Origin of the sequence: Fusibacillus kribbianus (assembly GCF_030053595.1) — a bacterium.
Taxonomy (GTDB): domain Bacteria; phylum Bacillota; class Clostridia; order Lachnospirales; family Lachnospiraceae; genus Lientehia; species Lientehia kribbiana.
The window spans coordinates 230,687-274,430 of sequence record NZ_JASGBQ010000002.1 but is presented as its reverse complement, the minus strand read 5'-3'; the positions used below and the strand labels follow the sequence as shown (position 1 = coordinate 274,430).

The window sequence follows — 43,744 nt, the reverse complement described above, 5'->3', positions numbered from 1 at the left end:
CAGTATTTTTTTGAGCACCTGCGGGAAGAATGAGGAGGAAACGCCGGAATCTCTGGTACAGTTCTTAAAGTATGCAGGAGCGGATCTGCCGGCAAGTACAGAGGAATACGGAGATGCATTTGTGAGGCAGCTCCAGGAATCTGTGCGTCGAATCAAAGGAAGCCGGAGAATGGAGGAGAAGTTTATGCGGCTGGAAGAGCTTTTGCGGGAAGAGCGCGCAGAAGGGAAGGCAGAAGGAAGAGAAGCGGGGAGAGAAGAAGGACATGCCCTCGGAAAGGAAGAAGGACGTGTCCTGGGAAAGGCGGAAAGTGTACTGGAGCTTTTGGAAGACTGCGGGACAGTTCCGGAGGAACTGAAGGAGCGGATCCTAACGGAGCGGGATCTGGACTGCCTGCGAAGGTGGCATAAGCTGGCTGCCCGGGCAGCTTCGGTCGAGCAGTTTACAAAAGAAATGGAACCGGAAACAAAATAAAACAACGAATCACATCTGACGGCGAAGGCGCAGGCCGAAAGAATTCAGCCTGCCTTTTGCCGGATCTTTAGAAATCATTCATTGCCTGTTCAGGCAGAGATTACCTGTTAGTTGAAAAAGCAGAGGAATTCCATGTATTCAGTTAAATACTCTTTGTTCTGTAAAATACCGTTGCACTTGCAAATATAAGGCGGTCTGTTATAATCAATATAGAAAGAAAACTACGAAGAGCCATAAGGAGGCAATTATGTTAAATTTCGCCGTAGGTCCGGTGCAGTCCAGCGATGCCGTGAGAGAGATCGGACAGGAGCAGGTTCCCTATTTCCGGACACCGGAATTTTCGGAGCTGATGTTTGAAAATGAGCGACTGGTAAAAGACTTTGCCGGTGCGGAAGAGAATGCCAGAGTTGTATTTCTGACCGGTTCCGGGACAGCAGCCATGGAAGCGGCAGTTATGAATGTGTTTACAGAAAAGGATAAGGTGCTTGTGGTCAATGGCGGAAGCTTCGGTCACCGCTTCGCAGAGCTCTGTGCACTCCATGAGGTGCCTTATACAGAGATCAGGTTGAATTACGGTGAACCCCTGACGGAAGAAAAGCTGTGGTCTTACGGAGAAGGCGGTTATACAGGCTTTCTGGTGAATGTCCATGAGACCTCGACAGGGGTACATTATGATATGGAGATGATCAGTCGTTTCTGCCGGGAAAAGGGACTCTTTCTTGTGGTGGATGCAGTCAGCTCCTTTCTGGCAGATCCCTTTGAAATGAAGAAGCTGGGAGTTCATGTGATGCTGACCGGTTCTCAGAAGGCTCTGGCCTGCCCGCCCGGTATTTCCCTGGTTGTCCTTTCTGCGGAGGCTGTGAAGCGGGTAAACGAGAATAAAACAAAATGTATGTATCTGGATCTGAAAAGTGCCCTCAAAAACGGAGAGCGGGGGCAGACCCCTTTTACACCTGCGGTCGGGATTTTACGGCAGATCCATACAAGACTTCTGGAGATTGAAAAGGCAGGAGGAGTGGAAAGTGAAATTGCACGGATCCGCAGTTTGGCTGAGGATTTCCGGAAAAAAATCCAGGGGCTTCCCTTCGAGATTTTTTCTCCGTCCATGTCCAATGCACTGACCCCCCTTCATCCTCTGAATTCTTCGGCTCATGAGATCTTTGTGACCCTGAAGGATGAATACGGGATCTGGATCTGTCCCAACGGCGGAGAACTGGCTGACCGGGTGTTCCGTGTGGGGCATCTTGGTGCACTGACGCCGGAGGATAATACACGCCTGGTGGAAGCCATGAAGGATATGCAGAGGCGGGGCCTTCTGTAAAAAGGAGGGGAGTTTGGTATGATAAAGGTCATTACATACGGTACCTATGATCTCCTTCATTACGGGCATATCCGCCTTTTGGAGCGGGCCAGGGCTCTGGGGGATTATCTTATCGTTGGTGTGACGGCGGATGATTATGACAAGACACGGGGCAAGATCAATGTTCAGCAGTCCCTCATGGAGAGGATCGAGGCGGTGAAGGCTACCGGTCTGGCGGATGAAATCATCGTTGAGGAATATGAGGGACAGAAGATCGATGATATCCGGCGCTATGATGTGGATATTTTTACGGTCGGCTCTGACTGGATCGGGAAATTTGATTATCTCAAGGAATACTGTCAGGTGGTTTATCTGGACAGGACAGAAGGGATTTCAAGCTCGGAGCTTCGGGGAAAGAAACGGGCAGTTTCCCTTGGGCTTGTTGGAGATTCTGTGTTTCTCAACAAGGTGGAGGCAGAGTGCGGATTTGTAAACGGCCTTGAGATTGCCGGCATTTGTACGGGAAAGATAGAAAACATGTCAGAGAATCTGAAAAAGCTGCCTCTCATCACCGATGATTACGGAGAGCTTCTGGATCATGTGGATGCGGTCTATATCCATTCTCATCCTGTCAGACATTACGCTCAGATCAAGGAGGCACTTGGCCGGGGCAGGCATGTACTCTGTGAGTCCCCCATGACTCTTTCCAGGGCAGAATACAGAGAGGTGCGGGCTCTCGCCGAAGAAAAGGGCTGTATCCTTATGGAAGCTTTGAAAACAGCCTATGCGACGGCGTATCTCAGACTTCTGCTACTGGTGAAGGCCGGAAAGATCGGCGAGGTGGCTTCTGTGGATGCGGTTTGTACCAGTTTGGCAGATCTTTCACCGGATAGCCTGAAGGAACGATGGAACAGTATCTGCGACTGGGGCCCTACGGCTCTTTTGCCCATTTTTCAGCTTCTTGGAACAGATTACAGGGAAAAGAAGATCGTTTCCAGACTGATCGATGAGAAAGAAAGCTATGACGCATTTACAAAAATTGACTTCCTCTACAGCCATGGGACGGCTTCCCTTAAGGTGGGTAAGGGCGTCAAATCTGAAGGAGAGCTGGTGATTTCCGGTACAAAAGGCTATGTGTACGTTCCGGCTCCCTGGTGGAAAACAGATTATTTTGAGATCCGTTATGAGAATCCTGCGGAAAACAGACGATACTTTTATCAGCTGGATGGTGAGGGAATCCGCTATGAGCTGGTGGCATTTGTCCGCTCACTGGAGAACGGCCGGGTGAATTCCTGTATGGAACCACAGGTGTCCGAGGCCATTGCAGGAGTAATGGAAGATTTCTATAATCGGAAGGATATGAAGCTTATTTAATACCGAAAAAAGAGCTGCAGATGTTGATTCCTCTGAAGCTCCTGTTATTGTACGGAAACGGATTTATAACGGCAGAAATTCCGGCTTTCGGTCTTTAAATACCGTGTAATAGCGGAAGCCGCAGCTTTTCAGAAGGTCGCCGATGGCAGAAAAATGATAGGCCAGATGAACCGTCTGATGAGCGTCAGAGCCCAGAGTCAGGATTTCTCCGCCCAGCTCCCGATAACGTTTTAAAATCTCCTCCGTGGGATGGGGATGGTTGAGGCCTGCCTTGAAGCCGGCTGTGTTGCATTCGATCCCTTTGCCCTTCGCAATGAGAGTCTTTAAGATCTCATCAAATAGTTCTTTGTATTTTTCATAGCTGTAAAAGGTATTTTTATTGGGACCGTAACGGACCACGTAATCCAGGTGTCCGGCCACGTCGAAGCAGTCATAGGCTTTGATGTTTTCAAGCTCATATTCAAAATAGGAGCGGTATGCCTCCTCTTCGGGGCGATTTTCATAAAACTCGGGATAGTAAGGATCCATGCCGCAGCAGACGTGGGTGGAACCGATGATGAAATCAAAAGGATGGCCGGAGGCATAGGCTGTAAGGTCTGTAGGGATGTTCGTCTGAAGTCCCAGCTCCACGCCAATGCGAAGCTCGATCCGGTCCCGAAACTGCTCTTTAAGCTCCCGGAGCTTTCGAAAATAGGGCTCCGTCTCAAAGGTAAATTCCGGTACACCCGGCGGACAGTCAAAATCCTGATGATCGGTGATATAGAGAACGGGCATCCCCAGGGAAATTGCCTGTTCGATCTGTTTTTCCGGCGGAGTGTCCGAATCGCCGGAAAAGCTTGTATGCACATGGGAGTCAATATAAATATCCATGAAAGTTCCTTTCTCTGTAAGACAGTACTCTTTGGCTGCGGAAAAGTTCTTTAAAAAGAATAGAACAAAAGCCGGGGGATGTCAATGCTCCATGAAATAACAGCTATCCCTTATGGAAAAATAGTGGTATAATTCTCAGAAGAAAGGACAGGGAGGCGGAGAGATATGAAAGACAAACAGAGAACGCCGAAGGAAAACAAACCGTCCAGGCGCAGGTGTGAAGCGTGGAAAAAGGCGATCCATATGGAACTTCGGGAGCACAAAAGCTCCTTTCTTGTATTCACGGTGCTCCGTATGCTTGTGGTGGTCACCATGGTGCTTCAGTTCTTTAATAAGAACTATGAGAATGTATATCTTTGCGTGCTGACGCTTTTACTTCTGATCGTGCCGAGCTTCCTGCAGGTGTCCATCAAGGTGGAGCTTCCGACAGGGCTGGAGATCATTATACTGTTGTTTATTTTCTCGGCTGAGATTCTGGGAGAGATAAGAGCGTTTTATTTGCGGATTCCCATCTGGGATACGATTTTACATACTCTCAATGGATTTTTGATGGCTGCGATCGGTTTTTCTCTGGTAGATATTTTAAATCGGGGAGAACGGTTTTCCTTCAAGCTGTCACCGGCTTATATGGCCATAGTGGCCTTCTGCTTTTCCATGACTATCGGTGTTCTGTGGGAGTTTTTTGAATGGGGTATGGATGTTTTCTTTCACCTGGATATGCAGAAGGATACCGTTCTTACATCCATTACGTCGGTGATGCTGAATACGGAAGGACTCAATGTGCCGGTCACCATAGGCGGAATAACGGATGTGGCGGTCAACGGAGAGAGCCTGGGGCTCGGTGGTTATCTGGATATTGGCCTTTATGACACCATGAAGGATCTTTTTGTGAATTTCATCGGAGCAGTGGTCTTTTCCACAGTTGGCTTTTTCTATGTGAAGAACCGGGGAAAGGGGCGTTTTGCGAAACGCTTTATTCCCAGGCTGAAAAGCAAAGACAGAGATTTTCTGGCCATTGCGGAGGAAGAGGAAGAAATGGAGCAGGCGAAGGAGGATAAACAGTGACAAGAGAAGAATTTAAACAACTGGTAAATAGAGGAACGGTACTGGTAGACGGAGCAACCGGCTCCAATCTGCTGAAAGCAGGGATGCCGAGAGGCGTGTGCGCAGAGCAGTGGATCTGCGAAAACCGACAGGTGATGATTGATCTGCAGAGGGCTTATAAGGAGGCAGGCTCCCAGATCGTCTATGCGCCCACCTTTACGGCCAACCGGGTGAATCTGACAGACCGGGGCCTTTATGGACAGATTCGGGAGCTTAACCGGGAACTGGTTGGAATCTCCAGGGAAGCGGTGGGAACGGACTGCCTTGTGGCGGGTGATCTGACAACTACCAGCAAGATGGATGAAGATTACGGCGTGCTTCTGGATATCTACAGAGAGCAGATCGGGATCCTTGCGGAAGCAGGAGTGGATCTTCTGGTGGCGGAAACCATGCTGGGACTGGATGAGACCATGGCGGCTCTGGAGGCCTGCAGGGAAGTCTGCAGTCTTCCCATCATGTGCTCCATGACCATTGAATCGGACGGAAGTCTGTTTTTCGGCGGTAATGTGTTTGACACCGTTCAGGCACTGGCGGAAATGGGGGCCGATGCGGTTGGCATCAACTGCTCCGTCGGTCCGGACCGCCTGGAATCGGTAGTGCAGAACATGAAAAAGCAGGTGACAGTCCCTCTTCTTGTGAAGCCCAATGCCGGGATGCCCACCATTACAGAGACAGGTGAGGCAGTTTATTCCATGGAGGCAGAAGAATTTGCGCAGCATATGAAGCGCCTGGTGGAGCTTGGGGCTGATGTGATCGGCGGCTGCTGCGGAACCACACCGGAGTTTATCAAACGGCTGGCAGAGGTCTGCCGACGTTGTGACGGAGGGAAATAGATGAGCGATTCAGAGAGGGCTGCAGAGCTTTTTGGACAGGGCTACAACTGCTGTCAGTCGGTGTTTCTGGCGTTTGCGGATCATTACGGAATAGACCGGGAGACAGCACTTAAGCTGTCCTGCTCCTTCGGCGGAGGGATGGGCCGGATGCGGCAGGTGTGCGGAGCCGTATCGGGGATGGCTCTCGTATGTGGGTTGGAGACGGGAAATACAGATCCGAAAAATCAACAGGTAAAAACAGAAAACTATGAGACCATGAGACGTCTTGCGGAGGCCTTTCGGGAGGCCAATGGAAGCATTGTCTGCGGGGAGCTTCTGGGGCTTACGGAGAAGGACAAAAAGGAAGAGGGGGCAGCACCGTCTCTCAGGACAGCCGAATATTATAAAAAAAGGCCCTGTAAGGAGCTGGTGCGGTGTGCGGCGGCCCTTCTGGAACAGGAATTTTTTAAAAACAAGTGAGAAATTGAAAAACTGACCGGTTGACAAAACCAAAAACCGTGTATATACTTAATTAAGCATAAAGATAATGCGTTGATGAGACCAGTAGGATGCAGGAAGTGGACAGAGAGAAGGGGAAAGGTGGAAGCCCTTTGCATGAAATGCATACCGAATACCAGCTCGGAGCGGCTTTTATACAGCCCGGCAGGCACCGTTACCGCCAGTTGAGTGGATTCCCGGAATCAAGCAGGGTGGAACCGCGGATTATTTGTTAATTCGTCCCTTATCATACAGGAAAAATGTATGATAGGGGATTTTGTTATTTCAAGAAAAGGAGAAAAGATATGAAAATCACATTGAAGGATGGCTCTGTAAAGGAGTACAGCGAGGCAAAAAGTGTATATGATATCGCACTTGATATCAGCGAAGGGCTTGCGCGTGTTGCCTGTGCAGGCGAAGTGGACGGCGAAGTGGTGGACCTTCGTACCGTCATTGATAAAGATGTGACTTTAAACATTGTAACTGCAAATGACAAGGCTGGTCTTCAGGTGATTCGTCATACAGCAAGCCATGTAATGGCAGAAGCAGTGAAGAAATTATTCCCAAATGCAAAGCTTGCAATCGGACCTGCTATTGAAGATGGTTTCTACTATGATTTCCTCGTGGATGCGCCTTTCTCCCGTGAGGATCTGGATGCAATCGAGAAGGAGATGAAGGCGATCATTAAGAAGGGCAATCGTTTGGAGAAGTTCCTGCTTCCGAGAGAAGAGGCGATTGCTCTTATGAAGGAGAAGGAGGAACCTTTCAAGGTGGAATTGATTGAAGATCTTCCGGAGGGAAGTGAAATCTCATTCTACGATCAGGGTGGATTTGTGGATCTTTGCGCAGGTCCCCATCTGATGAATACAAAGGGAATCAAGGCATTTAAGCTCATTTCCTCTTCCATGGCTTACTGGAGAGGCGATGAAAAGCGCGACAGATTGCAGAGAATCTATGCAACTGCGTTCAACAAGAAAGAAGATTTACAGGCTCATCTCCAGAAACTGGAGGATGCAAAGCAGCGGGATCATAACAAGCTTGGCCGTGAGATGAAGCTCTTTACAACGGTTGATGTGGTTGGACAGGGCCTTCCTCTGATTCTTCCCAAGGGACAGAAGATCATCCAGAAGCTTCAGCGTTGGGTAGAAGATACAGAAGATCGTGAGTGGGGTTATGTTCGTACAAGAACTCCGTTTATGGCAAAATCTGATCTGTACAAGATTTCCGGACACTGGGATCACTATCTTGATGGAATGTTTGTACTTGGCGATCCGGAGAAGGATGGCGAGGAGGAAGTACTTGCACTGCGTCCCATGACCTGTCCGTTCCAGTATTACTGCTACAAGAACGAGCATCATTCTTACCGTGATCTTCCGTACCGTATGGGTGAGACATCCACCCTGTTCCGTAAGGAGGATTCCGGAGAAATGCATGGCCTTACAAGAGTTCGTCAGTTCACGATCTCCGAAGGACACAATGTCATTCGTCCGGATCAGGTTGAGGAAGAACTTCAGAACTGTCTGAATCTTGCAATCTACATTATGGATACCCTGGGCTTGCTTGGCGACGTGACATTCCGTCTTTCCAAATGGGATCCCAGCAATAAAGAGAAGTACCTCGGTGATGAGGAGTACTGGGAGACTTCACAGGAAGCGCTTCGCCAGGCCCTGCGCGAGAAGAACATTGACTTCTATGAGGCAGAGGGAGAAGCAGCATTCTACGGACCGAAGATCGATATCCAGGCTAAGAATGTGTATGGTAAGGAAGACACCATGGTTACCATTCAGCTTGACTGTGCAATCGCAGAAAACTTCGATATGTACTATGTAGATCAGAATGGCGAGAAGGTTCGTCCTTACATTATTCACAGAACCTCTCTTGGCTGCTACGAGCGTACACTTGCCTGGTTGATTGAACATTATGCAGGCAAGTTCCCTACCTGGCTTTGCCCGGAGCAGGTACGTATTCTTCCGCTTTCTGACAAGTATCTTGAGTACGCCCACAAGGTTGAGAAGGTACTCAAGGACAATGGTGTGGATGTTACAGTTGATGAGCGTTCTGAGAAGCTTGGTTACAAGATCCGTGAAGCTCGTATGGACCGCCTTCCCTACTGGCTGATCGTTGGTGAGCAGGAGCAGGCAGATGGTATGGTTTCTGTATCAAGCCGTTTTGCAGGTGATGAGGGAAAGAAGACGATCGAAGAGTTTACTGACTTCATCTGCCGGGAAATCCGCACCAAGGAAATCCGTGAAATTGTTGCAGATAACAAATAAAGGCGTTCAATTGAGAGAAGAGGTTTATGAAAAAATGCGGCAGGAAAAATCCTGCCGCATTTTTTGCTGAATAAAAAACAAGATTCTGCACATACTTTCTTCGACTACGAAAAAGGAGGAATGTGTCATGACCGATCTGGTATGCAGTGCAGAAACTTGTGTGCACAACAATGACCGCTTTTGCTGTAAGGGAACGATTCTTGTAGACGGGGCTCAGGCGAAAAAGCCCAGTGAGACAAGCTGTGCCAGCTTTGACGAGCGGGTACAGTGCGGCTGCAAAAATCAGTATGAGACGCCCAGCCGTGCGCTCAATGTGGAGTGCGAGGCGGTATCCTGCGTTTACAATGAGGGCAGGAAGTGTACGGCAGATGAGATTTCCATTGCCGGCCACAATGCAAAGGTTGCGGATCAGACAGAGTGTGCGACGTATCAGAGCCGTTAGAGCAGCAAAAGGAGCATAAGGATGAAAAAGGTGCAGTCCCGGTTTGGGGACTGCACCTTTTATATGGGGGTGCCTCACGGCATAAGACTCATTATCCGATGGGCTCAAAGTCAGCAACTCCGTGTTTGCACAGCGGGCAGATAAAATCATCGGGAAGCTCGTCACCCTCGTAGATATAGCCGCAGACCTTGCATACAAAGCCTTTCTTGCCTTCCGTCTGGGGCTTGGGTTTTACGTTCTTCTGATAGTAGGTGTAGGTCATGGTCTCCACGTTGGTGATAACTCTGGCTTCAGTTACGCTGCAGATGAACATTCCGTGGGTATCCAGATCGATGTACTGCTCCACCTTTAAGGACATGAAGGAATTGATATATTTGGGAAGGAACACCAGTCCGTTGTCAGAGCGAAGCGGTGTGGTTCCGGCAAATTTGTCCACGTTTCTTCCGCTCTGGAACCCGTAGGTCTCAAATACGGAGAAAGGAGCATCGGTAGACAGGCAGTTTAAGTTCATGATACCGGTCTGCTTGATGACATGGTGGGAATAGTTGGCCTTATTGATGGTGACAGCGATCCGGTTGGGTGTATTCGTTACCTGAGAAACGGTGTTTACGATGAGTCCGTTGTCCTTCCTGCCGTCGTTGGAGGTAACCACATACAGACCGTAGCCGATGTTGAACAGGGCGTTCAGGTCGTTCTTGTTGGCGGTATCGTCATGCTGTGCCAGATAATCCTTGCACAGCTCTTCAGCCAGTGCTTCCAGCTGAGCGCTGCTCTCATCGTTCAGAGCAGATTTGATATGGACCGTATTGTCGGCAAAGGTGAGCTTCATGCAGTCGGACAGCATGTTTTTCATGGTCTTGGCTGCCATGGGAGCCCAGCTTCCGTTCTCAACCAGAGCGACAGTGCGGTTCTGATAATTGCGCTCGGTCAGATGCTCGATGAAATCACGCATCTGAGGGAAGATGCCGGCATTGTAGGTAGTAGTAGCCAGTACCAGCTTGCCGTAGCGGAAAGCGTCCTCGACAGCCTCCGCCATATCGGTGCGGGCCAGATCATGGACAACTACTTCCGGGCAGCCCTTGGCGCGAAGCTTGTCCACCAGAACCTCAACAGCCTTCTTGGTATGGCCGTAAACGGAGGTGTAGGCAACCACGATACCCTCGGACTCCACTTCGTAGGAGGACCAGATATTGTAAAGGTTCAGATAGTAGCCAAGATTTTCCTTGAGAACAGGACCATGGGTCGGGCAGATGATCTGGATATCCAGGCCTGCAGCCTTCTTAAGAAGGTTCTGAACCTGAGCGCCGTATTTGCCGACGATGCCGATGTAGTAGCGGCGTGCCTCACATGCCCAGTCCTCCTCCACATCGAGAGCTCCGAATTTGCCGAAACCGTCTGCGGAAAAGAGAACCTTATCGCAGGTATCATAGGTCACGATAACCTCAGGCCAGTGCACCATGGGTGCTTCTACAAAGGCCAGCGTATGCTTGCCGAGGCAGAGAGTGTCCCCTTCTTTTACGATAATCTGTCTGTCCGCATAATCCGTGCCGAAGAACTGCTTCATCATAACGAAAGCCTTTGCAGAGGAAACAATGGTCGTATCCTTGTACACCTGCATAAAGTTTGCAATGTTGGCAGCATGATCCGGCTCCATATGCTGGATGATCAGGTAATCCGGCTTGCGGGATCCCAGTACGCCTTCAATGTTGTCCAGCCATTCGTGGGTAAAACGGGCATCCACTGTATCGAATATGGCTGTCTTTTCATCGAGAACTACATAAGAGTTGTAAGCCATACCATTTTCCACAACGTACTGACCCTCAAACAGGTCCACGTCATGGTCATTTACGCCTACATATTTAATGTCCTTCGTAATTTCCATGATAAATTCGCTCCTCTTATTATAATATTTGTTACTGATTGTATCAGGACATATTATAGCATAGAGGTGCAGGGAATGGGAAGCAGGATTTCACATTATTTAAAGAAAAAACAAAAAAGACTTGCACTTTACTTTGATAATGTGTTACTATTACATAGCTGATAATAACGAGGAGGATTTTTGTTATGAAGAAACTGATTGCATTACTGATGAGTGTTATGATCGTTCTCGGCTCTCTTGCAGGCTGCGGCAGCAAGAAGGAGGAGACTACCAAGGCACAGGAAACTACGAAGGCGCAGGAAACCACCAAAGCGCAGGAAACCACCGCTGCAAAGGAGGAGACTACTGCAGCAGAGGCAAGTGATCTTGCCTATGTGAAGGAAAGAGGTAAGCTGGTTGTTGGCATTACCGATTTCGAACCCATGGATTATAAGGATGAGAGCGGTGAGTGGATCGGCTTTGACGCTGACATGGCAAGGGGCTTTGCCGAGAGCCTTGGCGTGGAAGTGGAATTCATTGAGATCACCTGGGACAACAAGGCACTGGAGCTGTCCGGACGGATCATCGACTGTGTATGGAACGGCATGACCCTTACCGATGAGGTGAAGAGTGCCATGGAGTGCTCCAACGCATACTGTAATAACGCACAGGTGGTGATCGTCAAGGCAGATGTGGCTGATCAGTATCAGGATGTGGAGAGCCTTTCCGATCTGGCCTTTGCAGTGGAAGCCGGAAGCGCCGGCGAGGAAGAGGTGAAGGCACTGGGACTGAATTATACCCCCGTTTCCACCCAGGCAGACGCCCTGATGGAAGTAGCAGCCGGAAGCTCTGATGCTGCAGTGATCGATTCCCTGATGGCAGCTGCCATGGTAGGAGAGGGAACCGGCTATGATGAGCTTACTTATACCGTAGGCCTCAACAGCGAGCTGTACGGTGTCGGATTCCGCAAGGGTTCTGATCTGGCAGCAGCGCTGAACGATTACTTCAAAGAGGCCTATGGCGATGGAACCATGGAAAAATGTGCGGAGACTTACGGCATTCAGGCGGCACTGATCGAACAGTAGAATATTTGACAGAATTACAGAAATGACATAAGATAGAGAGCGGAGCATTCCGCTCTCTATTGTGTGGTTATCAGGAAGAAAACAGGAGAAGCAAATGGATAAGATAATGGAACAGATGCCGATCGTCATCAATGCGCTGAATGTGGGATTTATCCAGACACTGAAGCTCTTTTTCGTCACATTGATCGGCGCACTGCCGCTGGGACTGATCATTGCCTTCGGGTCCATGTCACGGTTCAGGCCTTTAAGCTGGCTGACGAAGATCGTTGTCTGGATCGTCCGGGGAACACCGCTTATGATCCAGCTTCTGATCATTTATTATTTTCCGGGCCTTGTGTTCGGAAAGACGATCTGGGGAAGCGGCGAGGCTGGCAGATTTACCGCTGCTGCCATCGGGTTTATTTTCAATTATGCCTGCTACTTCTCGGAAATTTACCGGGGAGGCATTCGGGGTGTTCCAATCGGGCAGGAGGAAGCCGGTCTGGTGCTCGGTATGACAAAGAGCCAGATCTTTTTCCGGGTCAAGCTGCTCCAGATGATCAAACGGATCGTTCCTCCTGTATGCAACGAGGTCATCACTCTGGTTAAGGATACGTCTCTGGCGCGGATCATTGCCCTGCAGGAGATCATCTGGGCCGGCCAGTCGTTCATGAAGGGCTCCCAGGGAATTTCCGGTGAGATCTGGCCGTTATTCTTTACGGCTTTTTATTATCTCATCTGGAACGGCGTGGTGACGATCGTGCTTGGAAAGCTGGAGAAGAAGCTGGAATATTTCAGATAGGAGGGAGAGACGATGGCGATCTTAGAGGTAGAACATATTTGCAAATCCTTTGGCGATACCGAAGTGCTGAAGGATCTCAGCTTTTCTCTGGAAAAAGGCCAGGCGCTGTCCATCATCGGCTCATCCGGAAGCGGAAAAACGACGCTTTTACGCTGTCTGAATTTTCTGGAGAGACCGGATAAGGGGATCATCCGTGTAAACGGAGAGACTCTTTTTGATGCGGAAAGTACTGTTTCCGGGCAGGAGGCGGAGATCCGAAAGAAAAGACTTCATTTCGGACTGGTATTTCAGTCCTTCAATCTGTTTCCCCAGTATACGGCTCTGAAGAATGTCATGCTTGCCAAGGAGCTTCTTGCGAAGGAAAAAAAGGATTATAAGGCGAATAAAAAAGCGATCCATGAGGAGATCGAGGCCGAAGCGGCCGAGCTTCTCAGGCAGATGGGGCTCTCTGACCGGATGAAGAATTATCCCCACCAGCTTTCCGGCGGGCAGTGTCAGCGGGTGGCTATCGCCAGGGCACTGGCTCTTTCTCCGGATATTCTGTGTTTTGACGAGCCTACCTCGGCTCTGGATCCGGAACTCACCGGAGAAGTATTGAAAGTTCTTAAGGATCTGGCCCAGAAGCGTATGACCATGGTCATTGTGACTCATGAGATGGAGTTTGCGAAGGATGTGTCTGACCACGTAATCTTTATGGACGAAGGACTGATTCTGGAACAGGGCTCGCCGGAGCAGGTTTTTGAGCATCCGAAGGAGGAGCGGACCCGTCAGTTCCTTTCTCGGTATACGGGACAAAAAAATGTTGACATTTAAAACAATACATGGTAATATATAAAAGCTGTGTTAATCAAAGAAGAGTATCCGCTCTCACCTTAGCACCACCGAGTGACTTGGGTTCCTATAATTTCGGCGTTCCGTGTAGATTTTGTGCGGAGGTTGTCATGGGATTTTAAGTGGATAGTTCTTCTATCCACTTTTTTCATATAATGGGGGTGTCGAGTTATTAGCGAGTTAATGGTGAATGAACAGATCAGGGATAAGGAAGTTCGTCTGATCGGCGTACATGGAGAGCAGCTTGGGATCGTATCTGCAAAGGAAGCTCAGAGACTTGCCCGTGAGGCAGAGCTGGATCTGGTGAAGGTTGCTCCGCTGGCGAAGCCGCCGGTATGCAAGATTATCGATTACGGAAAATATCGTTATGAGCAGGCCAGAAAGGAAAAAGAGGCCAGAAAGAAACAGAAGGTCATTGAGATCAAGGAAGTGAGACTGTCTCCCAATATTGAGGAAAATGACCTGAATACCAAGGTTTCTGCCGCCAGGAAGTTCATTCAGAAGGGCAATAAGGTCAAAGTTACCCTGCGGTTCCGCGGCAGGGAAATGAGCCATATGAATAACTCCAGACACATCCTGGAAGATTTTGCAGAGCAGCTTTCTGATATTGCAGTGGTTGACAAGCCGTCCAAGGTGGAAGGCAGAAGCCTTGTGATGTTCTTATCGGAAAAGCGTTAAAAAACAGGGTCATACCTGAGACAAAGTTTAAGGAGGAAGAATCATGCCTAAAGTAAAAACCAGCAGAGCAGCAGCAAAGCGTTTTAAAAAGACCGGTACCGGGAAATTAAAGAGAATGAAGGCCTATAAGAGCCATATCTTGACCAAGAAGTCTCAGAAGAGAAAGAGAAACCTTAGAAAAGCAACTGTAGCAGTTCCTTCAAACGCTAAGGTTATGAAGAAGATTTTACCGTACTGATTGTAGTGAAGAAAAGAAGGAGGAAGACTTAAAATGGCAAGAATTAAAGGCGGTTTAGGCGCTAAGAAAAAGCACAACAGAGTTCTGAAGCTGGCAAAGGGCTACAGAGGAGCTCGTTCCAAACAGTATAGAGTAGCAAAGCAGTCCGTGATGAGAGCTCTTACCAGCTCTTACGCAGGAAGAAAGCAGAGAAAGAGACAGTTCAGACAGCTCTGGATTGCCCGTATCAATGCTGCAGCCAGAATGAACGGTCTGTCCTACAGCCGTTTCATGTACGGCCTGAAGGAAGCCGGCGTTGAGATGAACAGAAAGATCCTGGCTGACATGGCTGTCAATGACGCAGCAGGCTTCGCAAAGCTGGCTGAGCTTGCCAAGGAGAAACTGGCTTAAATTATGAATTTGAAGAAAATTCAAAAAAAATTAAAAAAACACTTGCCAACATGAGAAATGTGTGGTAAAGTATATGAGGATTTGGTTCTGAGAGAAAATCAGAGCCACCTCACATCGGAATGTGGCTCAGCTTGGTAGAGCGTTCGGTTAGGGACCGAGAGGTCGCAGGTTCGAATCCTGTCATTCCGACTAAGCAGATAGGCAAAAGCTTATCTGCTTTTTCTGTTGCAAAATGAAGAGAGTGCTGCTCCTGCACCTAAAGCATTCTGAGTTAAAGGCAGGAGCAGCACTCTCTTCTTTTAGAAAATGATTTATTTATGCTTTTCCTCGCAGTAAGCACAACGGTATACTCGTTTTTCCTCATCGGCCAGGAAGAAGATATGGGGCAGCTCCTGTTCGATGGAGGTGATGCATCTGGGGTTTTTGCATTTGATCACATTGGTCAGCTTCTGGGGAAGCTCCAGGGTTTTCTTTTCTACGATTTTTTCGTCCTTTATGATGTTGACCGTGATGTTGCAGTCGATATAGCCCAGTACATCCAGATCCACCACGTCGAGATCGCCTTCGATCTTCAAAATATCCTTGCGTCCCATCTTGTTGCTTCTGGCATTTTTGATGATGGCCACCTGACAGTCCAGCTTGTCCAGCTTCAGGTATTTGTAAATATCCATGCTCTTTCCTGCCTTAATATGGTCAAGGACGATTCCGTTTTTCAGTCCGCCGATATTTAACATCGCATTCTATCCTTTCTGTAAAAGACATATAATGAGGGTGAGTTATTCCACTGTGATTCCCAGCAGGGTGAGAATCAGAGCCATGCGGATGTAGACGCCGTATTGGGCCTGCTTAAAGTAGGCAGCCCTGGGGTCGTCGTCCACCTCTACAGAAATTTCATTGACACGGGGCAGAGGATGGAGGATGCTCATATCAGGCTTGGCATTTTCCAGCTTTGCCTTGTCCAGGATGTAGCAGTCCTTCATACGGATATATTCTTCTTCATTAAAGAAGCGTTCCTTCTGGACACGGGTCATGTAGAGGATATCCAGAGAAGGCATGGCCGTCTCCAGATCCCGGACTTCTTCGTAGGGGATCTTCTGGGCATCCAGTACATTTTCACGGATATAGCTGGGAACCCGAAGCTCTTCCGGAGAGATCAGAACGAACCGGATGCCGGGATAACGGACCAGAGCGTTGATCAGAGAGTGGACGGTACGGCCGAATTTTAAATCACCGCAGAGGCCTACGGTCATATTTCCCAGATGTCCCTTCAGGGAACGGATGGTAAGCAGGTCTGTCAGTGTCTGGGTGGGGTGCTGATGGCCGCCGTCACCTGCATTGATGACCGGAATGCCGGATTTCGCAGCGGCAACCATGGGTGCTCCTTCCTTGGGATGACGCATGGCGCAGATATCCGCGTAACAGGAGATGACGCGGATTGTATCGGAAACACTTTCTCCTTTGGCAGCAGAGCTGGAATCGGCAGAAGAAAAACCAAGAACACTGCCCCCTAAATTGAGCATCGCTGCTTCAAAACTTAAACGGGTGCGGGTACTTGGTTCATAGAATAAAGTGGCAAGTTTTTTACCCTTGCAGGCTTCGGAATATTTTGCCGGATGGGCTTCAATATCGTTGGCTATATCCATCAAATGCTCCAGCTCATCTACCGAGAAGTCCAGAGGACTTAAGAGATGTCTCATATGTGTATATCCTCCTTTTTTTCTTTTGTATCAGTATATACGAAAATATAAAAATACGCAACAGATTCCGTAGACAAATTCCGCGATTTTTTGTAAAGTATAGGTAGGCAGTTGGTTTTGTTTTTGAGGAGCAGGACATGAATAAAACGCAGACAGAGTATACGAAAAAACAAACAGAATATAAAAAGAAACCGGTGGGCAGACCAGGGAGCAGGCGGAGAAAAAGTCTGTGGGAGCGGGCACCGATCCTGTGTATGGCACTGGTGGCGCTGGTGGCTGTGGCCCTCGTTGTGGGGATTTTTGCTGTAAAAAAAACCATGGAGCATAAGCAGATCCTGGCTCATGCGGATACTTTTTATGAGGGAGTCTATGTGGAAAACATTTCCCTGGGCGGTCTTTCCATGGAGCAGGCAAAGGAGCAGGTGACGGCGGCCGTGTCGGAAAAGGGCGGCTGGGCTATGAAGGTCTCCTGCGGAGATGAGACCTATGAGCTCGACAATATTCTTCTCAACAATATGGATGAGGTTCTCTCTGAGGCGTTTAAGCTGGGCCATGTGGGAAGCGATGAGGAAAGGCTTTCCACGATTTCTCTTCTTGAGAGAAAGGAGCGGTATTTTACGGTAGCCGATTATTACGATGAGGAGGCTGCAAAGGCGGCGATTGATAAGGTTTCCGATCTCTATGACGTGGAGGCACAGGATGCGGCCATGACCGGTTACGATGAGGAGAACGGGTTTCAGTATTCAGAGGAGAAGCCGGGACGGAAGGTGGACCGGGACGATCTTCTGCTCCAGCTTAAGGAGGCGTTTGCGGCAGGAAAATACGATGCGGTCCTGACCGGAAAGATCTCCGAGGTCGCACCGGCGATGGATCTTGCCAAGGCGAAGGAGGCTTATGTCTGCCTGGCCAAATTCCGCACGGAGGCCAATGTGGATAATGATGACAGAGATCATAACGTGAAACTGGCTTCGGATACCGTGAATAACACCCTTCTGGCACCCGATGAGGAGTTTTCCATGAATGCCCTGATCGGTGAAACGACGGAGGCTCAGGGGTACCGGGAGGCGGCCACCTATTCCAAGGGAGAGGTGGTTCCCGAGTTCGGTGGTGGTGTCTGTCAGGTATCCTCCACCATTTACAATGCTGTGGTGAAGGCGGGGCTGGAGACTACCGAGAGGAATGGGCACAGCATGACCGTGTCCTATGTCCCTCTGGGAGAGGATGCCATGATCGCCTATTCCTATTCGGATTTAAAATTCCGGAACAATTCTTCAGGGAATATTCTGGTGCTTCTGGATGCATACGGGCCGGAGGTGATCTGTTATATTTACGGCATTCCGATCCTGGAGGAGGGCGTCACAGTGGCTATGGATTCCCGCGTCGAAGAGACGATTCCCGTTCCGGAGCCGGAGTATGTGGAGGATGATTCTCTTTCCCCCGGCGAGGAAAAATATAAGTCTTATGGAAAAGAGGGATATCGGGTAGTGACGGATCTGGTGACCTACAAGGATGGAGAGGAGATCAGCCGCGAGTTCCTTCACAACAGCACCTACAATCCGCAGACACCGGTGATCCGCCGAAACAGCGGAAGCTGAGAGAGAAATTGAGAAGGCAGCAGGGAAAGGAGACCGACGGTGTCGTCTTTGACAAAAAAAGCAATTGCAAATTCATTTCTCGGACTGCTTCAGGAGAAGCCCCTTGAGAAGATTACCGTAAAAGAGATCGTGGAGGACTGCGGCATCAATCGCAATACCTTTTATTATCATTTTGATGACATACCGTCTCTTTTGGAGCTGATCCTTCGGGAGGAGACAGAGCGGGTACTGGGGGAACATCTGGGAGAGGAATCCTGGGAGGAGGGCTTCATTGCCGCTGCCAGGTTTGCATTGGAAAATAAAAAAATCATTTATCACATATACAATTCTGTGAATCGTGAAATTTTTGAACGGTATTTAAACAGGATCGCCCAGGATGTGATGGACCGGTTTGTGGGAAAAGTATCAGAGAGAATCAACGTCTCTGCGGAGGATAAAAAGCTCATCGCCGCATTTTATAAATCGGCTCTCACAGGCATGATTATGGACTGGCTGGCCAGCGGAATGCAGTATGAGCCGGAACCACTCATCCGAAGGCTGGGAACTATGCTGGACGGAGAGATATTAAGGGCTCTTGAACGGGCGGCAGTTTAAACAGGAGCAGAAATACGGATACGAGGTTTTAGACAAAAGGCGGACTGTGTCTGATTTTTAGACACAGCCTGCCTTTTATCTGTTTTCAAAAGAGAAAAGGAACAATAGAATAAGGCGTACATGGATTTTTGCCGGAAGGAATCGTTTTGATCTCTGACCGGCAGAATTATTACCATATAGAAGGAGGCCGTTTGAATGAAATTTGGAAAAACAGTGGTAAAATGCCGGATTCCGATCCTGGTCATTTCCATTCTGTTGATGATTCCTTCCGTTATCGGTATGGCGATGACGAGGATCAATTATGATATGCTGACTTATCTACCGGAGGATATGGACACGGTGAAGGGACAGGATATTCTCATGGAGGATTTTGGAAAAGGTGCATTTTCATTTATTATAACAGAAGGACTGGAACCGGAGGCGGTGGCCGAAATCAAAGAGAAGATCAAGCAGGTGGAGCATGTGGATACAGTGCTGTGGTACGACAGCATCCTGGATCTTTCCGTTCCTATGGATCTGCTTCCTGACAAGCTGTATCGGGAATTCAATTCGGGGGATGCTACCATGATGGCAGTCTTTTTCGACAGCTCAACCTCCTCCGATGAGACCATGGAGGCCATCAGTACCATCAAAAACACGGTGGGAAAGCAGTGCTTTGTGTCCGGCATGTCGGCGCTGGTGACGGACCTGAAGGCTCTCTGTGAGAAGGAGGAGCCGGTTTACGTGACCATCGCGGTTCTTTTGGCCTGCGCGGCCATGATGGTGTTTATGGATAATTTCCTGATCCCCTTTGTGTTCCTTTTGAGTATCGGGATCTCCATTCTGTTGAATATGGGAACCAATTATTTCCTAGGAGAGATCTCATATCTGACAAAGGCTCTGGCGGCAGTTCTTCAGTTGGCTGTGACTATGGATTATTCCATTTTTCTGTGGCACAGCTACGAGGAGCAGAGGAATGTGTTTGCCGATAAGCAGGAAGCCATGGCAACAGCCATCAAAAAGACCCTGACTTCTGTGGTGGGAAGCTCTGTGACAACAGTGGCCGGCTTTATTGCCCTCTGTTTCATGAGCTTTACCCTGGGTAAGGATCTGGGCATTGTCATGGCAAAGGGAGTTATCCTGGGCGTCATCGGATGTGTGACGGTGCTGCCCTCCCTGATTCTGTTGCTGGATAAGCCGCTTGAAAAGCTGCATCATCGTTCCCTGATCCCTTCCACAGAGCGGATGGCTGCCGGGATTACCAGATTTTTCCCTCTGTTCCTGGTGCTTTTTGCAGCACTTCTCATTCCGGCCTGCCTGGGATATCAGAAAACAAATGATGAGGTTTATTATGAGCTCTCCGACAGTCTGCCGAGGGATATGGACAATGTGATCGCCAATACGAAGCTTCAGGAAAAATTTAACGTGGGTTCCACCCATATGCTTCTGACAGATGTGAATCTTTCTGATGGAGAGAAGCGGGAAATGATGAAGAAAATGGAGCAGGTGGACGGCGTTAAGTACGTACTTGGGATGGAATCCGTCGTGGGATCCCTTGTGCCGGAGGAAATGATTCCGGAGTCTGTCGATCAGATCCTGAAAAGTGACCATTGGGAATTGATGCTGATCAATTCGGAATACCGGACGGCCAGCGACGAGGTCAACCGGCAGATCGACGAGCTGAATACGATCCTGAAGCAATATGACAAAAAAGGCATGCTCATCGGGGAAGCCCCCTGCACCAAGGATATGATCGATGTGACAGACAAGGATTTCCGGGTGGTAAATGCCATTTCCATCATCGCTATTTTTATCATCATTGCCATTGTGGAGCGGAGCATCAGCCTGCCGGTGATCCTGGTGGCAGTCATCGAGTTTGCAATCTTTATTAATCTGGGACTGGCTCATTATACCGGAACGTCATTGCCGTTCATTGCCCCCATCTGTATCAGTACCATTCAGCTGGGAGCTACGGTGGACTATGCCATTCTCATGACTACCAGATACAAGACAGAACGATATGGAGGCTGCGGAAAGCGGGAGGCTGTGACAAGAGCGCTGGCTGCTTCCATCCCTTCTGTGGTGGTCAGCGCCATGGGGTTATTTGCGGCTACATTCGGCGTAGCGGTTTACTCGGATATTGATATGATAAGCGCCTTGTGCAATCTGATGGCGAGAGGAGCCATTGTCAGCATGATCTCAGTGATTCTGGTATTACCGGCCATGTTCATGCTTCTTGACCGGCTGATCTGCGCCACGAGCCTGGGCTTTAAACGAAAAAAGAAAGAAAATCATAAAACGGAGGCGGTATTATGAGAAAGAGATACGGCATATCAAAAAAGCTTCTGGCGGCAGTCCTATTTGTAACCCTCACATTCGGCATGACGGGGGCAGCTGTTTATGGGGCAGGAGTTAAAAAGGGAGAGGAAGCTTTTTCTGAAAAGCAGAGCGTTCAAAAGGAAACAAAAGAGGAACACGATACAGAAACCGGAGGATTCAGCGGAGACGAGACTGTCTATGTGATCTCCGACGCGGACGGAACTGTTAAAAAGACCATTGTCAGCCGGTGGATGCAGAGCGGGAACGGGGAAGAAACCTGCAGCCAGACAGAAACGGATAAGGAGCTTCCGGTGGAGGTGAAGATATCCTATCAGCTGGATGGCAAACCGGTTTCTCCGAAGGAACTGGCCGGAAAGAGCGGACGGGTCACGATGCGTTTTGATTATACCAACAGGCAGTATGAGACTGTTGTGGTGGATGGAAAGGAAAAACAGATCTGCGTGCCCTTTGTGATGCTGACGGGAATGATTCTGGACAATGAGAAATTCACCAATGTGGAGGTTTCAAACGGGCGGATCCTCAATGACGGAAGTCATCTGGCAGTGGCAGGTTTTGCACTGCCGGGCCTGAATGAGAGTCTGGAGCTTGACAGGGAACAGGTGGATTTTCCGGATTATGTAGAAATCAGTGCCGATGTGACTGATTTTGAACTGGAGACCACCATGACGCTGGCAATCAATGATATATTCGCAGAGCTTGACCTGGATCAGGCAGATACAGAAGAGAAACTGGAAGCTTCTCTGGAAAAGCTGGAGGATGCCATGGAGCAGCTGATGGATGGCTCTTCGGCTCTTTATGACGGACTTGCGGAGCTTCTTGACAAATCCGGCGGAATGATCGACGGGATCGGTGAGCTGGCAGTGGGAGCAGGAAGCCTTTCCAGAGGGACAGAGGAGCTTCTTTCCGGAACGGAGAGTCTGAAAAACGGGGCAGGAGAGCTGGAGAGCGGCCTTTCCCGTCTGGCATCAGAAAATGATGCCATACGAGGAGGAGCAAAGCAGGTCTTTGATTCTCTTCTGCAGGCCGCTGAAGAGCAGCTTATTCAGGCAGGAGTTTCTGTACCGAAGCTGACCCAGGACAATTACAGTGAAGTCCTTTCTGGCGTGCTTGCTTCCCTGGATGAGAATGCGGTGAGAGCGGCGGCACGGGAAAAGGCGTTGGAGGCTGTGACAGCCGGTGTGCGGGAACGGTCTGCTGAGGTACGGACTGCGGTGGAGGTACAGGTGCGAAGCCAGATTCTGGAGGGCGTCCTGAATGCCATGGGAAACCCCATGAGTACAGAGCAGTATGAGGCTATTGCCCAGGGCTTAACAGAGGTCGATGAAGAGACCCGCGCAGCTGTAGCCCAGATTGGGCAGGCCGTGGAGGCGCAGATGAATTCTGCGGAGATCCAGGATAAGATTTCCGGTGTCACCGAAGCAAAGCTTCAGGAGCTCATCGATCAGAAGATGCAGAGTGAAGAAGTGACCGCTCAGATAAACGGAGCCGTGGAGATGGCGAAAAATGGTGCGGCAGGCGTGAAAGGACTTAAGAGTCAGCTGGACAGCTACCGTCAGTTCTATGAGGGACTTCTGGTCTATACGGATGGAGTGGCCGCTGCCGGAGAGGGAGCCGGACAGCTTTATAAGGGAGCCGGACAGCTTCAGACAGGAGCCGCCCGTCTGTCTGAGGGGGCTGATTCTCTGACGCGGGGAATCGGACAGCTTGAAAAGGGAGGGGCAGCCCTTACCGATGGCGTATCCCGGCTTACGGACGGTGCCATGCAGCTTTCTGACGGCCTGAAGGAATTTCATGAGGAAGGGATTCAGAAGCTTCTGGATGTGTTTGAAGGAGATCTGAAAGGGCTTGTGGAGCGGTTCCGTGCCGTATCCGATGCCGCAAAGAGCTATCATTCCTTCCTGGATAACACGGAGGCAGAGAGCGGAAAAGTCAGATTCCTTTATAAAACAGAAGAAATATCGGCAGAGTAACAGGTGAAAAAAGAAGACCCCGCAGCTGGCAGCTGACGGGGCCGTCTTTTTTTCATAAAAGGTTGTGATAACCATGGAAATGTGGTACAATTTCTCAAAAACAAAAGGGAGTAATGTCATGCTTGTGCCTGTACTTTTATTTATTCTTGGTCTGATCTTATTGATCAAGGGAGGCGACTGGTTCGTGGACGGAGCCACCGGAATTGCCCATCGGTTTCATGTGCCGGAGCTTCTCATCGGAGCAACGGTGGTTTCCATCGGAACGACTCTTCCGGAGGTGATGGTTTCAGCCACCTCTGCTGTCAGCGGCCATGGAGAGATCGCCTACGGAAATGCCATCGGCTCCATTATCTGCAATACGGCTCTGATCGCGGCTCTTACCATTGCCATCCGGCCTTCCCGGGTGGATCGGAATACCCTTAAGACTCCTGTGATCTTTTTCTTTGCCGCAGCTATTTTTTATGTGGCTACCGCTTATATCGCGGGACATTTCAGCCGGATATCGGGAATCGTCCTGCTGGCAGTTTTTGTGATCTATGTGACAGTGACTGTGCTGCAGGTCCGGAAGATGCCGCAGGCAGCAAATACGGCGGCTTCCGGTTCATCGGAGGAAGCTGTACTCCAGGCAGCGGAGCTTTCGCCTTCTGAGGCGGGAGAGGCTTCCGAGGAGGAAGGCTCCATGCTCAAGGACATCATCCTTCTGGTGGTGGGAGCTGTTCTGATCGCCGTCGGCGCCAACCTGCTGGTTGACAACGGAACCCTTATCGCTCAGGCATTGGGTGTGCCGGAATCGGTGATCGCTCTGACCTTTGTGGCGCTTGGAACCTCTCTTCCGGAGCTGGTGACGGCCATTACCTCGCTGGTGAAGGGCCATGGGGCTCTTTCCCTGGGAAATGTGATCGGTGCCAATCTGTTCAACCTGGTTCTGGTGAGCGGCCTTTCCGTGACGCTGGCCCCCTTCGACATTCCCCAGAACGCCATGCTGGCCGGCCACAACGCATCTCTTGTCCTGGATATCCCGGTCATGATGTTTGTCATGCTGTTTCTGACTGTGCCGGCTCTTGTAAGGGAGAAGCTTTCCAGAACTCAGGGAATCGTTCTGCTGGCAGTCTATGCGGCATTTTGTACCATACAGTTTGTGATTTGACAGGAGGAGCTTATGGATTTCATCTGTTCCAGATGTGGACACCGGGAAAGTACCCGTACAAGAAAACCAACCTGCGAATGCGGAGGACTCTGGAAGCTGGATTTTACGCCGCCGGCATTTTCGGAGGAGCTGATCGATAAGGATACCTGGAGCATGTTCCGTTACCGGGCCTTTATGGCGCTGGAGGACGATTCCTGGAGAGACGTCACCCTGGGAGAGGGGATGACGCCGGTGGTCGCGCTGGATGACCATGTGCTTCTCAAGATGGATTATTACATGCCGACCCTTTCCTACAAGGATCGGGGCGCGGCGGTGGTGGTTTCCCACTGCAAATCCATTGGAGTGGATGCCGTTTTACAGGACAGCAGTGGAAATGCCGGAAACAGCATTGCAGCCTACTGCGGCAGAGCCGGCATCGAATGTGATATTTATGTGAGAGACTGCACCTCACCGAAGAAGATCGATATGATAAGGGCTCACGGAGCCACGGTCCATCTGATCCCGGGCAGCCGCGATCACTGTGCAGATGTGTGCAGGGAGGCGGTGCGGACAGAGGGAAAGTATTACGCCAGCCATGTATATAATCCTTTCTTTTACGAAGGAACGAAAACCTATATTTATGAGGTGTTTGAACAGCTTCACCGGATCCCGGAATACCTGTTTATTCCGGTGGGCAACGGAACCCTCTTCCTTGGCGCCATGAAGGCTCTGGAGGAGCTTCTTCGAAGCGGCGCCATCTCCCAAATGCCCAAGGTGGTAGTGATTCAGAGCGAGCGTTGTGCACCCATTGCCGGGGCAGTGAGATCATGTGACACCCATCCGGCAGCGATAAAGCCGGAGGAGACCATCGCGGAGGGAATTGCCATCGGCGTTCCCATGCGGGGAGAGGAGATTCTGGATTATATTTACCGGTATGATGTGGATGTGGTGGAGGCTCCGGAGGACAGGATCCTTCCGGCCAGGGAATATCTGGCCCGGAAAGGAATCTACTGCGAACATACGACGGCGGCCAATTATGCGGCGTATGAGCGCTACTGTGAGCTTCACGGCCAGATTTCCGACTGTCTGATCACTATGTGCGGGGCAGGTTTGAAATCTGATCACTGATGAGTTTTCAGGAGAGTCTGAAAAGAATTGGAGGAAGACAGGATGAAGGCAGTGACACCGGAATACAAAGGAGAAAACAAAGGGCATTATTCGGCGGGGATGATCTCCCGCGGGATGCTTTACATATCGGGTCAGCTTTCCATAGATCCGGATACCCGGCGTCTGCCGGAGGGCGGCGTGGAGGCGCACATGGCCCAGGCACTTTCCAATCTGGACCGGGTCCTTACGGAAGCAGGAGCCGGCCGGGAGCAGGTGGTCCAGTGCCGGATCTATGTGACTGATATTGAGAACTGGGATGCAGTCAATCGGGTCTACAGCGAATATTTTGGAGATCATAAGCCGGCCAGGATCGTGGTGCCGGTCCCGGCTTTGCATTTCGGCTGTCTGGTGGAGATTGAAGCGGTGGCTGAGCTTTAAGCTTCGGCCTGCCCAGACCCCGCAGTGCGGGATACCGGAACAGGCCGGGAGAGATCATTTCATTTTTTCTGCAGCTTTTTCGGCGTATTCTGTGGTGACAAGATCTTCATAGGGAACCTTTTCCTCAAGCTCGCCTGCTTCTGTCAGGATATCCTGGAGGAGCTCGAAGCTTTCTTTGCTGAAAACCAGATCTGTTTTCCAGGTGTCCTGGGTAAGGTAGCGCTCTACGATGGCCGCGATGGTATCTATCTCGGTCTCTGCAAACTGGGGAGCAATGACTGAGGCAATCTCTTCGGCGGAATGGCTGTTTACGAAATCCAGGCCCTTCTGGATGGCATTGGTGAAGCCCTGGATGACATCTTCATGCTCCATATAATAGCTCTGCTTTGCACAGTAGGCAGTATAGGGCACATAACCGGAATCCACTCCGAGGGATGCGACGACCTTACCGGCTCCCTGAAGCTCGATCTTTGTGGCGAAGGGCTCAAATTCGACGGTGTAATCGGCGTCACCCTCCATGAAGGCGGCAGCAGTCAGACCGAAATTAATGCTCTGGTCTATGGCCAGATCCTTCTTCGGATCAATGCCGTTCTTTTTCAGAATGTATTCAAAGACCATCTGAGGCATACCGCCTGCACGGCCGCCCAGAACTTTCTTTCCTTTTAAATCCTCCCATTGAAAGCCCTCATCTGCCTCCCGTCCAACTAAAAAGTTTCCGGCCCGCTGGGTCAGCTGAGCAAAATTGACGGCATAATCGGAGCTTCCCTCGACATAAACGTAAATGCTGGCCTCAGAACCCATAAACCCGATGTCGGCATCGCCGGAGATCAGGGCGGTCATGACCTTGTCGGCTCCGGCACTGTTCACCAGGGTCAGCTTAATTCCTTCTTCCTCAAAATAGCCGTTTTCGATGGCCACATACTGAGGAGCATAGAAAATGGAGTGGGCAACTTCACTTAAAGTGACAGGGGTCAGGCCGTTCTCTTCACCTGATTGTTTGCCGCAGCCTGCGAACATGGCAAAAAGCAGAAGGGTGTACAGGATGAGACAAAGGCTTCGTGTTGGAAAACGTTTCAGATTCAAGGGTTATTTCTCCTCGGAGATTACTTATTGGTATAATATGGGAGCGAGGCGGAAGGTGTGAAGAGGGATTTCTGACCATATTCAGTTATCCGGTTTCGTTGATTATTGCTGAATGATTCTTTGCCATCGTTTATGGATTTTACCCAAAGGAAAACTTCGTCATAGGTGGAAGTTTTTAATCTTTGATCTGTCTCCAAAACAATGGCGGTAATTTCCTCCCCGGTCAGATCTTCCTGGAACGAAAGCAGTGTATCAAGGGATATTCCAAGAAGCCGCGCAATTGGTGCAAGTAATGCGATGTCCGGATAAGAATTTTCATTCTCCCATTTATTCACAGCAGGTGTTGTGACACCTAATCGATTTGCCATTTCTTCCTGTGTGTTGTGGTTGTCGAACCGCAGGCGGCTCTGCCGACGGCAAAGCCTGATAAAATAGCGTCTCTGGCGCTGATATCCGGCTTTTTTTCTACAATCTCATAAACTGCAGAACAAATATCAACAGAAAGATCCATGACTGCTCCGTGAATCTGAAACAGGTCAGTAAAAAGGTAACCGAGTACAGCGGTGACCAGAATTCCCAGTGCTGCGCCGGAAATCGATGCAAGGCATCTGCGGTCCCAGCCATAGATCAGGCTGAGTACCGGAAAGGTAAGCAGCAGTACCAATATTATGGAAACCCATATCGGATTCCAGCCATTCAGCAAACTTGGAATCAGTACCTTCCACATCAAAAGAATGGTGTCTATAAAGGAAAGGATCGCTCTTAATCCGGTATCCCGGGCAAACAATAAAAGAAGAAGGATAAAAAGCACTGCTAAAATGACTTCTTTATCAAGCCGAAAGTGATCTGTCATGTATACCGTCGTGATTTCACCGGCAGCATGGCTGACTACCACAAAGGCTTTATCCCCGACAGAAAATAGCTTGTCCTCTGCCAGAGAGCCGTTCAGCTGGTTTACCGCTGTGACCTCTCTGCCTTTGAATTGTCCACTTAAAATACGCACTTGGCACCGTTGTTCACCGTTGCGGACAAGCCCTGTATCTACAATATCACTTTCATCGGTGGATAAGACAAGAGCGTCAACCCGGTCTGCGTTTTGATAGGATAAGGCGCCTTCGTACCCGGTAGGAAGAAACAGAAGAACGACAAACAGAAACAGTGACAGCAGCACCGGCCCAAAGGTTTTCTTTTTCCTTAGGTTAATAAGATATTTCATAAAACTTCCAAACGCCAAAACACAGGGAGCATTCCGCTCCCTGTGTCATGCTTTTTGTAATTAGTTTATTCCCAGCATTGCGGCCAGCCTGTTGTAGATTTCAGTGTTGTCATAGTAACCGCTGAAAGCTTCAGCGCCGATACCGTCAGCAAAGACAGCCACTGGAAGACCGGTATGGGAGTAGCTGGTGAAATCCACACCAGACTTGTTGTTCAGAATATGGGTAACCGTCACAGAGAAAGGATTGTATTCGCCGTAGAGTACATATTGTTCCTGCGTGAACTCATCCACGTTGTAATCTGTCATGCTAAGATCATATGCGGTACGCAATCTCTGAATCTCATATTCAGTTAGAACCAGACGGTCATTCTCTTCACCGACCATCTTCAGGCCAAACAGAGCTTCCACGTCCTTCATTGCATCTTCGAAGGAAGTGAGGTTCTCTTTATAGGAAGCCATATACTGTTCATCGAATTGAGCGTAGGAAATTTTCTGATTGGTTAAAGTATCAAGGTAAGTGTCATAGTCAGTACCTGCAAAGCCGATGGTCAGGCCGCCGGGTTCATGGTCACCGGTAACAAGGATAAGCGTTTCTTCAGGATGTTCTTTGGCAGCATAGTCAGCCAGAGCCCACTCGCCGTCAACACGGTCCATTTCATAATCCATGGCATCGGAATCGGCCAGATGCTCGTCGATCAGAATGACTTTACTGTCATCGGCAGTTACAGCCTGAGTATAGGTTACTTTGTAGGCGGCAGCTTCTGCCAGATCATACAGACTGGTCTTATCCTTATCCGCACCGGTGACCTTTTTCAGACCACCGCCTGCGAAGTATTCAAAGCCGGAGTCTACCAGTTCCAAACCAATCTCATAATAATCATTACGGCTGGCCTGATATGCATAAAAGGCAGCGGGGGTAGCATGATTCAGGTTGACAGAGCTGACCACGCCGATCTTCCAGTTCTTCTGTTCATGAAGTTCAGCTTTACGGGGCCGTCCAGAACAGCGCCGTCCCGTTCTTCCGCTTTGACACTGGGCAGAGCTTTTTCAAAATCGTCGTCTGCGATTGCACCCAGATAATCAGAAGACGCCTGAAACTGGGGATAACTCATACCGTCGCCGATGTTACCATTTTACCCAATCCATGTAAAATCAGAAACGGGCAGCATATGAATTCTGCGTAAAGTTTTTTATGAGATTTTCTGCCCAGATCCGGGAATTCTGAAGAATTTGTGAATTTTTTGCGTTTTCTCCGGTTATGTGCTAGAATAATCTTCTGCAGGAAATGGATAGGATCTGGATTCTGATTGGAGATGAAAATATGAAAGAAACGGTCAATGACTTTACCGGCGTGGATTTTGTGCCGGAAGATACAGAATGGATACCGGACGAGGACAGCAGGGTATGGGAAGCTGACAGGGAAACAGACGAAGAAGAGACGGTGGTTTTGAAAACTGCCAATGCCCCGGAGCTTTACGCAGAAGACATGGACGAGACAGTCGTATTAAAGCCTTTTTCGGAGAGGAAAACGGAGTTTGGCGGGGAAGAACAGTACTGGGAAGAGCAGTACCGGGAAGAACTGGATACCGGCTGTCAGGAACCGGAATGGGAGGAACCGGAATGGGAGGGACCGGTTCGGCGGGAGTCGAAGAACCGCAGAAAATATGGCAGGGATCCCTATGAAAGAGAAGAGGAGATCGCAGAGATCCGGCCAATGGCAAGAGAAATAACGGGAAAAAGGGTAAAAAGAAAGAGAAAGACGAAAACGTCCCGCGGATATTTTCTGCTTTTACGTCTGGCCACGGTGGCATTCCTCGGAGTGATCTGCGTTGCCCTGCTTCGCGGCTTTTTGATGCAGCGGTCGGCGTTGGGCTCGTTTTCCGATGCGGTCACCAGAAAGAATTATGCGGAGCTTCTGTATCTGACTCTGGCGGTTCTTACGGTGGCATATGGGGCCCTTTCTATGGTCTGGACTCTTGGACGAAGGAGGGTATACTGTGACGGAAGGCTTAAGAAGGTCGATACGGGACGTGGTATGACAGCTTTTGTGCTGTTCAGTCTGTTGGCGTTCCTTGGCGCCAGATGCACTCTTTATCTGCCGGATCATCCTGCTTTTCTGGGCGGCTTCACCCAGTATCTTTTGGTGGTGGTGTCCGCTCAGTACGTGATCTATGGCTGCAGCGCTCTTGGAATTTTGTGCTGCATTCTGAGAAGAATCAAAAAGGCTTAAAAAGAAAATGCCGGGAGCTTACCGTAAGCGGTCAGTCCCGGCGTATTTTGTTTATTTCATGCAGCGATCCAGATCTTCATAGAAATTTGGATAGGAAATCCTTACGCAGTCCCGGCCGGTGATTTCCGGCATTTCGCCGCAGATCAGTCCGGCGACTGTGAAGCTCATGGCAATCCGGTGATCCAGATGGCTGTCGATGACAACGCCGTGGAGGGGGCGGCCGCCATGAATGATCATGCCGTCCTCTGTTTCTGTCACATCGGCACCCATGGCAGAAAGGCTTTCCACCATAACGGCGATGCGGTTGGACTCCTTGACCTTAAGCTCGGCAGCATCACGGATGACAGTGGTTCCTTCTGCAAAGCAGGCGGCCACAGCGATGACGGGAAGCTCATCGATCAGAGTGGGGATCAGGGAACCACCGATGTCAGAGCCGCAGAGAGGCGCGGACTTCACAAGAAGATCGGCAACCGGTTCACCGGAGCAGATCCGCTCATTGAGAAGGGTAATGTCTGCACCCATGGCCTGATAGACCCGGAGGATTCCGTCCCGTGTGGGATTGATTCCAACATTTTTAATGAGGAGCTCAGAACCGGGAATCAGGGCAGCGGCAGTCAGGAAATAGGCGGCGGAGGAAATGTCCCCCGGTACAGCGATCTCCTGGGCAAAAAGCTCGTCCGGCGGCTTGATGGAAGCTGTGGTTCCCTCACAGGAAACCCTGGCGCCAAAGCCGCCCAGCATGAGTTCGGTATGATTTCTGGAGACATAAGGCTCTGTAACCCTTGTAATGCCGTCGGCGTAAAGCCCTGCCAGGAGAATGGCGGATTTTACCTGGGCCGAGGCGACGGGGGACTGATAATGGATACCGTGAAGCTTCTGTCCGCATATGCGAAGGGGTGCACATCCATTGTTGTCAAGGCTGGTGATCTTCGCCCCCATTTGAGACAGAGGAGTCATGATCCGGCCCATGGGACGCTTCCGAATGGAGGCGTCTCCTGTCAGCTCCGTGGTAAAGGGCTGGGCAGAGAGAATTCCAGAAATAAGTCTTGTGGTGGTACCGCTGTTTCCGCAGTCCAGAACATCTGCCGGCTGAGACAGGCCGTGGAGACCTTTGCCGTGGATGAGCACCTCATCCGTATGATTTTCGATGGAGATTCCCATGGCCCGGAAGCAGTCGATGGTGGAGAGGCAGTCGGCACCCTGGAGGAAATTTGTCACACGTGTCGTGCCCCTGGCCAACGCACCGAACATGATGCTCCGATGGGAAATGGATTTATCGCCGGGGACAGCAAGCTCCCCGCGAAGCGGTTTTATCTTTGTCATAAGCTACCTCTTGTGATGATCTATCCTTTGTGATATACCGTGTAGCGGCACTGGGTCAGAAGATCCACGGCCTTCGAAGAAGCCTCCTCACCGTAAAATTCGATCTTGAGAACGCCCTCCTCGAATTCCCGGTTGTGGATGATGCCGATATTTTTAATGCTGATCTGATGGGCAGCCAGGATTGTTGCAATGGTCGCAATGGCTCCCGATTCATCCACGATATCACAGTACAGGGCAAATTCCTTCTTGATGGGGCCTGCAGACCGGTTTGGAATAGAGTTCCGGTATTCCCTGGAGGTGTCGAACAGGTCATAGATCGCCTGTTCATCGCCGTCAGCCACAGCAGTGCGGACCTTTTTCAGTGCTTCAATATAGTCGCCGAGGATGGACTGGATATTATCCCGGTTGGTGGCGCAGATCTGCTGCCACATGACGGGGGAGGAGGATGCGATCCTTGTGATATCCTTGAAGCCGCCGGCAGCCACCAGCTTCATGGTCTGCTCGGGGGTATCCTTGTCCTTCACCAGATTTACCAGACTGGAGGCGATCAGGTGGGGCAGATGGCTGATGCCTGCCACAATGTAATCGTGCTCCTTATAATCCAGGATCAGGGGGAGGGCGGACAGGGAAAGGGCCAGCCCCTTAAGCTCTTCCACCTTGTCCGGCGGGGACAGGGGAGTGGGGGTAATGACGTAATAAGCGTTTTCCACCAGATGATCGTTGGAATACTGGTAGCCGCTTTTTTCCGATCCGGCCATGGGATGTCCGCCGATGAAATTGGCCTCCATGCCCATGCGGGCAACCGCCTCATGGATATTGGTCTTTACGCTTCCCACATCGGTTAAAATGGCGTCCTTCCGGAGAAAGGGCCGGATGGCCGTCAGATATTCTTCGTTGTAGGAGACAGGGGTACAGAGAAAGATGTAATCGCACCGTGTCAGATTTTCATCGACTCCGTCCAGGGCTTCATCAATGGAACCGTCGGCGAGAGCCGCATCCAGTGTCTCACGGTGACGGGCAAAGGCCATGATATAATGCTCTTTATTGGCACGCTTTAAGCCCTTGGCGATGGAACCGCCGATCAGGCCCAGACCAATAAAGCCGATAGTCAGATTTTTCATTTTTTCTGTGTCCTTTCTGGATATCCGGCGGTCCGAAAACCGCCTGTACCATCGTTATTTTAGAGCAGAACAGGGGCTTTGTCAACACTTTTGCACGTTAAAGCGTTACGGTGCAGGCGGGTTTGTCTGATTTTCATATTTTTGTTGCTATTTTCGAAAATTTTTAGTACAATATAGCTAAGTCACGAGATGCAGACATCTTGCCGCAAATTCCTGGGCGGCGCTGGGGCTAATACGAACTTAAGGGAGGAAGTAGCTATGAACGTTTTTGAATCGGAAAGAATTCGCAACGTCGTATTATTGGGGCATGGAGGAGCAGGTAAGACGACTTTGGTTGAGGCAATGGCTCATGTGACCGGAGTTACCGCACGTCAGGGAAAAATTACCGATGGCAATACCATCAGCGATTTCGATAAAGAGGAAACAAAGAGACTGTTTTCCGTATCTACAACCGTAGTTCCCATCATGTGGGAAGGCGTCAAGATCAATTTTTTGGATACTCCCGGATATTTTGATTTTGTGGGAGAAGTGGAAGAGGCTTTAAGCGTCGCAGATGCGGCGATCATCGTAATAAATGGAAAGTCCGGTGTGGAGGTTGGAACCCAGAAGGCATGGGAATACTGCGAAGAACACAATCTTCCCAGGATGATCTTTGTTACCAACATGGATGATGATAATGCCAGCTATCGTCAGATCATCGAGGATCTGCAAGGACTCTACGGCAAGAGAATCGCACCGTTCCATCTGCCGATCCGTGAGAATGAGCGGTTTGTAGGCTTTGTAAATGTAGTGAAGATGAAGGGCAGAAGATTCTTGAGCCTTTCTGATTATGAAGAGTGTGAGATTCCTGATTACTCCATGAAGAATCTGGAGATCTGCCGTGAAGCGCTTATGGAAGCAGTTGCAGAGACCAGTGAGGAGTATATGGATCGTTACTTTGCAGGCGATGAGTTTACCTATGATGAGGTTTCCATTGCGCTGCGTCAGCATGTTATGGACTGCGGCATTGTTCCCGTACTCATGGGTGCAGGTGTCAACGGACAGGGTACTACCATGCTTCTGCAGGCAGTTGAGAAATATTTCGCATCCCCTGAAAAGCTGGAGGTGACCGGTACCTATGCAGCTACCGGAGATGTGTTTGAGGCCAATTATCAGGATGCCAATCCTCTGAGCGTCAAGGTTTGGAAGACTCTTGTGGATCCTTTTATCGGAAAGTATTCCTATGTGAAGGTCTGCTCCGGTGTTCTCCGCGCAGACAGCGTTCTTTACAATGCAAATAAAGAAACAGAGGAGAAGGTTGCCAAACTGTTTGTGATGCGCGGCAGGGAGGCTATTGAGGTTTCTGCACTCAGAAGCGGCGATATCGGCGCCATTCCCAAGCTGACTGTGACCGGTACCGGCGACACACTTTCCACCAAGGCAAAGGCCATCGTTTTTGACCGTCCCGAGATCTCCAAGCCTTACACCTACATGTGCTACAAGGCAAAGAACAAGGGCGATGAAGATAAGATCGCAGGCGCTCTTTCCAAATTGATGGAAGAGGATCTGACCCTGAAGACAGTCAATGATAAGGAAAACCGCCAGACTCTGCTGTACGGCATCGGCGATCAGCAGCTGGAAGTGGTGGTGAGCAAGCTCCTGAACCGTTATAAGGTGGAGGTTGAGCTTTCCAAGCCCAAGGTTGCCTTCCGTGAGACCATCCGCGGCAAGGTTAAGGTACAGGGCAAGCATAAAAAGCAGTCCGGCGGACACGGCCAGTACGGTGATGTTGTCATCGAATTTGAGCCCTCCGGCGATCTGGATAAGCCTTATGTATTTGAAGAGAAGATCGTGGGCGGCGTTGTTCCCAAGAATTACTTCCCTGCGGTAGAGAAGGGTATTCAGGAATCCGTTCTCAAGGGGCCGCTTGCAGGCTATCCCGTTGTTGGCCTGAAGGCAACTCTGGTATTCGGTTCCTACCATGCAGTTGACTCTTCCGAAATGGCCTTCAAGATGGCAACCATTCTGGCAGTGAAGAATGCCTTTGCAGATCCCGCTTCCAAGCCTGTCCTTCTGGAGCCCATCGCGTCCCTGAAGGTGAAGGTGCCGGATAAATTTACCGGTGATATCATGGGCGATTTAAACAAGAGAAGAGGTCGTGTGCTGGGCATGAACCCGGACCACAAGGGCAATCAGATCATTGAGGCGGATGTTCCCATGTCTGAGCTGATCGGCTACTCCACCGATCTGCGTTCCATGACCGGCGGTATCGGACATTTTGAGTATGAATTTGCCCGCTATGAGCAGGCTCCCAGCGATGTACAGGCGAAGGAGATTGCAGCGAGAGCAGCAGAAGAATAAAATATGTTCAGACACCCGTGAGAGAACAAAACTCCCACGGGTGTTTTTTCTTTTTCCTGATATTTTCAGTTGTGAAAAAGCCTTTTCAATTTGCGAGGCACGTGTTATAATCAGGCAGAACTTTTTGCAGAATATGGAATTTGAGTGGAACCGAGGACAGAGATGAAAACGAGAAAAATTTTAAAGAATAAGTATTATCTTTACATGACAGAGTTTTTTGCAGGAATGTCGGTGATGGCTGTGGAACTGGCGGCCAGCCGTCTTCTGGCTCCTTATTTCAGTTCATCCCAGATCGTTTATACCATCATTATCGGAACGGTCATGATCGCTATGGCGCTGGGAAATATCTGGGGCGGAAGGACAGCGGATAAAAATCCCGATCCTGATCGGCTGTACATGCGCCTGATCATTGCTTCTGTCTGGATCGCAGCCATTCCTCTGGTGGGCAAATACATTATTCTGGGGATATCTGCCCTTCTCGTCTTTACGGTGAGCAGCAATCTTCTTACCTGGGCGGCTTTTTGCACCTGTATGGTTATTTTTGTGTTCCCTCTGTTTCTTCTGGGTACTGTGACACCGTCACTTGTAAAATATACCGTGGACAGCCTGGATGACAGCGGAAAAGTAGTGGGTACCCTGGGCGCCTTTAATACGGTGGGCAGTATTATTGGCACCTTTCTTCCTACTTTTGTGACTATTCCGGCAGTAGGCACCTCGGTCACATTTCTGATTTTTTCCGGAATTCTTCTGATTCTGGGAATCATCTATTTTGTCAGCGAAAAGACAAAGCTGGTGAAATGCATTGTCAGCGCCGTTCTGTTCCTCGGGTGCAGTGTTTCTGCTTTTTTTGACAGCTTTGCTTTCTGGGAATCAAATCTTTTGTATGAAGGAGAATCTATTTACAATTATCTTCAGGTCAAGGAGGATGAGGACAGTGTGATTCTGTCCACCAATGTGCTGTTCGGTGTTCAGTCGATCATGAAGAAGGATGACAGCCTGACGGGGATGTACTATGATTATGCGCTGGCGGCGCCGGTCATGGCAGGGGTTTGCGAGAAGGAGGAGGCAAAGATCCTGGTGCTCGGTATGGGAACCGGTACTTACGCGACACAGTGCCACCGTTATTTTGATCAGGTATCTGTGGAAGGAGTGGAGATCGATCAGAAAATTACGGATCTGGCCAGAGCGTATTTCTGCCTTCCGGAGACGGTACAGGTGACCACTTATGACGGCCGGGCTTTTTTAAATGTGAACAGGGAAACGTATGATGTGATCATGGTGGATGCTTATCAGGACATCACCATTCCCTTTCAGATGTCGTCCAGGGAGTTTTTTCAGATGGTACAGGAGCATCTGAATGAGAATGGCGTCATGGTTGTGAATATGAATATGCACACGGACAAGGAAGGGAATATCAATCAGTATTTGTCGGATACGATTGCTTCGGTTTTTGATACCGTATACACGGTTGATGTGACAGGCTCCACCAACCGGGAACTGTTTGCCTTTATGGGAGAGAAGCCTTTAGCGCAGTTTCAGGAGGCGACAGAAGAGCTTTCGGATACCGGACTTCGGAATATGATGGAAACGGTGGCGGCAAATCTGGAACAATATGAGAAAGGCACATATCTTCTCACAGATGACAAGGCGCCGGTGGAGCTTCTTGGAATGTCCGTCATCGATGAACTGATTCAGAATGAGGTCGGATATTATAAAAAGGTGTTTGAGGAAGAAGGGGTAGGCGGACTGCTGGACAGCTTCTGATCACAGAAACTGTTTCCTGTAAGCACTGGGCGTCATTCCGGTCTGTTTTTTAAAGGTTTCGGCGAAGTAGCTGCTGCTCTGAAACCCGGTCATGCCTGCAATTTCCGTGATCGGGAGCCTACCGTCCGCCAGAAGCGGCAGACTTTTTTCGATCCGGCAGGAAATTACATATTCCATGGGACTTTGATGAAGAATGCGCCGGAACAGCCTGCAGCATTCGCTCTGACTCAGGGTACAGGCATCGGCAATATCATCCAGAGTGATCAGGCTTCCGTAGGACTGCTGAATATAGGTCATGGCCTGTTTCATACGGGCGATATCCTTTCCTGATCGGGAGTGATCGGTTACGGTTTCCATGGTATTTTCATATAGAATTCTCCACAGTCTGGACAAAAGCTCCAGAAAGCGGAGCTGCAGAAAAGAGGCCCTGTTGAGATCCAGCAGAGCTATTTCTTTTATGATGGAAAGAAGCTCTCTCTGCCAGTCCACTGTGCTGCTTAAGGGAAGGCCTGTGAGGTTGGAGTTGGAGAGGAGCGGGGTGATCATCTCCTCAAAAATAAAGCTTCCCGGCTGACCCAAAAGAACAGGATCAAACAGGATCGCTTTATAAAGACAGTCGTTTTTTCCGTCAGGAAGATAGGCATGCAAAACATTGGTGTTGAAAAAGATACCGTCTCCCGCTGTCAGGCGGCAGGGGGTATCGTTGATCTGACAGATGACGGAGCCGTCGGTTACAAGAGCAAATTCCACCTCCGGATGCCAGTGGAAAAGGGCTGTGCTGTGAAGAAAATCAGACAGGCGCTCGTGTTCCACCCGCAGGGGAAAGCGGCCGTCCAAAGTACGGTTCAGTTCCCTCATGTTTTTGTCTGTATAAATGATTCGTTTCTGCATAGAGACCTCCAAAACAGGAATGGGAAGCGGAATATCCGGCGAAGATCCGGAAAATATGCAGGAATGTGCAGCATTCCGCAGGATTGTTATAAAAAATCTTATGATTGTGATAGAGTGAGCCTTCTAATGCGATTATACTGTAACCGGTAAAAAAATCAAGCTTTGCATAAAAGAAAGAGAGGATGCAGGGAATGAAAGACAGAAGGCGCATTATAATGACGGCAGCGGGGGTGGTCTTAAGCGGAATTGGCTGTGGGTTTATTAAGGCTGCCATGTTGGGAACGGATCCGTTTACCGGGGCGGTGACAGGCCTTTGCCGTTTGCTTGGGATGGGCTATGGAAGCCTGTACGTGATTATAAATGCTGTTTTGCTTCTGACTGTGTGGTTCACGGACAGACATTATGTGGGAATTGCAACCTTGATCAATGTGGTTGGTATGGGATATATCGTACAGTTTACCTCAGAGGCAGTTTTGAAGGGGGTAGGCGCAGCAGGACTTTCCGGGATCGTGGTGGAGCTTTGCCTGTTTTTTATCGGCATGATGATCCTTTGCGCAGGGACTTCCCTGTATTTTACGGCTGATCTTGGAGTATCCACTTACGATGCGGCAGCGTTGATCCTGAGGGATAAGACAGGGCGGTCTTTGAAGGGTTGCCGCATTGGAACTGATCTGCTCTGTGTTATTGTGGCAGTCATTCTTGGAGCATCCATCGGTGCAGGTACCGTGGCAACTGCCTTTTTTATGGGGCCGTTTATTGAATTTTTTAACCGGCATTTGGCAGAAACGCTGCTTTCCAGGGAAAGGAAAAGTCATTCCCCGATGATTGCAAATGGAGGGAAGGTATGCTAAGATAGAAAAAGCCTGAGTGAACAGGCAGGAAGCAAAAATCGAGGTGGATTGTATGTTAAAGGAAAATCTGGAGGCTGTTGAGGCACGTGTTGCAGCAGCCTGTGAGCGGGCCGGCCGGAAGCGTGAGGATGTGACCTTAATTGCGGTCAGCAAGACAAAACCGGTTTCGGATATTCGGGAGATCATGGCCTGCGGGATGGTGGATTTTGGTGAGAATAAGGTGCAGGAGCTTTGCGGTAAGCTGGAAGAGATAAAGGAACCTCTCCGCTGGCATCTCATTGGCCATCTTCAGAGGAATAAAGTAAAATATATCGTGGACAAGGTATATATGATCCATTCTGTGGATTCTGTCCGGCTGGCTCAGGAGATCCAGAAGGAGGCGGAGAAGCATCAGGTGGATTGTCAGGTGCTTGTGGAGATCAATATCGGCGGAGAGGAGAGCAAATCCGGTGTGGCTCCTGAAGAGGCAGTCCCTTTGATCCGGGAAATCGCAGCTCTTTCCCGCGTTCATGTGAAGGGGCTGATGACGGTTGCTCCGCCTGTGGAGAAGTCGGAGGATGCAAGAGGATATTTTAAGAGAATGCGGAAGCTTTTTGAGGCCGTTAAGGCAGAACAGATTCCGGGCGTGGAGATGATGGAGCTTTCCATGGGGATGACCGGTGATTTCGAGACGGCCATTGAAGAAGGGGCTACCATGGTTCGGGTTGGAACGGCTATTTTCGGTGCCAGACAGTATGCGGTATAACAGAATACAGCTAATGATTGCGGAGTCTATACAAAGCCGGCAGAATACAACTGCCGGTTTTAAATTGCAGAAAATCGATTTCCAGTGGGATAATTTCAGGTTCTGCTGAAAAGAATGAATCTCCAGTACTCTTTTGTCTATGGTCTTCCTGGGCGATTGACCTTCTGCTGGTTTTGGAATCACTGTTGCCTGCATAGTATAGAAGAAAATATTGTTTGGAGACAAAAATGGCAGTGCAGCCCGACGAAAAACTTGAAAATGTATTGAACCTGGCTCTGGATGTGCCTGCAGGTGAGCGGGAACGATCCTTGGATCTGTCGGTTGGCTATGACCCGCAGGCGAATACCTGGGATCTGATCGTGAGATATACGGGAGATATCAAACGGCTGGCCAGTGAGAGTGTGCGTGTTACGGAACTTCTCGCCGGTTATGCAGTGGTGACTATGCCGGAACCTTTGATAGAGGAATTTTCAAGGCAACCGGAGATCCAGTTTGTGGAAAAACCCAAAGGGCTTACCTTTACCGTCTCAGTGGGGAGAAGCGTATCCTGTATCAACCCGCTTCAGTCCAATGTCCGGCCGACACGTGGAGCAGCCGCCGGGACAGGAACAGATTCCTTGTTCGGAAGCGGAGTCGTTATCGCGGTCATTGATTCCGGTGTGGATTACTGGCTGGAGGATTTTAGGGATGCCGAAGGGAAAACCAGGATCCTGTATTTATGGGATCAGACAGCAGAGGGAACACCGCCGGAAGGATATCAGATCGGAGCAGAGTATTCAAGGGAGCAGATCAATGAGGCAATTACAACGGGGGATCGTTCGCTTGTGCCTTCCCGGGATTTTCAGAATCATGGGACGCCTGTGGCAGGTATTGCGGCAGGCGGAGGCGGTCTGGGCGGAATCCGTTACCGGGGAGTGGCGCCGGAGAGTGAACTGATCGTAGTGAAGCTGGGAAGCAGGGGCGGCGGTTTTCCACGCACCGTGGAGCTTATGGAGGCGGTGGATTACGCAGTCAGAAAAATGCTGGCGCAGGGCTTTCCGATGGTGATCAATCTGAGCTTTGGAAATACCTATGGCTCCCATGAAGGGAATTCTCTTCTTGAGACTTATCTCAATGATATTTCCAATCTGGGAAAGCTGTCCATTTGTGTGGGAAGCGGCAACGAGGGCGGAAGCGGCGGCCATGTGTCCGGCGTTCTTTCCAATTTGCCGGAGGGAGCCGACAGAGAGGCCGGAAGCACCTTTATCCGTCTGACTGTGGGACAGTATGAGACAGGTCTGAACTTACAGATATGGAAGCAGTATGTGGATGATTTTGCGATCCGCCTGGTAACGCCGCGGGGACAGAGACTGGGGCCTTTCAGCCGTGCACAGCCGGTCAGCCGTTTTTCTGCGGATGGATCGGAGATCTTTGTTTATTACGGAGAACCGATCCCATACAGTACGGCTCAGGAGATTTATCTGGATTTTATTCCTGCAGACACCTATCTGGAAAGCGGAATATATCTGATTCAGCTGACACCGCTTCATATTGTTGACGGTCGGTTCGACATGTGGCTTCCCAGTGAGGATGTCCTGAACCGGGCGACCAGATTCGGAAGCCCGACGCCGGACATTTCTCTGACGATTCCCAGTGCGGCGGCTGACGTGATCACCGTCGGAGCCTACGACAGCCGGTATCTGACCTATGCGGATTTTTCCGGCAGAGGATTTACCCGTGTGACCAATCAGGTGAAGCCTGATCTGGCAGCACCGGGAGTTGCCGTGGAGACGGTACAGGCCGGCGGCGGCTACGGTCCTGTGACCGGAACCTCCTTTGCCACGCCCTTTGTGTCAGGAGGAGCGGCGCTTTTGATGGAATGGGGGATCGTGCGGGGCAATGATCCGTATCTGTACGGGGAAAAGCTGAAAGCCTATTTGAGAAAGGGCGCCAGACCGCTGCCGGGTTTTACCCAGTATCCCAATCCGCAGGTGGGGTACGGGGCCTTGTGTGTGAGAAACAGCTTACCGGTTTGAAGAATTAAACGTACTGTGGAGGATTTTGCGTTTTGATTCGTCAATATTACCAAAAATACGACAATTATACAAAAAAAGATTGCAGATAAAATATTTGAAGAGTCTGGACATTTATGGTAGAATACTTGATGTATCAAGCGGGTTAAAATATTTATAGATTAACAATAAAGGAGAACGATTATGAAGATTTCACCGCTTCAGAAGGCAAGATATGAGTATACTCCCAAACTTCCCGGAATGCTCAGAAATGGTATCGCAGACATCTGTGTAAAAGAGGGTGCAGCAACACAGAGCGTTGCTGATCAGGAGAAGATCGCAGAGCTTTTCCCCAACACATACGGAAAGCCGGAGATCACCTTTGAGAAAGGAAAGAACACATCTGCAGACAAGAAGCAGATCGTAGGTGTTATCCTTTCCGGCGGACAGGCTCCTGGCGGACACAACGTAGTAAGCGGTCTTTACGATGCACTGAAGGCTACGAACAAAGACAATGTTCTTCTTGGATTTAAGGGCGGCCCCAGCGGACTTCTGGAAGACGATTACATTGAGATGACAGATGAATATATCGATCAGTTCAGAAATACCGGTGGATTTGATATCATCGGATCCGGAAGAACAAAGCTTGAGACACCGGAGCAGTTTGCAGTTGCTGCAGAGGTCTGCAAGAAGCATGGAATCACAGCAATCGTTATCATCGGCGGAGACGACTCCAATACCAATGCATGTACGCTTGCCGAATACATGGCAGCCAACAAGACCGGCGTCCAGGTGATCGGATGCCCCAAGACCATTGACGGTGACCTTAAGAATGAAGATATTGAGTGTTCTTTTGGTTTTGATACGGCAACCAAGACATACAGCGAGCTGATCGGCAACATCGAGAGAGATGCAAATTCCGCTAAGAAATACTGGCACTTTATCAAAGTTATGGGACGTTCCGCTTCTCACGTAGCGCTGGAATGTGCCCTTGAGACACAGCCCAACATCTGCCTGATCGGCGAAGAAGTGGCAGATAAGAAGATGTCACTTTCTGAAATCGCTGATTACATTGCGGATTCTGTAGAGAAGAGAGCAGCAAACGGAGATAACTTTGGTGTTGCCATTATCCCTGAGGGAATCGTAGAATTTGTTCCGGAGTTCTCTGTGCTGATTTCTGAGATCAATGAGCTCCTTGCAGGAAGCAAGACTGAGGAATTCAATGCACTTCCGTCCTGGGAAGAAAAATATGAGTTTATCAAAGCCGGACTTACCAAAGAGTCCATGGCAGTATTCGAGATCCTTCCCCAGGGAATTCAGCAGCAGCTCTTCCTTGAGAGAGATCCCCACGGCAATGTACAGGTGTCTCTGATCGAGTCTGAGAAACTGTTCTCAGCACTTGTAGCGGATAAACTTGCTGAGAGAAAAGCAGCAGGAACATACAAAGGAAAATTCGGTGTACAGCATCATTTCTTCGGATACGAAGGAAGATGCGCATTCCCGTCCAACTTTGATGCAGATTACTGCTACTCACTGGGATACAATGCATTTATGCTGATCCAGTACGGCTTCAATGGATATCTTTCCAAGGTGTCCAACCTGTCCAAACCGGCAGAGGAGTGGGTTGCAGGCGGTATGCCCATCACTAAGATGATGAATATGGAAAGAAGAAACGGAAAGGATAAGCCGGTTATCAAGAAGGCACTTACAGAGCTTGACGGAGCTCCGTTCAAGTATTTTGCAGCACACAGAGATGAGTGGGCTGTGAAGACTTCCTTCTTATTCCCCGGTGCGATCCAGTACTATGGACCGTCTTCTGTATGTGACATCACCACAAAGACACTTGCACTGGAAAAGGGCGAGGAAATCTGATTAAAGCTTCGATAGAGAGTTTTTAAAAACGAAAAGGAGCGCTGCAGGATAACTGATCGATTGTCAGTTATGAAGCAGCGCTCCTTGTTTTTAATTGATTTTATTATTAATGAATTGCTTTTCCGATCCGTTCTCCGGCTTTTACGATGGTCTCGATGCCCTCCCGGCTGTTGTTCAGGATGTCTTCATCCATCTTGATCTGACCGGTCTGGAAAAGAAGAATCACCGTGGAACCGCCGAACTCGAAAAAGCCTTTCTCCTCCCCGCGTGAGACCTGGGCTGCCTCGTGAAGATTCACGATTCGTCCGACCATCAGGGCGCCGACTTCCATCATAAGGAGCGTACCGAAGTGGTCGGATTTAAGAAGGCTGTACTGCCGTGTGTTTTCTTTATAGATTGGATATACGTCGTTGGCAGTGGGATTCACGGTGTGGAAAAGACCGGGAATCGTTACATTCCGAC

At 49.7% G+C, this 43,744-nt stretch carries 40 protein-coding genes, 1 tRNA gene, 1 pseudogene and 1 other annotated feature (1 of these 43 only partly in view); of the genes and pseudogenes, 29 read left to right on the top strand and 13 right to left on the bottom strand.

The genetic code is table 11. From position 1 onward, the window contains the following. From QJ036_RS02995 to QJ036_RS02985, 3 genes are all read left to right on the top strand, one after another. A partial coding sequence (locus QJ036_RS02995) for a hypothetical protein (protein ID WP_331487466.1) occupies positions 1 to 472 on the top strand: 472 nt, incomplete at its 5' end. A gap of 247 nt (positions 473 to 719) precedes the next feature. Further along, positions 720 to 1,793 carry a pyridoxal-phosphate-dependent aminotransferase family protein gene (locus tag QJ036_RS02990; RefSeq protein WP_283229953.1) on the top strand — a complete coding sequence of 358 codons (1,074 nt, stop codon included), beginning with the start codon at positions 720 to 722 and terminating at the stop codon, positions 1,791 to 1,793. Positions 1,794 to 1,811: 18 nt separating this feature from the next. After that, positions 1,812 to 3,146, top strand: coding sequence for an adenylyltransferase/cytidyltransferase family protein (locus tag QJ036_RS02985; RefSeq protein WP_283229952.1), 1,335 nt, complete (start codon positions 1,812 to 1,814; stop codon positions 3,144 to 3,146). A gap of 63 nt (positions 3,147 to 3,209) precedes the next feature. Here the strand turns inward: QJ036_RS02985 and QJ036_RS02980 are convergent, their stop codons facing one another. Next, positions 3,210 to 4,016: a histidinol-phosphatase HisJ family protein gene (locus QJ036_RS02980; protein ID WP_331487465.1), complete on the bottom strand. Its 807-nt coding sequence runs from the start codon at positions 4,014 to 4,016 to the stop codon at positions 3,210 to 3,212. 243 nt (positions 4,017 to 4,259) lie between these two features. Here QJ036_RS02980 and QJ036_RS02975 point away from each other — a divergent pair, with 243 nt between their 5' ends. From QJ036_RS02975 to QJ036_RS02955, 5 genes are all read left to right on the top strand, one after another. Next, positions 4,260 to 5,081 (top strand): DUF2238 domain-containing protein, encoded by an 822-nt coding sequence (locus QJ036_RS02975; protein WP_465221477.1) that lies wholly within the window; start codon positions 4,260 to 4,262, stop codon positions 5,079 to 5,081. Next, a complete protein-coding gene (locus QJ036_RS02970) occupies positions 5,078 to 5,953 on the top strand; it encodes a homocysteine S-methyltransferase family protein (RefSeq protein WP_283229950.1) in 876 nt (291 codons plus the stop codon). Before QJ036_RS02975 ends, QJ036_RS02970 begins: the two co-directional genes overlap by 4 nt. Further along, complete coding sequence (locus tag QJ036_RS02965) at positions 5,954 to 6,412, top strand: C-GCAxxG-C-C family protein (RefSeq protein WP_283229949.1); 459 nt, start codon at positions 5,954 to 5,956, stop codon at positions 6,410 to 6,412. Positions 6,413 to 6,475: 63 nt separating this feature from the next. Next, positions 6,476 to 6,678: a binding site (T-box leader), on the top strand. A gap of 57 nt (positions 6,679 to 6,735) precedes the next feature. Continuing rightward, positions 6,736 to 8,703, top strand: a complete 1,968-nt coding sequence (gene thrS, locus QJ036_RS02960; protein WP_283229948.1) for a threonine--tRNA ligase — start codon at positions 6,736 to 6,738, stop codon at positions 8,701 to 8,703. A 127-nt stretch (positions 8,704 to 8,830) separates the two neighbouring features. Beyond that, entirely contained in the window at positions 8,831 to 9,145 is a 315-nt protein-coding gene (locus QJ036_RS02955) for a DUF1540 domain-containing protein (protein WP_283229947.1), read from the top strand. Between the two features lie 91 nt (positions 9,146 to 9,236). On the opposite strand, the gene QJ036_RS02950 is transcribed toward QJ036_RS02955, so the two are convergent. Further along, a complete protein-coding gene (locus QJ036_RS02950) occupies positions 9,237 to 11,027 on the bottom strand; it encodes a flavin reductase (protein ID WP_283229946.1) in 1,791 nt (596 codons plus the stop codon). Between the two features lie 185 nt (positions 11,028 to 11,212). Between QJ036_RS02950 and QJ036_RS02945 the strand changes: the two genes are divergently transcribed. The 7 genes from QJ036_RS02945 to QJ036_RS02915 all read left to right on the top strand — a co-directional run bounded on the left by QJ036_RS02945 (position 11,213) and on the right by QJ036_RS02915 (position 15,198). Continuing rightward, positions 11,213 to 12,091, top strand: coding sequence for a transporter substrate-binding domain-containing protein (locus QJ036_RS02945; protein ID WP_283229945.1), 879 nt, complete (start codon positions 11,213 to 11,215; stop codon positions 12,089 to 12,091). A 94-nt stretch (positions 12,092 to 12,185) separates the two neighbouring features. Then, positions 12,186 to 12,872, top strand: coding sequence for an amino acid ABC transporter permease (locus tag QJ036_RS02940; protein ID WP_283229944.1), 687 nt, complete (start codon positions 12,186 to 12,188; stop codon positions 12,870 to 12,872). A 12-nt stretch (positions 12,873 to 12,884) separates the two neighbouring features. Next, positions 12,885 to 13,685, top strand: a complete 801-nt coding sequence (locus tag QJ036_RS02935) for an amino acid ABC transporter ATP-binding protein (RefSeq protein WP_283229943.1) — start codon at positions 12,885 to 12,887, stop codon at positions 13,683 to 13,685. Positions 13,686 to 13,886: 201 nt separating this feature from the next. Beyond that, positions 13,887 to 14,381 carry a translation initiation factor IF-3 gene (gene infC / locus QJ036_RS02930; RefSeq protein ID WP_283229942.1) on the top strand — a complete coding sequence of 165 codons (495 nt, stop codon included), beginning with the start codon at positions 13,887 to 13,889 and terminating at the stop codon, positions 14,379 to 14,381. 43 nt (positions 14,382 to 14,424) lie between these two features. Then, positions 14,425 to 14,619, top strand: coding sequence for a 50S ribosomal protein L35 (rpmI, locus tag QJ036_RS02925; protein WP_283229941.1), 195 nt, complete (start codon positions 14,425 to 14,427; stop codon positions 14,617 to 14,619). 33 nt (positions 14,620 to 14,652) lie between these two features. Beyond that, positions 14,653 to 15,009, top strand: coding sequence for a 50S ribosomal protein L20 (gene rplT, locus QJ036_RS02920; RefSeq protein ID WP_283229940.1), 357 nt, complete (start codon positions 14,653 to 14,655; stop codon positions 15,007 to 15,009). Between the two features lie 115 nt (positions 15,010 to 15,124). Beyond that, positions 15,125 to 15,198, top strand: a tRNA-Pro gene (locus QJ036_RS02915). A gap of 122 nt (positions 15,199 to 15,320) precedes the next feature. On the opposite strand, the gene QJ036_RS02910 is transcribed toward QJ036_RS02915, so the two are convergent. Together QJ036_RS02910 and pyrB are read right to left on the bottom strand one after the other, a co-directional pair. Further along, positions 15,321 to 15,743, bottom strand: a complete 423-nt coding sequence (locus tag QJ036_RS02910; protein ID WP_283229939.1) for an aspartate carbamoyltransferase regulatory subunit — start codon at positions 15,741 to 15,743, stop codon at positions 15,321 to 15,323. 42 nt (positions 15,744 to 15,785) lie between these two features. Then, complete coding sequence (pyrB, locus tag QJ036_RS02905; protein ID WP_283229938.1) at positions 15,786 to 16,706, bottom strand: aspartate carbamoyltransferase; 921 nt, start codon at positions 16,704 to 16,706, stop codon at positions 15,786 to 15,788. A 137-nt stretch (positions 16,707 to 16,843) separates the two neighbouring features. On the opposite strand from pyrB, the gene QJ036_RS02900 reads away from it, so the two are divergent. The 7 genes from QJ036_RS02900 (at position 16,844) to QJ036_RS02870 (ending at position 25,855) form a co-directional block, all read left to right on the top strand. Continuing rightward, positions 16,844 to 18,301 (top strand): VanW family protein, encoded by a 1,458-nt coding sequence (locus QJ036_RS02900; RefSeq protein WP_283229937.1) that lies wholly within the window; start codon positions 16,844 to 16,846, stop codon positions 18,299 to 18,301. A gap of 39 nt (positions 18,302 to 18,340) precedes the next feature. Next, entirely contained in the window at positions 18,341 to 18,895 is a 555-nt protein-coding gene (locus QJ036_RS02895) for a TetR/AcrR family transcriptional regulator (RefSeq protein WP_283229936.1), read from the top strand. A gap of 195 nt (positions 18,896 to 19,090) precedes the next feature. Next, entirely contained in the window at positions 19,091 to 21,190 is a 2,100-nt protein-coding gene (locus QJ036_RS02890; protein WP_283229935.1) for an efflux RND transporter permease subunit, read from the top strand. After that, positions 21,187 to 23,184 (top strand): hypothetical protein, encoded by a 1,998-nt coding sequence (locus tag QJ036_RS02885; RefSeq protein ID WP_283229934.1) that lies wholly within the window; start codon positions 21,187 to 21,189, stop codon positions 23,182 to 23,184. The genes QJ036_RS02890 and QJ036_RS02885 overlap by 4 nt, the downstream gene beginning before the upstream one ends. A gap of 118 nt (positions 23,185 to 23,302) precedes the next feature. Continuing rightward, positions 23,303 to 24,331 carry a calcium/sodium antiporter gene (locus tag QJ036_RS02880; protein ID WP_283229933.1) on the top strand — a complete coding sequence of 343 codons (1,029 nt, stop codon included), beginning with the start codon at positions 23,303 to 23,305 and terminating at the stop codon, positions 24,329 to 24,331. A 12-nt stretch (positions 24,332 to 24,343) separates the two neighbouring features. Then, positions 24,344 to 25,438 carry a threonine synthase gene (locus QJ036_RS02875; RefSeq protein WP_283229932.1) on the top strand — a complete coding sequence of 365 codons (1,095 nt, stop codon included), beginning with the start codon at positions 24,344 to 24,346 and terminating at the stop codon, positions 25,436 to 25,438. 42 nt (positions 25,439 to 25,480) lie between these two features. Then, complete coding sequence (locus QJ036_RS02870) at positions 25,481 to 25,855, top strand: RidA family protein (protein WP_283229931.1); 375 nt, start codon at positions 25,481 to 25,483, stop codon at positions 25,853 to 25,855. Between the two features lie 54 nt (positions 25,856 to 25,909). Here QJ036_RS02870 and QJ036_RS02865 read toward each other — a convergent pair whose 3' ends face one another. The 5 genes and pseudogenes from QJ036_RS02865 to QJ036_RS02845 all read right to left on the bottom strand — a co-directional run bounded on the left by QJ036_RS02865 (position 25,910) and on the right by QJ036_RS02845 (position 29,266). Next, positions 25,910 to 26,872, bottom strand: coding sequence for an ABC transporter substrate-binding protein (locus QJ036_RS02865; RefSeq protein WP_283229957.1), 963 nt, complete (start codon positions 26,870 to 26,872; stop codon positions 25,910 to 25,912). Positions 26,873 to 27,161: 289 nt separating this feature from the next. Then, a pseudogene (locus QJ036_RS14210) lies at positions 27,162 to 27,306 on the bottom strand (helix-turn-helix domain-containing protein); the annotation flags it as partial. Continuing rightward, positions 27,291 to 28,154, bottom strand: a complete 864-nt coding sequence (locus QJ036_RS02855) for a YibE/F family protein (RefSeq protein WP_283229929.1) — start codon at positions 28,152 to 28,154, stop codon at positions 27,291 to 27,293. The pseudogene QJ036_RS14210 and the gene QJ036_RS02855, both read right to left, overlap by 16 nt. Before the next feature lie 60 nt (positions 28,155 to 28,214). After that, the gene (locus QJ036_RS02850) at positions 28,215 to 29,015 is read right to left on the bottom strand and encodes an alkaline phosphatase (protein WP_283229928.1); all 801 of its coding nucleotides are present in this window, start codon (positions 29,013 to 29,015) and stop codon (positions 28,215 to 28,217) included. Positions 29,016 to 29,080: 65 nt separating this feature from the next. Continuing rightward, on the bottom strand, positions 29,081 to 29,266 hold the full coding sequence (locus QJ036_RS02845; protein WP_283229927.1) for a hypothetical protein: 186 nt from the start codon (positions 29,264 to 29,266) through the stop codon (positions 29,081 to 29,083). 209 nt (positions 29,267 to 29,475) lie between these two features. Here QJ036_RS02845 and QJ036_RS02840 point away from each other — a divergent pair, with 209 nt between their 5' ends. Then, entirely contained in the window at positions 29,476 to 30,384 is a 909-nt protein-coding gene (locus QJ036_RS02840) for a hypothetical protein (protein ID WP_283229926.1), read from the top strand. 51 nt (positions 30,385 to 30,435) lie between these two features. Here the strand turns inward: QJ036_RS02840 and aroA are convergent, their stop codons facing one another. Both aroA and QJ036_RS02830 read right to left on the bottom strand, forming a co-directional pair. After that, positions 30,436 to 31,707, bottom strand: coding sequence for a 3-phosphoshikimate 1-carboxyvinyltransferase (aroA, locus tag QJ036_RS02835; RefSeq protein WP_283229925.1), 1,272 nt, complete (start codon positions 31,705 to 31,707; stop codon positions 30,436 to 30,438). A gap of 20 nt (positions 31,708 to 31,727) precedes the next feature. After that, positions 31,728 to 32,828 carry a prephenate dehydrogenase gene (locus tag QJ036_RS02830; RefSeq protein ID WP_283229924.1) on the bottom strand — a complete coding sequence of 367 codons (1,101 nt, stop codon included), beginning with the start codon at positions 32,826 to 32,828 and terminating at the stop codon, positions 31,728 to 31,730. 258 nt (positions 32,829 to 33,086) lie between these two features. Between QJ036_RS02830 and QJ036_RS02825 the strand changes: the two genes are divergently transcribed. Together QJ036_RS02825 and QJ036_RS02820 are read left to right on the top strand one after the other, a co-directional pair. Further along, the gene (locus tag QJ036_RS02825) at positions 33,087 to 35,168 is read left to right on the top strand and encodes an elongation factor G (protein ID WP_283229923.1); all 2,082 of its coding nucleotides are present in this window, start codon (positions 33,087 to 33,089) and stop codon (positions 35,166 to 35,168) included. 162 nt (positions 35,169 to 35,330) lie between these two features. Beyond that, positions 35,331 to 36,932 (top strand): spermidine synthase, encoded by a 1,602-nt coding sequence (locus tag QJ036_RS02820; protein ID WP_283229922.1) that lies wholly within the window; start codon positions 35,331 to 35,333, stop codon positions 36,930 to 36,932. On the opposite strand, the gene QJ036_RS02815 is transcribed toward QJ036_RS02820, so the two are convergent. Further along, positions 36,933 to 37,823 (bottom strand): AraC family transcriptional regulator, encoded by an 891-nt coding sequence (locus QJ036_RS02815; RefSeq protein ID WP_283229921.1) that lies wholly within the window; start codon positions 37,821 to 37,823, stop codon positions 36,933 to 36,935. 191 nt (positions 37,824 to 38,014) lie between these two features. Here QJ036_RS02815 and QJ036_RS02810 point away from each other — a divergent pair, with 191 nt between their 5' ends. The 4 genes from QJ036_RS02810 (at position 38,015) to QJ036_RS02795 (ending at position 43,282) form a co-directional block, all read left to right on the top strand. Then, positions 38,015 to 38,674, top strand: coding sequence for a YczE/YyaS/YitT family protein (locus tag QJ036_RS02810; protein WP_283229920.1), 660 nt, complete (start codon positions 38,015 to 38,017; stop codon positions 38,672 to 38,674). 52 nt (positions 38,675 to 38,726) lie between these two features. Then, complete coding sequence (locus QJ036_RS02805; protein WP_283229919.1) at positions 38,727 to 39,419, top strand: YggS family pyridoxal phosphate-dependent enzyme; 693 nt, start codon at positions 38,727 to 38,729, stop codon at positions 39,417 to 39,419. 227 nt (positions 39,420 to 39,646) lie between these two features. Further along, positions 39,647 to 41,434, top strand: coding sequence for a S8 family peptidase (locus QJ036_RS02800; protein WP_283229918.1), 1,788 nt, complete (start codon positions 39,647 to 39,649; stop codon positions 41,432 to 41,434). 180 nt (positions 41,435 to 41,614) lie between these two features. Then, entirely contained in the window at positions 41,615 to 43,282 is a 1,668-nt protein-coding gene (locus QJ036_RS02795) for a diphosphate--fructose-6-phosphate 1-phosphotransferase (RefSeq protein ID WP_283229917.1), read from the top strand. Positions 43,283 to 43,388: 106 nt separating this feature from the next. On the opposite strand, the gene QJ036_RS02790 is transcribed toward QJ036_RS02795, so the two are convergent. Beyond that, on the bottom strand, positions 43,389 to 43,744 hold the 3' portion of the coding sequence (locus QJ036_RS02790) for a phosphatidylserine decarboxylase (protein WP_283229916.1). Its footprint extends 511 nt past the window's final position; only the last 356 of its 867 coding nucleotides appear in the window; its start codon lies off the right edge, out of view; it ends in the stop codon at positions 43,389 to 43,391.

Excerpts from the sequence above, each read along its gene's own strand:
- QJ036_RS02990 (WP_283229953.1), top strand. The coding sequence starts at position 720 with ATGTTAAATTTCGCCGTAGGTCCGGTGCAGTCCAGCGATGCCGTGAGA.
- QJ036_RS02985 (WP_283229952.1), top strand. The coding sequence starts at position 1,812 with ATGATAAAGGTCATTACATACGGTACCTATGATCTCCTTCATTACGGG.
- QJ036_RS02980 (WP_331487465.1), bottom strand. The coding sequence starts at position 4,016 with ATGGATATTTATATTGACTCCCATGTGCATACAAGCTTTTCCGGCGAT.
- QJ036_RS02975 (WP_465221477.1), top strand. The coding sequence starts at position 4,260 with ATGGAACTTCGGGAGCACAAAAGCTCCTTTCTTGTATTCACGGTGCTC.
- QJ036_RS02965 (WP_283229949.1), top strand. The coding sequence starts at position 5,954 with ATGAGCGATTCAGAGAGGGCTGCAGAGCTTTTTGGACAGGGCTACAAC.
- thrS (WP_283229948.1), top strand. The coding sequence starts at position 6,736 with ATGAAAATCACATTGAAGGATGGCTCTGTAAAGGAGTACAGCGAGGCA.
- QJ036_RS02955 (WP_283229947.1), top strand. The coding sequence starts at position 8,831 with ATGACCGATCTGGTATGCAGTGCAGAAACTTGTGTGCACAACAATGAC.
- QJ036_RS02950 (WP_283229946.1), bottom strand. The coding sequence starts at position 11,027 with ATGGAAATTACGAAGGACATTAAATATGTAGGCGTAAATGACCATGAC.
- QJ036_RS02945 (WP_283229945.1), top strand. The coding sequence starts at position 11,213 with ATGAAGAAACTGATTGCATTACTGATGAGTGTTATGATCGTTCTCGGC.
- QJ036_RS02940 (WP_283229944.1), top strand. The coding sequence starts at position 12,186 with ATGGATAAGATAATGGAACAGATGCCGATCGTCATCAATGCGCTGAAT.
- QJ036_RS02935 (WP_283229943.1), top strand. The coding sequence starts at position 12,885 with ATGGCGATCTTAGAGGTAGAACATATTTGCAAATCCTTTGGCGATACC.
- infC (WP_283229942.1), top strand. The coding sequence starts at position 13,887 with ATGGTGAATGAACAGATCAGGGATAAGGAAGTTCGTCTGATCGGCGTA.
- rpmI (WP_283229941.1), top strand. The coding sequence starts at position 14,425 with ATGCCTAAAGTAAAAACCAGCAGAGCAGCAGCAAAGCGTTTTAAAAAG.
- rplT (WP_283229940.1), top strand. The coding sequence starts at position 14,653 with ATGGCAAGAATTAAAGGCGGTTTAGGCGCTAAGAAAAAGCACAACAGA.
- QJ036_RS02910 (WP_283229939.1), bottom strand. The coding sequence starts at position 15,743 with ATGTTAAATATCGGCGGACTGAAAAACGGAATCGTCCTTGACCATATT.
- pyrB (WP_283229938.1), bottom strand. The coding sequence starts at position 16,706 with ATGAGACATCTCTTAAGTCCTCTGGACTTCTCGGTAGATGAGCTGGAG.
- QJ036_RS02900 (WP_283229937.1), top strand. The coding sequence starts at position 16,844 with ATGAATAAAACGCAGACAGAGTATACGAAAAAACAAACAGAATATAAA.
- QJ036_RS02890 (WP_283229935.1), top strand. The coding sequence starts at position 19,091 with ATGAAATTTGGAAAAACAGTGGTAAAATGCCGGATTCCGATCCTGGTC.
- QJ036_RS02885 (WP_283229934.1), top strand. The coding sequence starts at position 21,187 with ATGAGAAAGAGATACGGCATATCAAAAAAGCTTCTGGCGGCAGTCCTA.
- QJ036_RS02880 (WP_283229933.1), top strand. The coding sequence starts at position 23,303 with ATGCTTGTGCCTGTACTTTTATTTATTCTTGGTCTGATCTTATTGATC.
- QJ036_RS02875 (WP_283229932.1), top strand. The coding sequence starts at position 24,344 with ATGGATTTCATCTGTTCCAGATGTGGACACCGGGAAAGTACCCGTACA.
- QJ036_RS02870 (WP_283229931.1), top strand. The coding sequence starts at position 25,481 with ATGAAGGCAGTGACACCGGAATACAAAGGAGAAAACAAAGGGCATTAT.
- QJ036_RS02865 (WP_283229957.1), bottom strand. The coding sequence starts at position 26,872 with ATGTTCGCAGGCTGCGGCAAACAATCAGGTGAAGAGAACGGCCTGACC.
- QJ036_RS02855 (WP_283229929.1), bottom strand. The coding sequence starts at position 28,154 with ATGAAATATCTTATTAACCTAAGGAAAAAGAAAACCTTTGGGCCGGTG.
- QJ036_RS02845 (WP_283229927.1), bottom strand. The coding sequence starts at position 29,266 with ATGAGTTATCCCCAGTTTCAGGCGTCTTCTGATTATCTGGGTGCAATC.
- QJ036_RS02840 (WP_283229926.1), top strand. The coding sequence starts at position 29,476 with ATGAAAGAAACGGTCAATGACTTTACCGGCGTGGATTTTGTGCCGGAA.
- aroA (WP_283229925.1), bottom strand. The coding sequence starts at position 31,707 with ATGACAAAGATAAAACCGCTTCGCGGGGAGCTTGCTGTCCCCGGCGAT.
- QJ036_RS02830 (WP_283229924.1), bottom strand. The coding sequence starts at position 32,828 with ATGAAAAATCTGACTATCGGCTTTATTGGTCTGGGCCTGATCGGCGGT.
- QJ036_RS02825 (WP_283229923.1), top strand. The coding sequence starts at position 33,087 with ATGAACGTTTTTGAATCGGAAAGAATTCGCAACGTCGTATTATTGGGG.
- QJ036_RS02820 (WP_283229922.1), top strand. The coding sequence starts at position 35,331 with ATGAAAACGAGAAAAATTTTAAAGAATAAGTATTATCTTTACATGACA.
- QJ036_RS02815 (WP_283229921.1), bottom strand. The coding sequence starts at position 37,823 with ATGCAGAAACGAATCATTTATACAGACAAAAACATGAGGGAACTGAAC.
- QJ036_RS02810 (WP_283229920.1), top strand. The coding sequence starts at position 38,015 with ATGAAAGACAGAAGGCGCATTATAATGACGGCAGCGGGGGTGGTCTTA.
- QJ036_RS02805 (WP_283229919.1), top strand. The coding sequence starts at position 38,727 with ATGTTAAAGGAAAATCTGGAGGCTGTTGAGGCACGTGTTGCAGCAGCC.
- QJ036_RS02800 (WP_283229918.1), top strand. The coding sequence starts at position 39,647 with ATGGCAGTGCAGCCCGACGAAAAACTTGAAAATGTATTGAACCTGGCT.
- QJ036_RS02795 (WP_283229917.1), top strand. The coding sequence starts at position 41,615 with ATGAAGATTTCACCGCTTCAGAAGGCAAGATATGAGTATACTCCCAAA.